General features: G+C 71.7%; 55 protein-coding genes and 2 tRNA genes. 26 read left to right on the top strand and 31 right to left on the bottom strand.

What is annotated here, in order from left to right:
* Positions 1-133: 133 nt before the first annotated feature.
* From GQ466_RS04690 to GQ466_RS04675, 5 genes are all read left to right on the top strand, one after another.
* Entirely contained in the window at positions 134-802 is a 669-nt protein-coding gene (locus GQ466_RS04690) for an AIM24 family protein (protein WP_161101500.1), read from the top strand.
* 423 nt (positions 803-1,225) lie between these two features.
* Positions 1,226-4,939: a multifunctional oxoglutarate decarboxylase/oxoglutarate dehydrogenase thiamine pyrophosphate-binding subunit/dihydrolipoyllysine-residue succinyltransferase subunit gene (locus tag GQ466_RS04685; RefSeq protein ID WP_161101499.1), complete on the top strand. Its 3,714-nt coding sequence runs from the start codon at positions 1,226-1,228 to the stop codon at positions 4,937-4,939.
* Between the two features lie 71 nt (positions 4,940-5,010).
* Positions 5,011-5,187: a DUF6104 family protein gene (locus tag GQ466_RS30605; RefSeq protein ID WP_202419970.1), complete on the top strand. Its 177-nt coding sequence runs from the start codon at positions 5,011-5,013 to the stop codon at positions 5,185-5,187.
* Between the two features lie 95 nt (positions 5,188-5,282).
* Positions 5,283-6,125, top strand: coding sequence for a DUF4097 family beta strand repeat-containing protein (locus GQ466_RS04680; protein WP_161101498.1), 843 nt, complete (start codon positions 5,283-5,285; stop codon positions 6,123-6,125).
* Positions 6,122-6,949 (top strand): PadR family transcriptional regulator, encoded by an 828-nt coding sequence (locus GQ466_RS04675; RefSeq protein ID WP_161101497.1) that lies wholly within the window; start codon positions 6,122-6,124, stop codon positions 6,947-6,949. The genes GQ466_RS04680 and GQ466_RS04675 overlap by 4 nt, the downstream gene beginning before the upstream one ends.
* Here the strand turns inward: GQ466_RS04675 and GQ466_RS04670 are convergent.
* Genes GQ466_RS04670 through GQ466_RS04655 form a run of 4 tightly spaced genes read right to left on the bottom strand, consistent with a single transcriptional unit; the run spans position 6,946 to position 10,633 of the window.
* Positions 6,946-7,914, bottom strand: a complete 969-nt coding sequence (locus GQ466_RS04670; RefSeq protein WP_161101496.1) for a zinc-binding dehydrogenase — start codon at positions 7,912-7,914, stop codon at positions 6,946-6,948. The genes GQ466_RS04675 and GQ466_RS04670 overlap by 4 nt on opposite strands.
* Before the next feature lie 34 nt (positions 7,915-7,948).
* The gene (locus GQ466_RS04665; protein WP_272917923.1) at positions 7,949-8,728 is read right to left on the bottom strand and encodes an amino acid ABC transporter ATP-binding protein; all 780 of its coding nucleotides are present in this window, start codon (positions 8,726-8,728) and stop codon (positions 7,949-7,951) included.
* Positions 8,725-9,657, bottom strand: a complete 933-nt coding sequence (locus tag GQ466_RS04660) for an amino acid ABC transporter permease (protein ID WP_161101495.1) — start codon at positions 9,655-9,657, stop codon at positions 8,725-8,727. The genes GQ466_RS04665 and GQ466_RS04660 overlap by 4 nt, the downstream gene beginning before the upstream one ends.
* A gap of 4 nt (positions 9,658-9,661) precedes the next feature.
* The gene (locus GQ466_RS04655; protein ID WP_161101494.1) at positions 9,662-10,633 is read right to left on the bottom strand and encodes a transporter substrate-binding domain-containing protein; all 972 of its coding nucleotides are present in this window, start codon (positions 10,631-10,633) and stop codon (positions 9,662-9,664) included.
* Between the two features lie 356 nt (positions 10,634-10,989).
* Here GQ466_RS04655 and GQ466_RS04650 point away from each other — a divergent pair, with 356 nt between their 5' ends.
* Positions 10,990-12,180: a malic enzyme-like NAD(P)-binding protein gene (locus GQ466_RS04650; RefSeq protein ID WP_161101493.1), complete on the top strand. Its 1,191-nt coding sequence runs from the start codon at positions 10,990-10,992 to the stop codon at positions 12,178-12,180.
* Positions 12,181-12,221: 41 nt separating this feature from the next.
* Here the strand turns inward: GQ466_RS04650 and GQ466_RS04645 are convergent, their stop codons facing one another.
* Positions 12,222-12,572, bottom strand: coding sequence for a S24 family peptidase (locus GQ466_RS04645; RefSeq protein WP_161101492.1), 351 nt, complete (start codon positions 12,570-12,572; stop codon positions 12,222-12,224).
* 150 nt (positions 12,573-12,722) lie between these two features.
* Between GQ466_RS04645 and sodN the strand changes: the two genes are divergently transcribed.
* From sodN to GQ466_RS04625, 4 genes are all read left to right on the top strand, one after another.
* Positions 12,723-13,124: a superoxide dismutase, Ni gene (gene sodN, locus GQ466_RS04640; protein WP_161101491.1), complete on the top strand. Its 402-nt coding sequence runs from the start codon at positions 12,723-12,725 to the stop codon at positions 13,122-13,124.
* A gap of 102 nt (positions 13,125-13,226) precedes the next feature.
* On the top strand, positions 13,227-13,706 hold the full coding sequence (locus GQ466_RS04635) for a GNAT family N-acetyltransferase (RefSeq protein WP_161101490.1): 480 nt from the start codon (positions 13,227-13,229) through the stop codon (positions 13,704-13,706).
* Between the two features lie 141 nt (positions 13,707-13,847).
* Complete coding sequence (locus GQ466_RS04630) at positions 13,848-14,276, top strand: ATP-binding protein (RefSeq protein WP_378186400.1); 429 nt, start codon at positions 13,848-13,850, stop codon at positions 14,274-14,276.
* Entirely contained in the window at positions 14,273-15,091 is an 819-nt protein-coding gene (locus tag GQ466_RS04625) for an RNA polymerase sigma factor SigF (RefSeq protein ID WP_337193317.1), read from the top strand. The genes GQ466_RS04630 and GQ466_RS04625 overlap by 4 nt, the downstream gene beginning before the upstream one ends.
* A gap of 58 nt (positions 15,092-15,149) precedes the next feature.
* Here the strand turns inward: GQ466_RS04625 and GQ466_RS04620 are convergent, their stop codons facing one another.
* Positions 15,150-15,563: a hypothetical protein gene (locus GQ466_RS04620; RefSeq protein ID WP_161101489.1), complete on the bottom strand. Its 414-nt coding sequence runs from the start codon at positions 15,561-15,563 to the stop codon at positions 15,150-15,152.
* Between the two features lie 120 nt (positions 15,564-15,683).
* On the opposite strand from GQ466_RS04620, the gene GQ466_RS04615 reads away from it, so the two are divergent.
* Both GQ466_RS04615 and GQ466_RS04610 read left to right on the top strand, forming a co-directional pair.
* Positions 15,684-16,625 (top strand): diacylglycerol kinase family protein, encoded by a 942-nt coding sequence (locus tag GQ466_RS04615; protein WP_161101488.1) that lies wholly within the window; start codon positions 15,684-15,686, stop codon positions 16,623-16,625.
* A 293-nt stretch (positions 16,626-16,918) separates the two neighbouring features.
* Entirely contained in the window at positions 16,919-17,179 is a 261-nt protein-coding gene (locus GQ466_RS04610) for a WhiB family transcriptional regulator (RefSeq protein ID WP_103563840.1), read from the top strand.
* A 105-nt stretch (positions 17,180-17,284) separates the two neighbouring features.
* On the opposite strand, the gene GQ466_RS04605 is transcribed toward GQ466_RS04610, so the two are convergent.
* Complete coding sequence (locus tag GQ466_RS04605) at positions 17,285-18,961, bottom strand: histidine kinase N-terminal domain-containing protein (protein ID WP_161101487.1); 1,677 nt, start codon at positions 18,959-18,961, stop codon at positions 17,285-17,287.
* A gap of 25 nt (positions 18,962-18,986) precedes the next feature.
* Between GQ466_RS04605 and GQ466_RS04600 the strand changes: the two genes are divergently transcribed.
* The 3 genes from GQ466_RS04600 (at position 18,987) to GQ466_RS04590 (ending at position 21,778) form a co-directional block, all read left to right on the top strand.
* Entirely contained in the window at positions 18,987-20,159 is a 1,173-nt protein-coding gene (locus tag GQ466_RS04600) for an 8-amino-7-oxononanoate synthase (protein ID WP_161101486.1), read from the top strand.
* Between the two features lie 114 nt (positions 20,160-20,273).
* Positions 20,274-21,005, top strand: a complete 732-nt coding sequence (locus GQ466_RS04595) for a GntR family transcriptional regulator (RefSeq protein WP_161102396.1) — start codon at positions 20,274-20,276, stop codon at positions 21,003-21,005.
* Between the two features lie 125 nt (positions 21,006-21,130).
* Positions 21,131-21,778 (top strand): Uma2 family endonuclease, encoded by a 648-nt coding sequence (locus GQ466_RS04590; RefSeq protein WP_161101485.1) that lies wholly within the window; start codon positions 21,131-21,133, stop codon positions 21,776-21,778.
* Between the two features lie 64 nt (positions 21,779-21,842).
* On the opposite strand, the gene bioB is transcribed toward GQ466_RS04590, so the two are convergent.
* From bioB to GQ466_RS04540, 10 genes are all read right to left on the bottom strand, one after another.
* Positions 21,843-22,838 (bottom strand): biotin synthase BioB, encoded by a 996-nt coding sequence (bioB, locus tag GQ466_RS04585; RefSeq protein ID WP_161101484.1) that lies wholly within the window; start codon positions 22,836-22,838, stop codon positions 21,843-21,845.
* Entirely contained in the window at positions 22,835-23,569 is a 735-nt protein-coding gene (bioD, locus tag GQ466_RS04580) for a dethiobiotin synthase (RefSeq protein WP_337193316.1), read from the bottom strand. The genes bioB and bioD overlap by 4 nt, the downstream gene beginning before the upstream one ends.
* Positions 23,570-23,655: 86 nt before the next feature.
* Complete coding sequence (gene bsaP, locus GQ466_RS04575) at positions 23,656-23,844, bottom strand: biotin synthase auxiliary protein BsaP (RefSeq protein WP_161101483.1); 189 nt, start codon at positions 23,842-23,844, stop codon at positions 23,656-23,658.
* 15 nt (positions 23,845-23,859) lie between these two features.
* Entirely contained in the window at positions 23,860-24,072 is a 213-nt protein-coding gene (locus GQ466_RS04570; protein WP_161101482.1) for a biotin/lipoyl-binding carrier protein, read from the bottom strand.
* Between the two features lie 46 nt (positions 24,073-24,118).
* Positions 24,119-25,456 carry an ATP-binding protein gene (locus GQ466_RS04565; protein ID WP_161101481.1) on the bottom strand — a complete coding sequence of 446 codons (1,338 nt, stop codon included), beginning with the start codon at positions 25,454-25,456 and terminating at the stop codon, positions 24,119-24,121.
* Positions 25,457-25,610: 154 nt separating this feature from the next.
* Positions 25,611-26,918 (bottom strand): HD-GYP domain-containing protein, encoded by a 1,308-nt coding sequence (locus tag GQ466_RS04560; protein ID WP_161101480.1) that lies wholly within the window; start codon positions 26,916-26,918, stop codon positions 25,611-25,613.
* Positions 26,915-28,258: an HD-GYP domain-containing protein gene (locus tag GQ466_RS04555; protein ID WP_202419967.1), complete on the bottom strand. Its 1,344-nt coding sequence runs from the start codon at positions 28,256-28,258 to the stop codon at positions 26,915-26,917. The genes GQ466_RS04560 and GQ466_RS04555 overlap by 4 nt, the downstream gene beginning before the upstream one ends.
* Positions 28,259-28,789: 531 nt before the next feature.
* Positions 28,790-29,716 (bottom strand): NAD-dependent epimerase/dehydratase family protein, encoded by a 927-nt coding sequence (locus tag GQ466_RS04550; protein ID WP_161101479.1) that lies wholly within the window; start codon positions 29,714-29,716, stop codon positions 28,790-28,792.
* A 37-nt stretch (positions 29,717-29,753) separates the two neighbouring features.
* The gene (rsrA, locus tag GQ466_RS04545; RefSeq protein WP_161101478.1) at positions 29,754-30,059 is read right to left on the bottom strand and encodes a mycothiol system anti-sigma-R factor; all 306 of its coding nucleotides are present in this window, start codon (positions 30,057-30,059) and stop codon (positions 29,754-29,756) included.
* 3 nt (positions 30,060-30,062) lie between these two features.
* Positions 30,063-30,668 (bottom strand): sigma-70 family RNA polymerase sigma factor, encoded by a 606-nt coding sequence (locus tag GQ466_RS04540; protein WP_337193393.1) that lies wholly within the window; start codon positions 30,666-30,668, stop codon positions 30,063-30,065.
* A gap of 362 nt (positions 30,669-31,030) precedes the next feature.
* Between GQ466_RS04540 and GQ466_RS04535 the strand changes: the two genes are divergently transcribed.
* The gene (locus tag GQ466_RS04535; protein ID WP_161101477.1) at positions 31,031-31,834 is read left to right on the top strand and encodes a class I SAM-dependent methyltransferase; all 804 of its coding nucleotides are present in this window, start codon (positions 31,031-31,033) and stop codon (positions 31,832-31,834) included.
* A gap of 166 nt (positions 31,835-32,000) precedes the next feature.
* Here the strand turns inward: GQ466_RS04535 and GQ466_RS04530 are convergent, their stop codons facing one another.
* A complete protein-coding gene (locus GQ466_RS04530; protein ID WP_337193314.1) occupies positions 32,001-32,858 on the bottom strand; it encodes an SOS response-associated peptidase in 858 nt (285 codons plus the stop codon).
* Positions 32,859-32,867: 9 nt separating this feature from the next.
* Between GQ466_RS04530 and GQ466_RS04525 the strand changes: the two genes are divergently transcribed.
* From GQ466_RS04525 to lhgO, 5 genes are all read left to right on the top strand, one after another.
* A complete protein-coding gene (locus tag GQ466_RS04525; RefSeq protein ID WP_161101476.1) occupies positions 32,868-33,563 on the top strand; it encodes a DoxX family protein in 696 nt (231 codons plus the stop codon).
* A 76-nt stretch (positions 33,564-33,639) separates the two neighbouring features.
* On the top strand, positions 33,640-34,650 hold the full coding sequence (gene rsgA, locus GQ466_RS04520; RefSeq protein WP_161102391.1) for a ribosome small subunit-dependent GTPase A: 1,011 nt from the start codon (positions 33,640-33,642) through the stop codon (positions 34,648-34,650).
* A 69-nt stretch (positions 34,651-34,719) separates the two neighbouring features.
* Positions 34,720-35,523 carry a histidinol-phosphatase gene (gene hisN / locus GQ466_RS04515; RefSeq protein ID WP_161101475.1) on the top strand — a complete coding sequence of 268 codons (804 nt, stop codon included), beginning with the start codon at positions 34,720-34,722 and terminating at the stop codon, positions 35,521-35,523.
* 107 nt (positions 35,524-35,630) lie between these two features.
* Positions 35,631-35,822: a hypothetical protein gene (locus GQ466_RS04510; RefSeq protein WP_161101474.1), complete on the top strand. Its 192-nt coding sequence runs from the start codon at positions 35,631-35,633 to the stop codon at positions 35,820-35,822.
* A gap of 13 nt (positions 35,823-35,835) precedes the next feature.
* The gene (gene lhgO, locus GQ466_RS04505; protein WP_161101473.1) at positions 35,836-37,014 is read left to right on the top strand and encodes an L-2-hydroxyglutarate oxidase; all 1,179 of its coding nucleotides are present in this window, start codon (positions 35,836-35,838) and stop codon (positions 37,012-37,014) included.
* A gap of 4 nt (positions 37,015-37,018) precedes the next feature.
* On the opposite strand, the gene GQ466_RS04500 is transcribed toward lhgO, so the two are convergent.
* The 3 genes from GQ466_RS04500 to GQ466_RS04490 all read right to left on the bottom strand — a co-directional run bounded on the left by GQ466_RS04500 (position 37,019) and on the right by GQ466_RS04490 (position 40,640).
* Positions 37,019-38,404, bottom strand: coding sequence for a carboxylesterase/lipase family protein (locus GQ466_RS04500; RefSeq protein WP_161101472.1), 1,386 nt, complete (start codon positions 38,402-38,404; stop codon positions 37,019-37,021).
* Between the two features lie 77 nt (positions 38,405-38,481).
* Complete coding sequence (locus tag GQ466_RS04495) at positions 38,482-39,291, bottom strand: SDR family oxidoreductase (protein WP_161101471.1); 810 nt, start codon at positions 39,289-39,291, stop codon at positions 38,482-38,484.
* A complete protein-coding gene (locus tag GQ466_RS04490) occupies positions 39,288-40,640 on the bottom strand; it encodes a cytochrome P450 (protein WP_161101470.1) in 1,353 nt (450 codons plus the stop codon). The genes GQ466_RS04495 and GQ466_RS04490 overlap by 4 nt, the downstream gene beginning before the upstream one ends.
* Positions 40,641-40,816: 176 nt before the next feature.
* On the opposite strand from GQ466_RS04490, the gene GQ466_RS04485 reads away from it, so the two are divergent.
* Entirely contained in the window at positions 40,817-41,497 is a 681-nt protein-coding gene (locus tag GQ466_RS04485) for a L,D-transpeptidase family protein (protein WP_161101469.1), read from the top strand.
* On the opposite strand, the gene GQ466_RS04480 is transcribed toward GQ466_RS04485, so the two are convergent.
* Positions 41,482-44,352, bottom strand: a complete 2,871-nt coding sequence (locus tag GQ466_RS04480; RefSeq protein WP_337193313.1) for an AMP-binding protein — start codon at positions 44,350-44,352, stop codon at positions 41,482-41,484. The two genes, GQ466_RS04485 and GQ466_RS04480, sit on opposite strands and share 16 nt — an antisense overlap.
* Positions 44,353-44,476: 124 nt before the next feature.
* The gene (locus tag GQ466_RS04475) at positions 44,477-46,126 is read right to left on the bottom strand and encodes an AMP-binding protein (protein WP_161101467.1); all 1,650 of its coding nucleotides are present in this window, start codon (positions 46,124-46,126) and stop codon (positions 44,477-44,479) included.
* Between the two features lie 225 nt (positions 46,127-46,351).
* Between GQ466_RS04475 and GQ466_RS04470 the strand changes: the two genes are divergently transcribed.
* Positions 46,352-47,341: an alpha/beta hydrolase gene (locus tag GQ466_RS04470; protein WP_161101466.1), complete on the top strand. Its 990-nt coding sequence runs from the start codon at positions 46,352-46,354 to the stop codon at positions 47,339-47,341.
* Here the strand turns inward: GQ466_RS04470 and GQ466_RS04465 are convergent.
* The 6 genes from GQ466_RS04465 to GQ466_RS04440 form a co-directional block, all read right to left on the bottom strand.
* On the bottom strand, positions 47,338-47,685 hold the full coding sequence (locus GQ466_RS04465; RefSeq protein ID WP_161101465.1) for a DUF3054 family protein: 348 nt from the start codon (positions 47,683-47,685) through the stop codon (positions 47,338-47,340). The two genes, GQ466_RS04470 and GQ466_RS04465, sit on opposite strands and share 4 nt — an antisense overlap.
* Before the next feature lie 29 nt (positions 47,686-47,714).
* The gene (locus GQ466_RS04460; RefSeq protein ID WP_161101464.1) at positions 47,715-48,281 is read right to left on the bottom strand and encodes a septum formation family protein; all 567 of its coding nucleotides are present in this window, start codon (positions 48,279-48,281) and stop codon (positions 47,715-47,717) included.
* A 245-nt stretch (positions 48,282-48,526) separates the two neighbouring features.
* Positions 48,527-48,600: transfer RNA gene (locus tag GQ466_RS04455), tRNA-Met, on the bottom strand.
* A 45-nt stretch (positions 48,601-48,645) separates the two neighbouring features.
* A complete protein-coding gene (locus GQ466_RS32645; protein WP_202419964.1) occupies positions 48,646-49,137 on the bottom strand; it encodes an ion channel in 492 nt (163 codons plus the stop codon).
* A gap of 5 nt (positions 49,138-49,142) precedes the next feature.
* Positions 49,143-50,771, bottom strand: a complete 1,629-nt coding sequence (gene pruA, locus GQ466_RS04445; RefSeq protein WP_161101462.1) for an L-glutamate gamma-semialdehyde dehydrogenase — start codon at positions 50,769-50,771, stop codon at positions 49,143-49,145.
* A 17-nt stretch (positions 50,772-50,788) separates the two neighbouring features.
* The gene (locus GQ466_RS04440) at positions 50,789-51,715 is read right to left on the bottom strand and encodes a proline dehydrogenase family protein (protein WP_161101461.1); all 927 of its coding nucleotides are present in this window, start codon (positions 51,713-51,715) and stop codon (positions 50,789-50,791) included.
* A gap of 121 nt (positions 51,716-51,836) precedes the next feature.
* Here GQ466_RS04440 and GQ466_RS04435 point away from each other — a divergent pair, with 121 nt between their 5' ends.
* The gene (locus GQ466_RS04435) at positions 51,837-52,928 is read left to right on the top strand and encodes a PucR family transcriptional regulator (protein ID WP_161101460.1); all 1,092 of its coding nucleotides are present in this window, start codon (positions 51,837-51,839) and stop codon (positions 52,926-52,928) included.
* Here the strand turns inward: GQ466_RS04435 and GQ466_RS04430 are convergent, their stop codons facing one another.
* Positions 52,929-53,639 carry an NUDIX hydrolase gene (locus GQ466_RS04430; protein ID WP_161101459.1) on the bottom strand — a complete coding sequence of 237 codons (711 nt, stop codon included), beginning with the start codon at positions 53,637-53,639 and terminating at the stop codon, positions 52,929-52,931. It lies immediately after the preceding gene.
* Between the two features lie 84 nt (positions 53,640-53,723).
* Here GQ466_RS04430 and GQ466_RS04425 point away from each other — a divergent pair, with 84 nt between their 5' ends.
* Positions 53,724-55,385 (top strand): hypothetical protein, encoded by a 1,662-nt coding sequence (locus tag GQ466_RS04425; RefSeq protein ID WP_161101458.1) that lies wholly within the window; start codon positions 53,724-53,726, stop codon positions 55,383-55,385.
* A gap of 2 nt (positions 55,386-55,387) precedes the next feature.
* Positions 55,388-56,314 carry a 5'-methylthioadenosine/S-adenosylhomocysteine nucleosidase family protein gene (locus GQ466_RS04420; RefSeq protein ID WP_161101457.1) on the top strand — a complete coding sequence of 309 codons (927 nt, stop codon included), beginning with the start codon at positions 55,388-55,390 and terminating at the stop codon, positions 56,312-56,314.
* A 187-nt stretch (positions 56,315-56,501) separates the two neighbouring features.
* Here the strand turns inward: GQ466_RS04420 and GQ466_RS04415 are convergent.
* A tRNA-Met gene (locus tag GQ466_RS04415) sits at positions 56,502-56,575 on the bottom strand.
* Positions 56,576-56,591 lie beyond the last annotated feature (16 nt).

Here is a 56,591-nt window from a genome sequence, read left to right as displayed (position 1 = left end):
TGCCGGGGTCCACCGCAGGGACGACTCTCGTCGTCTCGGAGGGGGACCCGATCAGCCTTCAGGAGGACGGATCCTGTCACCGGACGTCCCTAGGCTGACCTTCTCCGAGTCCGAAACCCCAGCGAGGAGCGCCATGCGCAGCCCGTTCTTCAACAACATGGACCAAGGGCAGGTCCCCGGTCACTTCGTCCTGCAGAACCCGAAGATGCTCCGCGTCCACCTGAACGGCGACGTGATCGCCCGCCAGGGCGCGATGGTGGCGTTCCAGGGCCAGATGGACTTCGAGTACCAGGGCGCGGGCGGCGTCGGCAAGTTCATCAAGAAGATGATCACGCAGGAGGGCGCGCCGCTGATGCGCGCCACCGGCCAGGGCCTGCTGTTCCTCGCGCACAACGCCGAGGACATCCACCTGTTCTACCTGGAGAACGAGTCCCTGACCGTCAACGGCGCGAACATCCTCGCCTACGACTCGCACCTGGCCACCGACATCAAGCGGGTGCAGGGCGCGGGCATGATGGCGGGCGGCCTGTTCAACACCACGCTGACGGGCTCGGGCTGGGTCGCGCTGCACACGCACGGCACCCCCGTCCTGCTGGACGCGGGCCGCGCCCCCACCTTCGCCGACGCCCAGTCCGCCGTGGCCTGGAGCACGTCCCTCCAGACGGGCGTCAACCGCACGATCAAGGCCGCCGCCCTCATCGGCCGCGGCAGCGGCGAGGCGGTGCAGCTCTCCTTCCAGGGCCAGGGCTTCGTCCTCGTCCAGGCCAGCGAAGGCCCCACCGTCCCCACCCACACCCACTGACCCCACCCCAAGCACCCGGCGCGCGCCCGGCCCGCCCGCACGAGCTGCCCTCGTGCGCGCAGGCCGGGCGCCCGCATGAGCACAGACCCCGCGTGGATCACGCACGTGGACGCGGGCCGCCCGCGGGGACGCAGGGCCGCGCGCGGATGCTGACCGGGTGGGCGGGCGCCGTGTCGGCGCGGTGGGGAGCCGCTAGGCGAGTCGCCGCGCCTCGGGTTTGTGGGGGGCGGCGGGTGTGGGGTGAGTGATCTTGCCGGGCCGGGGGGCGCGGGGTGAGATCGGACGGTGTGGTGTGTATTGCCCGGGAGGGATGGGGATCCACCGCCCACGGGCGATGAGCTGGCAGATGTGCGGCGTCAGTGCGAGTAGCCTTGACGTGTTTCAGAACTCACCTGCGAGCTGCGGAAGAGGGCGATCTCCGCCGTGTCGACAGAGTCGTCGCAATCAAGTGCCGACCCCATGCACCCAGACTTCGGCGCCAACGAGTGGCTGGTCGACGAGCTGTACCACAAGTACCTCGAAGACCCGACCTCCGTTGACGAGGCCTGGTGGAACTTCTTCGCGGACTACCGGCCGGGCTCCCGCCCCGCCGCGACCGCCTCCCCCGAGGCGAGCGTCCCCGCGAACGGTTCCGCCCCGGCGACGGCGGCGGCGCCGCCGACACCCCCGGCCCCCGCGCAGCCGGCCGAGCCCGCCGTCCGGACGGCCGAGCAGCCGGCCGCGAAGGCGCAGGACAAGGCCGTGGCGGCCAAGCCGGCCGCGACGCCGGTCCCGGCGGGCGCCGAGGAGGTGCGGCTGCGCGGCGTCGCGGCGCGCACGGCGGCGAACATGGAGGCGAGCCTCGCGGTCCCGACGGCGACGAGCGTCCGGGCCGTCCCGGCGAAGCTGCTGATCGACAACCGCATCGTCATCAACAACCACCTCAAGCGCGGACGCGGCGGCAAGGTCTCCTTCACGCACCTGATCGGGTACGCGATCGTGCGCGCGCTGGCGGCGATGCCGGAGATGAACGCCGCCTACACCGAGGTGGACGGCAAGCCGGTGCTGGTGCGGCCCGAGCACGTCAACTTCGGCCTCGCGATCGACCTGCAGAAGGCCGACGGCCAGCGGCAGCTGGTCGTGCCGAGCATCAAGGCCGCCGACACCCTCGACTTCCGCCAGTTCTGGGCGGCGTACGAGGAGATCGTCCGCAAGGCGCGCAACAACAAGCTGACCCTGGAGGACTACCAGGGCACGACGATCAGCCTCACGAACCCGGGCACGATCGGCACGGTCCATTCGGTGCCGCGCCTGATGCCGGGCCAGGGGACGATCGTCGGCGTCGGCGCGATGGAGTACCCGGCGGAGTTCGCGGGCGCGTCCGGCGACACGCTGTCCCGGATGGGGATCAGCAAGGTCATGACGCTGACCTCCACCTACGACCACCGGATCATCCAGGGCGCGCAGTCCGGCGACTTCCTGCGCCGCATCAACGAGCTGCTGCTCGGCGCGGACGGCTTCTACGACGAGATCTTCGAGGCCCTGCGCATCCCGTACGAGCCGGTGCGCTGGGTGAAGGACATCTCGGCGTCCCACGAGGACGACGTCGCGAAGGTCGCCCGCGTCCACGAGCTGATCCACGCCTACCGGGTCCGGGGCCACCTCATGGCCGACACCGACCCGCTGGAGTACAAGCAGCGCCGCCACCCGGACCTGGACATCCTGCAGCACGGCCTCACCCTGTGGGACCTGGAGCGCGAGTTCGCGACGGGCGGCTTCGGCGGCGAGCCGACGATGAAGCTGCGCGACATCCTCGGCGTGCTGCGGATGGCGTACTGCCGGACGGTCGGCATCGAGTACATGCACATCCAGGACCCCGAGGAGCGCGCCTGGATCCAGGAGCGCGTGGAGGTCCCGCACGACAAGCCGTCGCGCGAGGAGCAGCTGCACGTCCTGCGGCGGCTGAACAGCGCCGAGGCGTTCGAGACGTTCCTGCAGACGAAGTTCGTCGGCCAGAAGCGGTTCTCGCTGGAGGGCGGCGAGTCGCTGATCCCCCTGCTGGACTCGGTGATCTCGGCGGCGGCGACGTCGAAGCTGGACGAGGTCGTCATCGGCATGGCCCACCGGGGCCGGCTGAACGTGCTCGCGAACATCGTCGGCAAGTCCTACGGGCAGATCTTCGGCGAGTTCGAGGGCAACCTGGACCCGCGCAGCGCGCAGGGCTCGGGCGACGTGAAGTACCACCTCGGCGCGTCCGGCGACTTCACGGCCGCCGACGGGTCCACGATCCACACCGAGCTGGTCGCCAACCCGTCCCACCTGGAGACGGTCGACCCGGTGCTGGAGGGCGTGGTCCGCGCCAAGCAGGACCTGCTGGACGTCGGCGAGGCCGGGTTCACGGTCCTGCCCGTCCTGATCCACGGGGACGCGGCGTTCGCCGGGCAGGGCGTGGTCGCCGAGACGCTGAACCTGTCGCAGCTGCGCGGTTACCGCACGGGCGGCACGGTCCACGTCGTGGTGAACAACCAGGTGGGCTTCACCACGGCGCCGGAGTACTCGCGGTCCAGCGTGTACTCGACGGACGTGGCCCGGATGATCCAGGCGCCGATCTTCCACGTCAACGGGGACGACCCGGAGGCGTGCGCGCGGGTGGCGCGGCTGGCGTTCGAGTACCGGCAGACGTTCAAGAAGGACGTCGTCATCGACATGGTCTGCTACCGGCGGCGCGGGCACAACGAGTCCGACAACCCGTCGTTCACGCAGCCGCTGATGTACGACCTGATCGACGCCAAGCGCTCGGTCCGCAAGCTCTACACCGAGGCCCTGATCGGCCGCGGCGACATCACGGTCGAGGAGGCCGAGGCGGCGCTGCGCGACTACCAGGAGCAGCTGGAGCGGGCGTTCACCGAGACGCGCGAGGCGGTGAAGAAGCCGCTGGAGCCGGGTTCGGTGGTGAAGCCGGACGTCGAGGAGCGCATCCCGATCGACCACGCGTCGGTCCCGACCGCGATCCCGGCCGACGAGGTGAAGCTGCTCATCGACTCGCAGGTCAACCTGCCGGACGGCTTCAGCGTGCACCCGCGCCTGCAGCCGATCCTGCAGCGGCGCGTCCAGTCCGTCGGCGAGGACGCGATCGACTGGGCGACCGGCGAGCTGCTGGCGTTCGGGTCGCTGCTGATCGACGGCCGTCCGGTGCGGCTCGTCGGGCAGGACAGCCGGCGCGGGACGTTCGGGCAGCGGCACGCCGTCCTGGTCGACCGCAGGACGGGCGAGGAGTACACGCCGCTCAAGCAGTTCGGCAAGGGCGTGTCGAAGTTCTACGTCCACGACTCGCTGCTCAGCGAGTACGCGGCGATGGGCTTCGAGTACGGCTACTCGATGACCCGTCCGGACGCGCTCGTGGCGTGGGAGGCGCAGTTCGGCGACTTCGCCAACGGCGCCCAGTCCGTCATCGACGAGTACATCTCGTCGGGCGAGCAGAAGTGGGGCCAGCGGTCCTCGGTCGTGCTGCTGCTGCCGCACGGCTACGAGGGCCAGGGGCCGGACCACTCGTCCGCCCGCATCGAGCGGTACCTGCAGCTCTGCGCGCAGGACAACATGACGGTCGCGTACCCGACGACCCCGGCGAACTACTTCCACCTGCTGCGGTGGCAGACGCTGTCGGGGCGCGAGAAGCCGATGGTGGTGTTCACGCCGAAGTCGCTGCTGCGGCTGAAGGCGGCGACGTCGCCCGTCGCGGAGATCACCGAGGGCCGGTTCCAGCCGGTCATCCCCGAGACGAACCCGGCGGTCGACCCGGCGGGCGTGACGCGGGTGCTGCTGACCACCGGCAAGATCTACTACGACGTGGCGAAGGCGCGGGACGCCAAGGGCCGCACCGACACCGCGATCGTGCGGGTCGAGCGGCTGTACCCGCCGCCGGTGGACGAGATCCGCGCCGAGCTGGCCAAGTACCCGAACCACACCGAGGTCGTGTGGGTGCAGGACGAGCCGGCGAACATGGGCGCGTGGCCGTTCATGGCGCTGAAGCTGCCGCACCAGATCGAGGGCCTGCGGCTGTCGCGGGTGTCGCGGCGGGCGTCGTCGTCGCCGGCGGTGGGGTCGGCGAAGGTGCACCAGGCGGAGCAGGAGGCCCTGCTGGAGCGCCTGTTCGGATAGCGGTGGACGAGCCGGGGGCTCCGGGGCGCGACGGCGCACCGGAGCCCCCGGCCGTTCCGGGAGGGGACGGCATGTACTTCACCGATCGGGGCATCGAGGAGCTGGCGGACCGGCGCGGCGGCGAGGACGTCAGCCTGGCCTGGCTGGCGGAGCGGCTGCGCGAGTTCGTGGACCTGAACCCCGAGTTCGAGACGCCGGTGGAGCGCCTGGCGACATGGCTGGCGCGGCTGGACGACGAGGACGAGTGACCAACGCGATACATCTTGACTTTCCCCAATCGCGACATATCGTGTTGTCGGCGGGGCCGCGACGCGGGCGGCCCGGGACCTGAGAGGCGGCACAGATGACGCGCTGGACGATCGAGGAGCCCGTCGAACTGGACTTCGACGGCGTGGTCACGCTGCGGGCGACCGTCCTGTCCGGCAGCGTCGCGGTGCTCGCGAGCGACGCGCCCGGGCTGAAGCCTTCGGTCGTCGTCCACGAGGTCTCCGGGCCGCCGCTGGTGATCGTCCATGAGGCGGGGCTGCTGACGATCACGCAGGAGAAGCTGGTAGAGAACCTGTTCGGCCTGCTGCGGGCCCCGAAGACGCGCGTCGAGATGACGGTGACGGTCCCCCGCGAGTGCCCGGTCACGCTCAACCTCGTCGCCGCCGACGGCCTGCTCACCGGCCTCGGCGCCCGCGCGTCGATCAAGAGCGCGTCCGGGACGGTCACGCTCGACGGCGTCACCGGGGACGTGGACGCCAACACGGTGTCCGGCGCCGTCGAGGCCACCGACCTGGACGGGACGGTCTCGTTCACGTCCGTCTCCGGCGACCTCGCGCTCGCGGGCGGCACCGTCGCGCGGCTCGGCGCCCGCACGGTCAGCGGGCGCGTCACCGCCGACGTGGGGCTGCTCGCGGCCGGGCGGATCGACGTCCACTCGGTGTCGGGCGACGTGGCGCTGCGGGTGCCGGAGAGCACCGGCGCGTCCGTCGCGCTGAACAGCGCCGCGGGCGTCATCGACACGACCTTCGCCGGGCTGCGGCGGCAGGAGGTCGGCATCATGAAGAACATCGGCGGCACGATCGGCGACGGCGCGGGCAGGGTGTCGGTCACGACCGTCTCCGGCTCGGTGACGCTGCTGGGCCGCGCCACCGGCGACACGTCCGAGATCACCGTCCCCGGATCGGAGAACCCCCGTTGAGTCCCGTCTTCGGCCACGGCCGCCTGCGGCTGTACCTGCTCAAGCTGCTGGAGGAGAGCCCGCGGCACGGCTACGAGGTGATCCGGCTGCTCCAGGACCGGTTCCTCGGCGTCTACTCGCCGTCGCCCGGAACGATCTACCCGCGGCTGGCGCGGCTAGAGGCCGAGGGCCTGGTCACGCACGAGATCGTCAAGGGCAAGAAGGTCTACTCGCTGACCGACGCGGGCCGCGCCGAGCTGGAGCGCCGCATGGACGAGCTGGCCGAGCTGGAGGACGAGATCGCCGCGTCCGCGCAGCAGTTCGCCCGCGAGGTGCAGCAGGACGTGCGGCAGACCGTCCGGTCGCTGCGCGAGGAGCTGACGCAGGCCGCGCGGACGGTGCGCGAGCAGGGCCAGAAGGCGTCCCGCGAGGCGTGGCGCGAGTCGTCGGAGACCGGCCGCGACGCCTGGCGCGAGACGGCCGAGACCACCCGGGACGCGTGGCGCGAGACCGCCGAGACGGCCCGGGACGCCTGGCGCGAGACCGCCGGGTCCACCCGGGGCGAGTGGAAGCGCCAGAAGGAGCACTGGAAGGAGCAGACGCAGGCGTGGAAGGAGGAGTGGCGGCGCAACTGGGAGGACGCCTGGCGCACCGCCACCGGCTCCCGCGAGGACGTCGCCCGCCTCAAGCTGGAGCGCCTGCTGAGCACGTTCGTGACCGAGGTGCGCGCGGAGGCCGCCGGCGCGGGCCTGGCCGAGGGCGGTCTCGACCGTGCCCGCGCCATCCTGGACGAGGCCCGCGAGCGGCTGCTCGCCGAGGCGTTCCGGCGTCCCGAGGACCGCTAGGGCACGAAGACGATCTTGCCGAAGACGTCGCCCTTCGCCATCGCCGCGAACCCGTCGCGCGCCTCGGCGAGGGGCAGGACGCGGTCGATGCGCGGGCGCGTCCCGGTGGCGACGAGGAACTTGGCGAGCCGGTCCAGCTCGTCGCGCGTGCCCATCGTGGAGCCGACGACCTCCAGTTGCAGGAAGAACACCCGGTTCAGCTCGGCCGGGGGCAGCTGCCCGCTCGTCGCGCCGGACACGACGACGCGTCCGCCGGGGCGCAGCGACTTCAGCGAGTGCGACCAGGTGGCCTCGCCGACCGTCTCGATGACGGCGTCCACGCGCTCGGGCAGCCGCGCGCCCGGCTCGACCGCCGCGACGGCGCCCAGTTCGAGCGCCTGCTCGCGCTTGGCGGCGCTGCGGCTCGTCGCGTAGACGCGCAGGCCCGCCGCCGAGCCGAGCGCGATCGCGGCGGTCGCGACGCCGCCGCCCGCGCCCTGCACCAGCACCGACGCGCCCGGCTGCACGCCCGCCTTGGTGAACAGCATCCGGTAGGCGGTCAGCCACGCCGTCGGCAGGCACGCGGCCTCCTCGAACGTCAGCTCCGGCGGCTTGGCGACGAGGTTGCGGCGCGGCACCGCGACCTTCTCGGCGAGCGTGCCGGGGTGGAACTCCGACAGCAGCGTCCGCTTCGGGTCCAGCGTCTCGTCGCCCCCGCCGCGCGCCGCGTCCGCGACGACCGCGTGGACGATGACCTCGTTGCCGTCCTCGTCCACGCCGGCCGCGTCGCAGCCGAGGACCATCGGGAGCTGCTCGGCGCGCAGCCCGACGCCGCGCAGCGACCAGAGGTCGTGGTGGTTGAGCGCGGCGGCGCGGACGGTCACCGTCGTCCAGCCGGCGGGGGCCTCCGGCGCGGGCCGCTCGCCCAGCTCCAGTCCGTTCAGGGGTTCTTCCGCGTCGAACCGCGCGGCCGTGACAGCGAACATGGCGCCCACCCTACGCAGCGGCGCCCTGCCGGAATCACAGCACCCGTGACAGGAAGTCCTGCGTGCGCGGATGCGACGGGTTGGCCAGCACCTCGCGCGGATTCCCCTCCTCCACGACCGCGCCGTCGTCCATGAACACCAGCGAGTCGCCCACCTCGCGGGCGAAGCCCATCTCGTGCGTGACGACGATCATCGTCATGCCGTCCAGGGCGAGCCGCTTCATGACCTCCAGGACGTCCCCGACCAGCTCCGGGTCCAGCGCGGACGTCGGCTCGTCGAACAGCATCAGCGCCGGTTCCATCGCCAGCGCGCGGGCGATCGCGACGCGCTGCTGCTGCCCGCCGGAGAGCTGGGCCGGGTAGCTGCCGGTCTTGTCGCCGAGCCCGACCCGCTCCAGCAGTGCCCGGGCCTGCTCGCGCGCCTCCGCCCGGCCCCGTCCTTTCACCTGGACGGGCGCCTCCATCACGTTCTGCAGCGCCGTCATGTGCGGGAACAGGTTGAACCGCTGGAACACCATGCCGATCTCGCGGCGCTGCCGGGCGACGTCCTTCTCCCGCAGCTCGTAGAGGCGCCCGCCCCTCTCGCGGTAGCCGACGAGCCGCCCGTTGACCCACAGCCGCCCGCCGTCGATCTTCTCCAGGTGGTTGACGCAGCGCAGGAACGTCGACTTGCCGGAGCCGGACGGCCCGATGACGCACATCACCTCGCCCGGCCGCACCGCGAGGTCGACGCCGCGCAGCACCTCCGTCCGGCCGAACCGCTTGTGGACGTTCTCCGCGCGCACCATGAACTCGGGCGTCTCCGCGTCCGTCATCGGGTCCCCTTCCCGGCGGGCCGCGCCGTCCGCAGGTTCGCCCACAGCCGCTCCAGCATCGTCTGCCGCCGCGCCGCGCCGCGTCCGAAGTAGCGCTCCAGGTAGAACTGGCCGACCGTCAGGACGGACGTCATCACCAGATACCAGGCGCTGGCCAGGAGCAGCAGCGGGATCGTCTGGTACGTCCGGCCGTAGATGATCTGCACCGAGTACAGCAGGTCCGCGACGGCGATCACCGACACCAGCGACGACGTCTTGAGCATCGAGATCGTCTCGTTGCCGGTCGGCGGGATGATCACCCGCATGGCCTGCGGCAGGACGATCCGGCGCATCGACTTCGTCCGGCTCATGCCGAGCGCGCACGCCGCCTCGTCCTGGCCCGGGTCCACCGACAGGATGCCCGCCCGGACGATCTCGGCCATGTACGCGGCCTCGTTCAGCCCGAGCCCGAGGCAGCCCGCCACGAACGGCGTGATCACCGAGTTGGCGCTGAAGTCGGCGAACGTCGGGCCGAACGGGATCCCGATCGAGAAGCGCGGGATCAGCGCGCTGATGAAGCCCCACAGCAGGATCTGCACCAGCACCGGCGTGCCGCGGAACGCCCAGATGTAGAGCCAGGACGTCCCGGAGATCAGCGGGTTCGGCGACAGCCGCATCACCGCCAGCAGGACGCCGCCGACGACGCCCATGACCATCGCGATCGCGGTGAGGCCGAGCGTCGTGCCGATGCCCGACAGGACGGCGTCGGCCGTGAAGTACCGGCCCATCACGTCCCAGCCGAAGCGCTCGTTGTGCGCGACGCTGTAGACGGCCCACACCGCGACGTAGAGGATCAGCGCGGCGGCGACCCACCGGCCGTAGTGCCGGACGGGGACGGCCCGGATCTCGGGCCGCCCCTCAGGCTCGGTGTCCTTGACGAGGCTCGTCATCGGATCAGCTCTGCGCCCCGTTGATGCCCGGCGAGCCCAGCGACCCGCTCTCGACGCCCCACTTCTGGAGCAGCTTGGCGTAGGTGCCGTCGGCCTGGAGCGCCTTCAGCGCGCCGAGCAGGGCGTCCTTGGTCGTCCCGAGGCTCTTGCCGACCGCGATGCCGTACGGCGCGGTGTCGTAGGTCGCGCCGGACACCTCGAACTGGCCGTTCGACTGCTTGGCCGCGTAGTCGATCACCGGCGAGTCGGCGAGGACGGCGTCCGCGCGCCCGCTGGACAGCGCCAGGTTCGCCCCGTTCTGGTCGGGATAGGGCAGCGCGACCGGGGCGGGCTTGCCGGCGTCCTTGCACTTCTTGGTGCGCGCGCCGGTGCCCTTGGCCGGGTCGATGACGTCCGACAGCTCGTCCAGCTGGACGGTGCCCTTCTCGACCGCGACCTTCTTCCCGCACAGCGACAGGTCGTCGGGCTTCAGCCCGGACGGGTTGCCCGCCTTCACCATCAGCGCCGACCCGGCCGTGAAGTAGGTGACGAAGTCGACCGTCTTCTCCCGGTCCTTGTTGTCGGTGAACGACGACATGCCGAGCTGGTACGTTCCCGCCTTGATGCCGGGGATGATCGCGTCGAAGCCCGCCTTCTGGAACGCGAACTCGACGCCGAGCTTCTTGCCGAGCGCCTTCCCGAGGTCCAGGTCCAGTCCGATCATGGTCTTGTTGTCGGACGAGTAGAACTCGTTCGGCGCGTACGACGGGTCGGTCGCGACGATGATCTTGCCCGCCGACGCGATCGACGGAGCGAGCTTGGCCTTGAGAGCCGGGTCCGGCTTGATCGCGGCGAAGACGTCGCCGACGTCCTTGCCGGGCGCCGTGGAGCCGCTGTCGGCGCCGTCGTCGCCGCCACAGGCCGACAGCGCGAGGGCGCCCGCCAGGACGAGGGACCCGACCGCAGCGGCGCGGCGGTACAGAGAACCGGTCTTCACAGGCTTCCCTCCAGGGGAGTGCGTCGGATCGAGATCAGCGAGGTCAGAGGGCATTTTTCCACTGCGAAAGTTTCGATCCGGTTAAACGCGGAGACACGATTCGGACACTGGGTGACCAAGGCGGCGACCCGGGCACCCGCCCGGGACGGGCCGCGCGGACGCTGAGCAGCCCGTTTTGGACGGCGTCACGTGACGTCCACCACCCGTCCCGTCCCGGGGCGCCGCGACGCCCATGTGGCACAATCAGGTAACGGGTGACCCCCGTTACGTCGCGAGATGTCCCCGAGTGGTCGGCCACCAGACCATCACCACCGCGGCGGCATCACAGAATTCCCATTTCTCTGACAGGGGTCGCTGTGTCCGCTCAACCTCTCCCCACCGAACCGCACTCATTCGACGACGATCCGGCGTTCCGGCTGCACCGCGGCGGAAAGCTGGAGATGCGCTCCACCATCCCCGTCCGCGACGCCGACGACCTGTCGCTCGCCTACACGCCGGGCGTGGCCCGCGTCTGCACCGCGATCGCCGAGCGTCCCGAGCTGGCCTACGACTACACCTGGACGTCCAAGGTCGTCGCGGTCGTCACCGACGGCACCGCCGTGCTCGGCCTCGGGGACATCGGCCCCGCCGCGTCCATGCCGGTCATGGAGGGCAAGTCGCTGCTGTTCAAGGAGTTCGCCGGCGTCGACTCGGTGCCCATCGCGCTGAGCTGCACCGACACCGACGAGATCGTGGACACCGTCATCCGGATGGCGCCGAGCTTCGGCGGCATCAACCTGGAGGACATCAGCGCCCCCCGCTGCTTCGAGATCGAGGACCGGCTGCGCGCCGCCCTCGACATCCCCGTCTTCCACGACGACCAGCACGGCACCGCGATCGTCGCGCTCGCCGCGCTCAAGAGCGCCGCCCGGCTCGTCGGCCGGCCGCTGTCGGACCTGCGCGCCGTCGTCGCGGGCGCGGGCGCGTCCGGCATCGCCGTCTCCAAGATCCTCATCGAGGCGGGCATCGGCGACATCGCGCTGTCGGACAGCAAGGGCCTGATCTACGAGGGCCGCGACGGCCTCAACCCGATCAAGCAGCAGATCGCCGCGATCACCAACCGGTCGCTGCTCAAGGGCTCCACCGAGGAGGCCCTGCGCGGCGCGGACGTCTTCATCGGCCTGTCGGGCAGCACCGTCCAGGAGGCGTCGATCGCCACGATGAGCGACGACGCCATCGTGTTCGCGCTCTCCAACCCGACCCCCGAGGTCCACCCCGAGGTGGCCCGGCGGCACGCCCGCGTCGTCGCGACCGGCCGCAGCGACTACCCGAACCAGATCAACAACGTGCTGGCGTTCCCGGGGATCTTCCGCGGCGCGCTGGACGTCCGCGCCCACTCGATCACCGAGGGCATGAAGCTGGCCGCCGCGTCGGCGCTGGCCGACATCGTCGGCGAGGACCTCTCGCCCGACTACGTCATCCCGAACCCGTTCGACGAGCGGGTCGCCCCGGCCGTGACCGCCGCCGTCGCGGCGCAGGCCCGCGCCGAGGGCGTCAACCGGATCTGAGGTCTCCGGCGCCCGCGTCCCCGGCTCCCGGGGGCGCGGGCTCAGCCGCGGCGCAGCAGTCCGGCGCGGCGCAGCGGACGGTAGCGGGCCACCGCGCGGCCCAGCACCTGGCCGTCCGGGACGGCCCCGAAGTCCCAGCTGTCGCGGCGGCCGGGCGCGTCCTGGTTGTCGCTCTCCAGCCACCAGCCGTCGCCGTCGCGGAACGTGGCGCGCTTCACGATGACGGTCTCCGGGTCGTCCGGCCGCCGCGCGACCACGAGGTCGCCGGCCGCCACGTCCCCGCCGGACAGGACGACGAGCCGGTCCCCCGGACGCAGCGCGGGCAGCATCGACGGGCCCGTGACCTCGGCGCGGATCAGCGCCCGCCCCTTGATGATCTTTGCCCAGTCCATGGCCGTCCCCCCGCATAAGCGCCGCCACAGCGGTCAGAAAGCGGGCAGGGCTTAGGCCGAAATACCGAGCGCCCTGGGCGATCCCGCCCGGTCTCATCAGAGTAGTGTCGGTGCCCTGAGCATGATCCGTTACAAGGAAGGGAATCACTGGTGTTCGTCAGCCTTCTGCGCCGCAGGACCACGGTCTCCGCGCACTGTGACCTGCCGTGCGGCGTCTACGACCCGGCGCAGGCCCGTATCGAGGCCGAGTCGGTCAAGGCGATCATCGAGAAGTACCACGCGAACGAGGACCCGGCGTTCCGGACCCGCGCGATCGTGATCAAGGAGCAGCGCTCCAACCTCGTCAAGGAGCACCTGTGGGTGCTGTGGACGGACTACTTCAAGCCGCCGCACTTCGAGAAGTACCCGCAGCTGCACACGCTCTTCAACGAGGCGACCAAGCTCGCGGGCGCGGCCGGCACGAAGGGCGGCCTGGACGTCAAGGTCGCCGACGACCTGCTCGCGCGCATCGCCGAGATCGACAAGATTTTCTGGGAGACCAAGCAGGCCTGAGCCTGTGACCTCCCGCACTCCGGAGGCCCGCCCCGTCCGTGGGCGGGCCTCCGTCATTCCCGGTGGTGACGCAGCGTGCCGATTCGCGGATAACCTCGGAGCATGATCCGCGAGGCCACCCCCGACGACGTGCCGCTCGTCCTGCGGCTCGTCCACGAGCTCGCCGCCTACGAGCGCGCGCCGCACGAGGTGCGGGCCACCGAGGACGACCTGCGCGCCCACCTGTTCGGCCCGGACGCGGCGGCGTCCGCGCTGATCGCCGAGCGGGACGGCGAGCCCGTCGGCTTCGCGATCTGGTTCCGGACGTTCTCCACCTGGCTCGGGCGTCCGGGCATCCATCTGGAGGACCTGTTCGTCCGTCCCGAGGCGCGCGGCGGCGGCCACGGCCGGGCGCTGCTGCTGGAGCTGGCGCGGATCGCGGTCGAGCGCGGCTACGGCCGGGTCGAGTGGTCGGTGCTGGACTGGAACGCTCCGGCGATCGGCTTCTACGAGGCCCTCGGCGCCCGCCCGCAGGACGAGTGGACCGTCTACCGGCTGACCGGCGACGCGCTGCGGGCCGCGGCGAGCGGCCAGAGTTCATGATCACCGACGCACCCGGGCGAACCGGACACCGAGGCTCACCGCACGACGGAAGATCACCCGGAACCTCACGCGCGGCGATGCTCGCCGAGGTCGTGATTAGCGGTAGTTTCGGAGACAGCGGACCATCCCACGAGGAGTGACGTGACCGAGGAAACCGCCGCGATGGCGGCCAGTACGGAGGATTCCGTGCGTGACGTCGTGACGGTGAAGCTCCCGGCCGCGGGCGCGTACCTGTCGGTGCTGCGCACGGCGACGGCCGGACTCGCCGCCCGGCTCGACTTCACGCTGGACGAGATCGAGGATCTGCGGATCGCGGTCGACGAGGCATGCGCGATGCTGCTGCCCCAGGCCGTGCCGGGCACCGATCTGACCTGCGAGTTCGAGCTGACCGACGAGGCCATGAGCATCGCCGTGTCGGTGCTCACGGTGGACGGCGCCGTCCCGAGCCGCGACACGTTCGCCTGGACGGTGCTGTCGTCGCTCGCCGGCGAGGTGGACGCGAAGGCCGCCGCGGACGACCGGGTGATCGTCACGTTGCAGAAGCGCCGGTCGGGGGGCCTGGCCCTGTGACGGAGAAGACGACGGTGGCCGGGGACAGCACCGGCAACGAGCGTTCCGACAGCGCGGTCCCCGACCGCGCCCGCGCCCGCGCGCTGTTCGAGCGGCTCGCCGAGCTGCCCGAGGGCGACCCCGAGCGCCAGCGCATCCGCGACCAGCTCGTCGAGCTGCACCTGCCGCTGGTGGAGTACCTGGCGCGCCGGTTCCGCAACCGCGGCGAGTGGCTGGACGACCTGATCCAGGTCGCGACGATCGGGCTGATCAAGTCGATCGACCGGTTCGACCTCGGCCGCGGGGTGGAGTTCTCCACCTACGCGACGCCGACGATCGTCGGGGAGATCAAGCGGCACTTCCGCGACAAGGGCTGGGCGGTGCGCGTGCCGCGCCGTCTCCAGGAGCTGAAGCTGTCGCTGACCAAGGCGATCAGCGATCTCGCGCAGCGGGAGGGCCGCGCGCCGACGGTCAGCGAGCTGGCGGCGCACCTGCAGATGAGCGAGGAGGAGGTGCTGGAGGGCCTGGAGTCCGCCAACGCCTACTCCACGGTCTCGCTGGACGCGCCCGACTCCGGCGACGAGGACGCGCCCGCCGTGGCGGACTCGCTCGGCATGATCGACGAGTCGCTGGAGGGCGTGGAGTACCGGGAGTCGCTGAAGCCGCTGCTGGAGAAGCTTCCGGCGCGGGAGAAGCGGATCCTGCTGCTGCGGTTCTTCGGGAACATGACGCAGTCGCAGATCGCGGCGGAGCTGGGCATCTCGCAGATGCACGTGTCGCGGCTGCTGGCGCGGACGCTGGCGCAGCTCCGCGACGGGCTGACGGCCGACGAGTAGGACCGGACGGGCAGCGCGACGGCGCGGTGCCCGTCCCGTCGTTTCGGGCCGGTCCGGGTCAGGAGTCGGTGCCGGCGGGTTCCCGGTCGTCGTCCACCTCGCGGGACAGCCAGGCGGTGTTGGCCGGGCTGAGCAGCGCGACGAGGGCGGCGAGCGCGACGGCGCCGAGCGGGAGCGCGATCTCTGGCCGTCCGCTCTGCCACAGCGACCACGCGATGGGCAGCGCGAAGAGCTGGGTGAGGACGCCGGGGGCGCGGCTGCGGGCGTCGCCGAGCAGGATCCCGCGCGCGACGGCGAGCATGGCGACGCCGCCGATCAGCGCGAGGACGGTGACGCCGACGGCGCTCGCGGCGTCGACGGGCCGGCCGACGGCGGTCTCGACGCCGACGAACACGCCGATCCCGGTGGCCGTGAGCCCTTCGACGGCTTCGAGCGCGGCGGCGGCGTGGGCGAGAGCGGGTCGCTGGGACACATCCGAAACCCTACTCGTCCGGTCCGGGTGCGGCCGACCGGGGAACGCGACGACGTCTTCGGCACGTTCCAAGCCGGGTTGTCCGTTCGGCGCACGGACCACGGTGGATAACCTGGCGCCGTGCGCGCCATGCTGATCGCCAATCCGAAGGCGACCTCCACCACGCGGCAGGCCCGGGACACTCTCGTCCGGGCGTTCGCCGGCGATCTCGACCTCGTCCTCGCCGAGACCGCGCACCGGGGGCACGCGACGGAGCTGGCGCGGGAGGCGGCGCACGACGGGTTCGACGTCGTCATCGCGCTCGGCGGCGACGGGACCGTCAACGAGACGGTGAACGGCCTGCTCGCCGACGGCCCGGACCCGAAGCTGCCCGCCCTCGCGGTGCTGCCGTCGGGGAGCGCGAACGTCTTCGCGCGGGCGCTCGGGCTGCCGGGCGACCCGGTGGGCGCGACGCGGCACGTCCTCGCGGCGCTGCGCGCGGGACGGCACCGGACGGTCGGGCTCGGCGCGGCCTCCCTGCCGGACGGCACCGAGCGCTATTTCACCTTCTGCGCGGGCGTCGGGCTGGACGCGGAGGTCGTGCGGGAGGTCGAGCGGCGGCGGCTGGCCGGCGCCAGGGCCGACCCGTCACTCTATGTGCGCGCGGCGGTGCGCCAATTCTTCTCCGGAACGGACCGGCGCCGCCCGGCGCTGACGGTCGAGGCCCCGGGCGTCGCGCCGATTTCCGGGGTCTTTCTCGCGTTCGTTTCCAACACGGCGCCGTGGACTTTCCTCGGTCCGCTTCCGCTCAATCCGAGCCCGCGCGCGAACTTCGCCCTCGGCCTGGACGTGTTCGGAACGCGTTCGCTGAGCGCCGGGACGGTGCTCTCGGCGTTCGCGAAGATGCTCGTGGCGCGGTCGCGGCCGATGGGCGGGCGGCAGATCGTGAACGTGCACGACGCCCAGCGGGTCACGCTGCGGGCCGCGCGTCCGGTGGCGTTCGAGCTGGACGGCGACTACCTGGGCGAACACACGACGATCACGTTCCGCGCCGTGCCGAAAGCCGTGCGGATCGTCATATGAGGCTGGTCACAGCGTCCGTTAACAGGAAAGCAACCGCCCGGACCCACTGATGTGACACATCCGACATCCATACCTTGAGAAACATTTCTCAAGGGTCTTGCGTCGTCCTGCGGGGCCCTGCCACGCTCAAAGTGCGTTCTCCGCCGGGGCCGCAACGTCGCCACCCCGAGCACGGCCGGAACGCCGCCGAACAATCCACCTGACCAAACTTTTTGCGTCTCGGGGTGTTCGCGACATGTGAAACCGTTCACAAGTTGAGTGTCTTCCACCACCGCGACGAAGGAGTGGACCGCATGGACTGGCGCCACCGCGCTGCCTGCCGTGACGTGGACCCCGAGCTTTTCTTCCCGATCGGGAACACCGGGCCCGCGCTCCTGCAGATCGAAGAGGCCAAGCAGGTTTGCCGCCGCTGCGACGTGACCGACGCGTGCCTGCGCTGGGCGCTCGAATCCGGCCAGGACGCCGGCGTCTGGGGCGGGATGGGCGAGGACGAGCGCCGCGCCGTCAAGCGCCGCGCCGCCCGTGCCCGCGCCCGCGCGAACGCGGGACTCTGACACCAGCCGCATTTCCCGGCGCGGCCTCCGAACCCTTCGGCCGGAGAGCGCGACGCCGACAGCACCGAAGAACGCCCGTGGACCTTTCCACGGGCGTTCGGCTTTTCAGCGCGGCGGCGGACCCGGACGATGCTGCTGGTCGAGCGGCACGTCGACGACGACTTCCGTCCCGCCTTCTTCCCGGCGGTGGAACTCCAGCCGTCCGCCCAGTTCCCCGACGATGAGCGTGCGGACGATCTGCAGGCCCAGGCTGTTGCTGCTCTCCACGTCGAAGTCCGGCGGGAGCCCCGCGCCGTCGTCCAGGACGACCACCACGAGCCGCCGCCCGTCGGCGTCGGCGGGGACGGCGCGGCTCGGCGGCCCGCCCTCGCTGCCCGGCCACTCCCCCCAGACCCGGACGCTCGGCAGCGCCGCCCCGGCGGGCGACGCGTCCGGCGGCGGGCCCTCGCCGTACCGGACGGCGACGACCTCCAGCGTCCCGAACCGGTTGGCGAGGCCGTGCTCCAGCGCGTTCTGCAGCAGTTCGGTCAGCGCCATGGCCAGCGGCGTCGCGATCTCGGCGGGCAGCACGCCGAAGCTGCCGGTCCGCTTGGGCTCGACGCGGGTCTCGGGCGTCGACACCTCGCCCGCCATCATGATCACGCGGTCGGCGATGTCGTCGAAGTCGATCAGCTCGTCCGGGGTGTGCGACAGCGTCTCGTGGACGATCGCGATGGACCCGACGCGCCGCACGGCCTCGTCCAGCGCCGCCCGTCCCTCGGGGACGCGCAGCCGCCGCGCCTGGAGCCGCAGCAGCGCCGCGACGGTCTGGAGGTTGTTCTTGACGCGGTGGTGGATCTCGCGGATCGTCGCGTCCTTGGTCATCAGCTCGCGGTCGCGCCAGCGCAGCTCGGTGACGTCCCGGCACAGCGCGATCGCCGCGATGCGGTTCCCGCCGACGACCAGCGGGATCGTCCGGATCTGCAGGACCGTCCCGTGCGCCTCCACCTCGACCTCGCGCGGCGCCCGCCCCGACAGGACGACGCTCAGCGCCTCCTCCTGCGGCTCCCCGGTGTCGCACAGCGCGGCGGTGACCTCGCCGAGCGACGCGCCGACCAGGTCCGCCTGGAACCCGAGCCGCCGGTAGGCCGACTGGGCGTTGGGGCTGGCGTAGGCGACGCGGCCCGCGCGGTCCAGGCGGATCAGCCCGTCCCCGACGCGCGGGGACCGGACGAGGTTCGGGTCCTCCCCCGGCACCGGGAACCGCCCGTCGGCGATCATCTGGGCGAGGTCGCTGGCGCTCTGGAGATAGGTCAGCTCCAGCCGCGACGGCGTCCGCGCGGAGCTGAGGTTGGTGCTGCGCTGGATGACGCCGAGCATCTTCGCGCCGCGCCGGACGGGGATCGACTCCTCGCGGACGGGGATGCCGCTCCCCCACTCCGGGTCCCCCTCGCGGACGATCCGGCGCTCGCGCCACGCGACGTCGATGAGCCCGCGCCGTCCGGTCCGCACGACGCGGCCGACGAGGTCCTCGGAGTAGGCGGTCGGGCCGGTCGTCGGCCGCATCTGCGCGATCGCGACCCAGCCGGGGACGGTGTCGACCGTGTCACCGGACGGCGCGGGCGCGCGGCGGCGCGGATCGTCGGGCAGCGCGTCGGCGGACCGCAGCGGCACCCACAGCAGCAGGTCCGCGAAGGACAGGTCGGCGAGGAGCTGCCAGTCCGAGACGAGGGCGTGCAGCCATTCCAGGTCCGCCTCGGTGAGATCGGTATGGTCACGGACCAGATCGCTCAAGGTGGGCACAACCCCATCATGGCAGGATGCGGGCATGACCGACGTCACCGATCCGCTCGCCCGGTTCCGCGCCGCCGCGTCCGTCCGCGCCGAGGCGGGGCTGCGCCGCGCGCTGGCGCCCCGGACGGCCGATCACGACGGGCTCATCGACCTCGCGTCCAACGACTACCTCGGGCTGAACGGCGACCCCCGGCTGGCGGCGGGGGCGATCGCGGCCGTCCGGGAGTGGGGGACGGGCTCGACCGGCTCCCGGCTCGTCACCGGGACGACCGCGCTGCACGCCGAGCTGGACCGGCGCCTCGCCGCGCTGACGGGCTGCGCGGCGGGCCTGGTGTTCTCCTCGGGGTTCCTGGCGAACCTCGGCGCGGTCGCGGGCCTCGGCGGCCCGGGCGTGCTGGTCGTGTCCGACCAGGTCAACCACGCGTCGATCGTGGACGCGTGCCGCTTGTCACGGTCCCGCGTCGTCGTGACGCCGCACCGGGACGCGGCGGCCGTCGCCGAGGTCCTGGCCGCCCGCGAGGAGGAGCACGCGCTCGTCGTCACCGACGCGGTGTTCTCCGTGGACGGCGACCTGGCGCCCCTCGCCGACCTGCACCGCGCGGCCCGCGCGCACGGCGCCCTGCTGGTGGTGGACGAGGCGCACGCGCTCGGCGTCGTCGGCCCCGGCGGGCGGGGCGCCGCGCACGCCGCCGGGATCGCCGGGGAGCCGGACGTCGTCCTGACCCTCACGCTGTCCAAGTCGCTGGCCGCGCAGGGCGGCGCGGTGCTCGGCGCGCCCGAGATCATCGAGCACCTGGTCGACACCGGACGGGCGTTCATCTTCGACACCGGCCTGAACCCGGCCGCCGCCGGGGCCGCGCTCGCCGCGCTGGACGTCCTCGCCGCCGAACCGGACCTGCCCGGCCGGGCGCGGGCCAACGCGCTACGCGTCCGGGACCTCGCGCACGCGGCGGGCCTGGCCACCGCCGACCCGGCCGCCGCGGTCGTCCCGGTGTTCCTCGGCGAGCCGCGCGCCGCGCTGGAGGCGCAGCGGATCTGCCGCGACCACGGCGCGCGGGTCGGCTGCTTCCGTCCGCCGTCGGTCCCCAAGGGGCGCGCGTGCCTGCGCGTCACGGCCCGTGCGACCCTCGGAGAGGCGGATTTCACGACACTCGGGGACGCCCTTCGCACCGTGGCACGTTCCACCGGCCGTAGTCTGCACACGTAACATCGGGAGAACCGGTGATGAACGTGAGGAGAGACCGTGACGGAGGTCAGAGGCGGCGGCCCCCGGCACGGGGACGGCGCGCAACACCCCTACGACCGCGCCGCCCTCGCGGACCTGGGCAAGCACCACACCCCGCCCGCGCCGCGCATCCCCAAGTACTACAAGCTGAAAGAGCTGCTGGTCGAGCTGATCCAGTCGCTCCCGGCGGGCAGCCCGCTGCCGCCTGAACGGACGCTGGCGGAGAAGTACGAGACGTCGCGGACGACCGTCCGGCAGGCGCTCGCCGAACTCGTCGTCGAGGGACGCCTCCAGCGCATCCAGGGCAAGGGCACGTTCGTCGCCAAGCCGAAGGTCGCGCAGGAGCTCCAGCTCGTCTCCTACACCGAGGACATGCGCCACCACGGCCTGCGTCCCGAGACCCGCATCCTGGAGATCGGCTACGTCAGCGCGGACGAGCGGCTGGCCGCCCTGCTGGCGATCCGCCCGGGCGGCCGGGTGCTGCGCATCCACCGGCTCCGGCTCGCCGACGGCGAGGCCATGTCCATCGACACCTCGCACCTGCCGGCCCGCCGCTTCCCGGGCCTGCGCCGCGAACTCCCCCGGCACCGTTCGCTCTACGAGACGCTCGCGACGGCGTACGACGTCCACCTGGCCGAGGCCGAAGAGACGATCGAGACCGTCCTCGCGACCCCGCACGACGCTCAGCTCCTCGCCGTCGACGTCGGCCTGCCCCTGCTTCTTCTCTCCCGCCACGCCGTGGATTCCACCGGCCAGCCCGTCGAATGGGCACAATCGCTTTATCGCGGCGACCGCTACAAGTTCATCACGCGCCTCCGCCGCGACTGACGTCCTTCATCGGACGGCACGTCACAGAGCGCGACGAGATCCCACGTTCTGGGTACGCTCGTCTCAACCCGACCCTACGATGACGGGAGCAGGCCGTAAGGGAAGGGCTACAAAACGTGATTGTCGTGAAAGTTCCGAAACGCCAGGTGGTCCTCCCGGACACACCCATCGCAATGTTCGAGCGCGCCGAGCTGCACGACTTCCTGCGCGTCGCCGGCGACGACAGCCGAGTCGAAATCATCGGAGGAGTCATCGACGTCTCCCCCGCACCGACACGTCAGCATGCCGTCGTCGTCGACGACATCCTCCACGCGTTCACTCACGCGGACGTGCGCGGAGACAGCTCCGGCTGGCACGCCCGGCACGGCACCAACCTGCGGATGGCCGACACAGGCGATGGGCATATCCCCGACCTGATGGTCTTCGATTCCGAGATCGTCGCCGAGCTCGACCGATCCGGCAAGCCCACCGTGTACTCGAACCATGTTGAGGTCGTCGGTGAGGTCACCTCTCCGCGCAATGCCCGGAGAACCCGGAAGGCCGCACCGAAAGCCGGGAAGCCGACCAAGTGGAACACGTACGCCCAGGTCGGCGTCCCGTACTATTTGCTGATCGACCGTGACCCCAAGGTCGCCCGCACTTTTCTGTACTCGCTGCCCGACAGCGGTTCGAGCGCCTATCTCGACGTGCAGGAATGGGAGTTCGGCAAGACCGTCCACCTGCCCGAGCCGTTCGACATCGACATCGACACGAGCAACTGGACGACCTGGTGAACGCGCGCCGCAGGGGACGCGGTCCCCTGCGGCGCGGTCTGCCGTCGGCTGTCCAAGTGCGGGGTCAGAGGGTCTTGGACAGGGCCTTGATGGGCATTTCGAGTTCGGTCAGCAGTTCCAGGTCCTGTTCGGCGGGACGGCCCAGCGTCGTCAGGTAGTTGCCGACGATCACCGCGTTGATGCCGCCGAGCATCCCCTCGCGGGTGCCGAAGTCGCCGAGCGTCAGCTCGCGTCCGCCCGCGTAACGCAGGATCGTCCGGGGCAGCGCGAGGCGGAACGCGCCGATCGTCTTCAGCGCCTCGGCGCCCTCCACCAGCGGACGGTCCGCGAACGGCGTGCCCGGACGCGGCGTGAGGAAGTTCAGCGGCACCTCGTCCGGCTCCAGCTCGGCGAGCTGCCCGGCGAACTCGGCGCGCTGCTCGCGCGTCTCGCCCATGCCGATGATGCCGCCGCAGCACACCTCCATGCCGGCGTCCTTCACCATCCGCAGCGTGTCCCAGCGCTCCTCCCACGAGTGCGTGGTGACGACGTTAGGGAAGTGCGACCGGGCGGTCTCCAGGTTGTGGTTGTAGCGGTGGACGCCCATCGCGGCCAGCTCGTCCACCTGCTCCTGCGTCAGCATCCCGAGCGAGCACGCGATGTTGATGTCCACGGCCGCGTTGATCGCCGCGACGCCCTCGCGGACCTGCTTCATCAGCCGCTCGTCCGGGCCGCGCACCGCCGCGACGATGCAGAACTCGGTCGCGCCGGTCTTCGCGGTCTCCTTCGCCGCCTCCACCAGCTCGGGGATGTTCAGCCACACCGACCGGACGGGCGACTGGAACGTCCCGGACTGGGAGCAGAAGTGGCAGTCCTCCGGGCAGCCGCCGGTCTTCAGCGAGACGATGCCCTCCACCTCGACCTCCGGGCCGCACCAGCGCATCCGGACGTCGTGGGCGAGCGCGAGGAGGTCCTTCAGCCGGTCGTCGGGGAGGTTGAGGCAGTCGAGCACCTGGGACGCGGACAGGCCGCGGCCCTCGTCGAGCACCTGGCGGCGGGCGACGTCGAGGATGTCGGTCACGGGATCTCCTTCTGGGGCAGACCGTGGGCCGCGTGGAACGCCACGGGGTCGAACACTCCGCCGAACGCCGGGGCCAGGCCCCCGCGCGCGGCGAGCAGGAACTCGGCCGGGTCGAGCGCCCCCGCGCCCGCGGGCAGCGCCCCGGCGAGCGGACGGGCGGCGATCGTCTCCAGATCGCGCAGGTTGGCGCGCATGGCGAGGTCCGGGTCGTCCGGCCACGCCCCGACGACGACCCCGGCGAGCTGGACGCCGCGGTGCGCGAGCGCCTCCAGCGTCAGCGCGGTGTGGTTGAGCGTGCCGAGGTCGGGCCGGGCGACGACCAGGACGGCCGCGCCGAGCCAGCGCGCGAGGTCGGCGATGGTGCGGCCCTCGTCGTCGTACCGGACGAGCAGCCCGCCCGCGCCCTCCACCAGGACCAGGGACCGGGACTTGGCGAGCGTCCCGACCTCCCCGGCCACCTCGGGCAGCCGCACCGGCGGGAGACCGGCGTACCGCGCCGCCGCCGCGGGCGACAGCGGGTCGGGGAAGCGCGCGCACTCGTGCAGGTCGGTGACGCCGGCGAGCCGCCGGACGTCGTCGAGATCGCCGGGCGCGCCGGGCTCGACGCCGGTCTGGCCGGGCTTCACCACCGCCACCGAGGCCCCGCGCGCCGCCGCCAGCGCGGCCAGGGCGGCGGTGACGACGGTCTTCCCGACTCCGGTACAAGTACCGGTCACCACGAGCACACTCACGTGCGGCACACTAGCGCGCACCCCTAAACCGCTGTCGCTGCCGGATCCCACAGTGTTGGCGGGCCGGACTTTGTATCAGCCGCGGATCAGCCGCGCGTCTCGCCGTGCTCGGAGCAGCGGGCCGTCCAGCCGAGCGGCGTCACCTGGACGATCATGCGGCGGCGGCACGCCGGGCAGTAGCGCGGCGGTTCCATCGCGCGGGCGGCGCGGCACGCGTCGTGCGGGCCGTCGGCGTCCGGACGGCCGCAGCGGTCGCAGTAGGTCGTCGTCTCCACGGCGGCACTTTACTCTTACTCGATCACCGCGAGCAGGTCGCCCGCCTGGACCTGCGCGCCCGCCGTGACGGCGAGCCGCGTGACCACGCCCGGCTCCTCCGCCTGCACGGGGATCTCCATCTTCATCGACTCCAGCAGGACGAGGGTGTCGCCCTCGTTGACACGCTCGCCCTCGGCGACCGTGACCTCCAGCAGCTTCGCCACCATCTCCGCGCGGACCTCGGTCACGGCGGGCTCCCTTCATCGCAGTAGCGCCCGGGGCGGGGCCGGCCGGTCAGCCGTCCCGCATCCGCCCGACGAGCGCGGTGTCGTGGCCGCCGTCCCGGAACTCGGGACGGTCGAGCAGTTCGAGGTGGAACGGGATGTTCGAGCGCGGCCCCTCGACGCGGAACGCGCCGAGCGCGGCGCGCGCCCGTTCCAGCGCCGCCGGACGGTCGGCGGCGTGGACGCACAGCTTCGCCATGAGCAGGTCGTAGACGGGCGAGACCGTGCCGCCCTCGGCGTATCCGGCGTCGATGCGGATGCCGTCGCCGACCGGCTCCTCCCACACCCGGACGCGGCCGGGGCCGGGCAGGAAGCACTTGGGGTCCTCGGCGTAGATCCGGAACGCCAGCGCGTGGCCGTGCGGCGCGGTGCCGGTGAACGTGACGGGCTCGCCCGCCGCGACCCTGAGCTGCTGCTCGACCAGGTCGATGCCGGTGACCAGCTCGGTGACGGGATGCTCGGCGGACAGGCTCGCGCCGAGTTCGATGAAGTAGAATTCGCCGGCGGCGGGCGCGACGAGGAACTCGACCGTCCCGGCGCCGCGGAAGCCGACGGCCTCGCCCGCGCGGACGGCCGCGTCCGCCATCCGGGTGCGCAGCTCGGCGTCCAGCGCGGGCGAGGGGGACTCGCCGACGAGCTTCTGGTGCCGGCGCTGCACCGAGCAGTCGCGGTCGCCGAGGGCGACGACGGTGCCGTCCGCGAGCCCGAGGATCTGGATCTCGACGTGCCGCGCGCCGGTGACGAAGCGTTCCAGCAGGATGTCGGAGCCGTCGAAGAACCGCTCGGCGCGGCTGCGGGCGGTGCGGTAGGCGGCGCGCAGGGCGTCCTCGGCGTGCGCGGCGCCCATCCCGACGCCCCCGCCGCCCGCCGCGGCCTTCACCATGACGGGGTAGCCGATCCGCTCGGCCTCCTCGACGGCGGTGTCCTCGTCCGGGACGGGCTCCCAGACGCCGGGGCAGACCGGGACGCCCGCCTCCTTCATGAGGTTCCGCGCGTTGATCTTGTCGCGCAGCCGGGCGATGGCGAGCGGCGGCGCGCCGATCCAGCCGAGGCCCCGGTCGGCGACGGCGCGCGCGAACGCGGCGTTCTCGGCGAGGAACCCGTAGCCGGGGTGGATCGCCTGCGCGTTGGTGCGGCGCGCGGCCTCCAGGATCGCGGCGCCGTCGAGGTAGCTGCGCGACGGGTCGGCGGACCCGATGAGGATCGCCTCGTCGGCCTCGGCGACGAACGGCGTCTCCGCGTCGGCCTCGGAGTACACCGCGACGGCCTTCAGGCCCATCGCGCGCACGGTGTGGACGACCCGGCTGGCGATCTCGCCGCGGTTGGCCACGAGGACGGACTCGAACACGGAAACGACTCCCTCTCGTCTTTCGGCACGTCTTCGCGCCGAGATTAGCCCGGTCCGGGCCGTCCGGGCGGCGGCGCGGACGACAAATACCCGCGCGTGGTTTTGTCGGTACCCGCCCTTCACCCGGCACACCCCGGCGCGACGGACATGCCGGTCAGTGGCGGGGGCGGCGGTCCACGACGCGCGACAGCGCCTCCACGACGGCCGGGTCGTACTCGGCCGCCGAGTCCAGCCGGAGCCGTTCCAGGACGGCCGCGCCCCGGTCCCGGTCGCGGGAGTCGCCGACGAGGTCGTCGTAGGCGTTGGCGACCTTGATGATGCGCCCGGCGAGCGGCGGGGACGGCTCGGCGTCGCCCCGGCCCGTCCGGTACGGGTGGGACGAGAGCCGCACGATGTCGGCGACCCGGTCCAGCACGCCGGTCTGCTTGATGACCTCGGCGCCGAGTTCGGCGATGCGGCGTTGCTCGGCGGGCGAGGCGAGGACGGTCGCGCCGCCGGGGATCGGGTCGCCGAGCGCGAGCTGCCCGATGTCGTGCATGAGCGCCGCGTACTCCAGTTCGAGCAGTTCCTCCTCGGACATGCCGAGTTCGCGTCCCATCGCGACCGCGAGCCGCGACACGCGCCGCGAGTGCCCGGTCTCGACGTACCCGCCGACCTCGGTGACCCGCGACAGCGCCCGGACGGTCTGCAGGTACGTCGCGCGGATCCCGGCGTAGCGGCGGAACGCGAACTGCGTGACGAGGATCGGCGCGGTGAAGACCAGCAGCGCGGCCGGGCCCATGACGGTCGTCGCGACGGCGATGAGCATCGCGGTCGCGTTCGTCGCCGCGCACAGGGCGAGCTTGGCGCGGATCTCGTCCCGGACGGCGATCCCGAACCGCACCGACTCGGCGCGCAGCACGGCCGTGACCAGCACCTCCAGGAAGCAGGACAGCACCACCACGACGCCCATGACCGCCAGCAGCACCTGCCAGGCGGGGTGCAGCCCGAGGATCGGACGGAACAGGAACGCCACGATCGCGACCGTCAGCAGCCGCCGCGCCATCGCGTCCGGCCGGGGCGAGCGCCCGACGGCCAGGTGCGGGAGCGTCCCGACGAGCATCCCGGCGGCGGCGACCGCGATCACCTGGAACGGCGAGTGCGTCGCGGGGACGACGTCGAGGAAGCCCGCGCCCTCGCGCCCGTCCGGACTGCCCCCCACCCCGGCGAGCAGCGCGTAGCCGAGCGCGCCCGCGGTGCCGACCGGCGCGACCTCGCGGTTGCCCGGCATCACCATCCGGAACAGCTCGCCGAGCGCGATGAGCACGCCGAAGAACACGGCCATGTCGGGCTGCACGAGCCGGACCGCCGCGACCTCGGTGACCGCCACCAGCACGACCAGCCCGGCCGTCGCCATCAACAGCGCCTGCCCCGGGTCGATCGTCTGCCAGCCGGGCCGCCGGTACCCGGCCTCAGCGCTCATCGGGCGGCCCCGTCGCGGGTGACGCGGATCGGCGCGGTCGGGTCGTCGTGGTCCTGCGCGGTGGTCTGCGCGGCGTCCTCCGGCGGCGCGACGGGGCCCGGCGGGTCCCAGCCCTCGCGCTCCAGCGCCAGCAGGAAGGCGTCCACGATGACGGGGTCGAAGTGGTCGCCGGACGAGCGGCGCAGCTCGGCGACCGCCTCCTCGATGCTGCGCGCGGCGCGGTAGGACCGGTTGGACGTCATGGCGTCGAACGCGTCCGCGACCGAGATGACCCGCGCGAACTCGGGGATCTCGTCCCCGGCCAGGCCCATCGGGTAGCCGCGCCCGTTCATCTTCTCGTGGTGGTGCATGATGCCGGCGAGGGCCTCGTCCAGGAACCCGATCTCTCGGACGATCTCCAGCCCGCGCATCGGGTGGAGCTGGATCGCGGCCAGCTCGTGCTCGGTCATCGGGCCGTCCTTCTGCAGGACGGTCGTCGGGACGCCGAGCTTGCCCACGTCGTGCAGCATCCCCGCGTACCGGATCGCCTCGACGCGCGCGGGCCGCATCCCGATCTGCTGCGCGATCATCACCGAGCCGCGCGACACCCGCTCGGAGTGGCCGCGCGTGTAGTAGTCCTTCGTCTCGACGGCCTGGCAGAGCGCGGCGAGCGTCGCCGCGTGCGCGCGCTGCTGGTCGTGCGCCTGCTCCAGCGCCCACCGCGCGATGAACAGCGGCAGCAGGACGAGCACCGCCGCGAACGCCCGGATCCCCGGCCACAGACCCGCGATGAGCAGGCCGAACATGCTGTAGCCGAGACAGCCGAACACCAGGCGCCCGCTCTCGCGGAGCATCGCGCGCAGCGTGGCCTGCCTGGCGAGGACGAGGATGCCGGTCGTCAGCGCCAGGTTCACCAGCACGAACGTGATCGCCGCCGCGACGAACGGGCCGATCACGTGCTCCACCCACGCCGGCCCGCCCGGCGGGAACCTCGACCCGCCGAGCAGGTCGAACACCACCCCGGCCGCGAACCCGCCGAGCGCGAACTGCGCCGCGTTGAACATCCGCTTGACCGGCGCGAACATGCGCTGACCCGTCACGACGGCGCTCAGCCCGAGCAGCGCCGCGCCCGCCGGGCCGAGCATCACCACGGACGCCAGGCTCGCCGCGAAACCCAGCGACACCCGGGCGCGTTCCACCGTGAGCTGCGCCGGAGCGGAGTCGCAGACGAGGAACAGGACGACGAGGACCGCGAGGGTCGCCCAGTCCAGACCGGTGAACGGCGCGGTGACGACGATGCCCGCCGCCAGCGCGACCACCCCGCACACGAACACCCACGCAGCCGCGGGCAGCTCACGCATCGCCGCTCCACTTATTCAAGTTCCGGCCTGCTCCGCTCGCTGGCGCTCGCTCCGCAACCGGACCTTGGGCGAGTGCTGCATCGCTTCGCGATCTTCCCGCCCGGGGACTCGCCTTCGGCTTCGTCCCCGGGCGCTCAGTTAACGCACTCGCGTGACGGTCGGGGTCGCTGCTCAACGCCCTCAAACCCAGGAAATGCCGCGCTTGGTCGTCTTTGTGCGCTCGGTGGTCTTGGTGATGGTCACGAGTCTCCCCCCACGTGCCCTGGAGCCCTCCGGGACAGGCCCGGGAAGGGCGCGCACCTTACAGGACGCACACCCCAGGATCCCTTAACTGATTCTGGGCCAAGCCTAACGTGGGTGTACTAAGCCACACAGGGATGCTGCGAATCGTGAGCAAAGCGTGAACTAATGACCACGGTGGGTGACGCTGCGGGTTCTTTTGTCGACGCTGCGTACGCGCACAATGCACTTGCACGCCTTGCTTGCACGCGAATCTGCACGTGCCCACCCGCGGAGCGGTGAAGGCGCCTGTCAGGACCGCTGGCGGGTGCGGCCTTTGGCCCATTCGACCGTCTTCTCCAGGCCGTCCTGGAGTGCGGTGGAGGGTTCCCAGCCGAGCGTCGTTCTCGTCTCGGACGGGTCGACGGCCATCGTCGGGAGGTCGCCGAGTCTGGGCGGGGCGAACGCGGGAGCGTCCGGGGCGCCTGCGGCTTTCGCGACGAGCGTGTGCAGGGCTCGGTCGGTGGTTTGGCTGCCCGTGCCGACGTTGAAGCGTCGGCCGCTGCCCGCTTCGCCGATCGCGCGGGCGAACGCGTCCACCACGTCGGCCACGTAGATGTAGTCGCGGGTCTGGGTGCCGTCGCCGTACACGCGGGTCGGGCGGCCCGCGAGCAGCGCGTCGGTGAAGATCGAGACCACGCCCGCCTCGCCCTCGGGCGTCTGGCGCGGGCCGTAGACGTTCGCGAGCGTCAGCGTCGTGAAGTCCAGGCCGTGCAGCGCCCGGTACATGCCCGCGTAGACCTCGCCCGCCACCTTGGACGCCGCGTACGGCGACGCGGGGCGCAGCGGGGCGTCCGCCGGGACGGGCAGAGTGTCGGGGACGCCGTAGACCGCGCAGCTCGACGTCAGCACGACCTTGCGTCCGCCCGCCGCGCGCATCGCCTCCAGCAGGTTCGCGGTGCCGAGCACGTTGACGCGGGCGTCGTGCGCGGGGTCGGCGACGCTCGCGCGGACGCTCACCTGCGCCGCGAGGTGGCACGCCGCCTCGGGACGGAACGCCGCGACCCGTGCCGCGACGGCCGGGTCCGCGACGTCCAGCTCCCACAGCTCCACGTCGTCGCGGACGTTCCCGCCCGAGGACAGGTCGTCCAGACCGGCGACCTCGTGGCCGTCGGCCAGCAGCCGGTCGACGAGATGGGAGCCGATGAACCCGGCGGCGCCGGTGACGAGTACGCGCATTGCAGCACGATACAAGCGCACCGGCGCTCCGACCCGGTCAGCCCGTTCCGGCGGGCCTCCCCGCGGGGGACGCCTCGGCGTCCTTCAGCTCGCCGCAGATCTGCTCGATGCGGCCGAGGATCCGGGAGCGCAGGTCCGACGGGACGGGCTCGCACCCGCACGACTTGTGGACGAGCTTCTTGACCGACTCCTCCAGCCCGTACTCCCGCAGGCACGGCCCGCACTCGTCCAGATGCTGACGGACCTCGCCGCACCCGCCCTGGTCCAGCTCGCCGTCCAGATAGGAGTAGACGCGGGCCAATACCTCGGTGCACGGGGTCTCATGCGCTTCGCCGCAGCTCATGCGTCACTCACCCTTTCCGCTCGCCCCGGAGAGCCCCCGCTCCCGGGCGTAGTCCTCCAGCATCCCCCGCAGCTGACGCCGGCCGCGGTGCAGCCGCGACATCACGGTACCGATGGGAGTGCCCATGATGTCGGCGATCTCCTTGTACGCGAAGCCCTCGACGTCGGCGAGGTACACCGCGATGCGGAACTCCTCGGGCAGATCCTGCAGAGCCCGCTTGACGTCGGAGTCCGGCAGGTGCTCCAGCGCCTCGGCCTCCGCGGACTTCAGCCCGCTGGAGGTGTGGGACTCGGCGCGCGCGAGCTGCCAGTCCTCGATCTCCTCGGCGCCCGACTGCTGCGGCTGGCGCTGCTTCTTGCGGTAGGTGTTGATGAACGTGTTCGTCAGGATGCGGTAGAGCCACGCCTTGAGGTTCGTTCCCTCTTTGAACTGGTGGAACGATCCGAAGGCCTTGGCGAAGGTCTCCTGCACGAGGTCCTCGGCGTCCGCGGGGTTGCGCGTCATCCGCAGCGCGGCCGAGTAAAGCTGATCCAAGTACGGGAGCACATCGCGCTGGAACCGCTCCTGGCGCTGCTCGACGGTCTCAGTGGTCCCCTGTACCTGACCCACCCCCTTGGCTGTGGCGACACCGGTGGCGTCGTCCCCGACCGACGATAGCGGGCCGCGTCGCCGCGGCACTCCGCCGGGGGCGGGCACCAGGCCGGGCGGCGTCGGGACGGACCCGCCCCGGCGTTCGGCAACGACTGTGGTCATCGAAGGGAACCTCCTCGCATCCTGTGAGACGGTGCAACACCGAAGGGCGTGTCCGGATTCCCGACCGGACCGTGGACGCGTCCGGTCCCGCGCGCCGACCCCCGCGCGGGACCGCCCCAGAAACCGGCGCGCGGCGACCCGTTCCGCGGAGGGTGACGCCGGGCGCGACGGGGAAGAAGTTGACGTACACGGCGAGAACAGGAGCGGCCTTGCTACCGGTGCCGGCGCGACCTCCCGAGCCTCCCAGCACGACCGGCCGCCGCGGCCATGACGCGGGAGCACCTGCGGCTGACGACGAGCCGCTCGCGCTTTATTGGGCGTTCTATTGGGCCGTGGCCGAAGCGCAGCTCGCGCGCTGGCTGCCCCGGCGGCCGGGGCGGCTGCTCGACGTCTCCGGCGACGACGGGCGCAGCGCCGCGCAGGCCGCCGGGGCGGGCCACCGCGTGATCGAGGTGGTGGAGCCCGCGCCGGACGCGGCGAAACCCGAGGTCCGGGCGGAGTCGCGGCCGAGCGGCGTCCGGACGCTGATCGCCGACACCGACCGGCTCCAGTACCTGACGGACGGGTCGGTGGACGGCGTCATCGCCGAGAACCGCGCGCTGTCGCGGCATCTGGTGACCGAGGCGGCGGTCGCGGAGATCGCGCGGGTGCTGCGGCCGGGCGGCAAGCTGCTGGTCTCGGTGGACTCGCTGACGCTCGGGATGGCGCTGCTGGCCGAGCAGAACCGGTGGGCGCACCTGTCGGACGTCCCGGCGGCGGAGGTGCTGCTCGTCCCCTGGCCGGACGGGACGATCACCCGCTGCTTCGGCACCGACCAGCTCCGCGAGCTGCTGACCGAGGCGGGCCTGGAGGTCGAGTGGATCCGACCGCGGACGGTGCTGTCGCCGTCCACGGTGGAGCACATGCTGACGCGGTCGCCCGCGACGCTGCCGCGCCTGGTGAACACCGAGCTGTCGGCGCCCGCCGGGGACGACTCGCTGGGCGTGCACCTGCTGGCGTCCGCCCGCCGCCCGGACGCCTGACGGCACGTCCGCCGGACGCCGGACTCTGCCAGGCGACCGGCCGCCGGCACGCGCACGGGCCCCGAACGGCGCGGACCCGAACTGCGCGGACCCGAACGGCGCGGACCCGAACGGCGCGGACCCGAACGGCGCGGACCCGAACGGCGCGGGGGTACGGGGCGGGGGCTCAGAACAGGGCTCCCTCCCCCGGGCCGGCCGGGCCGGTCGTGTCGTCGGCGAGCGGTTCGATGAGCTGCGGCCCGTTGTTGCGGACGTTGCTCACCGCCTGCCCGACCGGGAACGCCTCCATCGCGGTGGCGAGCGAGCCGTCGAGCGCGGGCACGAGCAGGCCCCGGACCTCGTCGGCGTCGGACAGGGCGGGGTCGAGCCAGGCGTCCCAGCGGTCGCGCCGGACGATCATCGGCATCCGGTCGTGGATGCGGCCGAGGGCGTCCGGCGCGTCGGTGGTGATGACCGTGCAGGTCCAGACCCACTCGTCGGCGGGCGACTTCCACAGCTCGTAGAGCCCGGCCATCGCCATGATCGAGCCGTCCTGCGGGCGGATGAAGAACGGCTGCTTGCGCGGCTTGCCCTCGCCCTCGGTCTTGTACCACTCGTAATAGCCGTCGGCGGGCAGCAGGCAGCGGCGGCGGGCGAACGCGCGGCGGTAGGCGGGCTTCTCGTGGACGGTCTCGAACCGCGCGTTGATCATCCGGCTGCCGATCGCGAGGTCCTTGGCCCAGGACGGGACGAGCCCCCACCGCAGCGTCCGCAGCTCGCGGACGGCCTCGGTGGGCTCGTCGCGGGGAGCCCGCGTCAGGACCGCCGGGACCTGCTTGGTGGGCGCGACGTTGTAGTCGGGCTCCAGATCCCCGTCGATGTCATCGAGGCCGACGGCGAACTGGTCCAGCAGCTCCTGCCGGGCCCGCGCCGTGGCGTAGCGACCGCACATGGACGCCATCTTGCCCGCCCCCTCCGACATTCCGCGCCCCGCGCCGTCCAGAGCGGCGGGCGCCGCGTGCTTGATCAGGCATTTGATGGGCATGAGACCGGCATGCGACCCATCAGCACACCGATAACCCTGCTGGCCCGCCCGCTCGTGGCGGCCCCGTACCTCGTCGCCGGGCTGGAGACGCTGCGCAGGCCGCAGCAGCGCGCCGAACAGGCCGGCCCCGCCCTGAAGAACCTCGCCGACCGGTTCGACTGGATGCCCACCAAGGACCCGGTGACGCTCGTCCGCATCGAGGGAGCGGTGAGCCTCGGCACCGGCGCGCTCCTGCTGGCCGGACGGTTCCGCCGTCTGACGAGCCTGGTGCTCGCGGCGCAGCTCGTCCCGGCCCTCGCGACCGAGCACCGCTACTGGACCGAGGACGACCCCGAGCGCCGCGTCAGCGAACGCTCGCACCTGCTGAAGAACGCCGGGCTGTTCGGCGCGCTGCTCATGGTGGCGGCCGCGCCGGGCACGCGCGCGGAGAAGCTGAAGCACCAGGTCAAGCAGGCGAAGACGCAGGCCGTCGCGGAGACGCGGGTGCGGCGCGCGCAGTCGGCGGCGGACCTGCGGCACGCGCAGCGCGAGCTGGCCCGCCAGGTGCGGGACGCGCGGCGCGCGGCCGGGAAGGCGGGCGGACGCAAGGCGGCCAAGGCCGTCAAGGCGGCCCAGAAGGCGAACTGGAAGGCGGCTCGCAAGTCGGGCAAGGCGTCCGGTGCGGTGAAGCCCGTCGGCAAGGTGCTGTCCCTGGCCGGACGGTGAGCCGCGACATGAACCGATAATCTGAGCGCCATGCCCGCTGATCTCGCTGCCTCCCCGTGCGGACGGGGGTAGGACCCTGGCACGGCGAACGAGCGACTACGACGAGGACGACGTCCGGGTCCGGCCCGGACGGCGGGGCTCGCGCCCGCGCACGCGCATCCGGCCGGCCCACGAGGACGCGGTGGCCGCGCTGGTCACGGCCGTGGACCGGGGCCGGTACCGGTGCCTGGTGGACGCCGGGACGGACGACGAGCGTCCGGTCACGGCGATGCGGGCGCGCGAGCTGGGCCGCAAGAGCGTCGTCGTCGGGGACCGGGTGGCGCTCGTCGGGGACCTGAGCGGCGGGCCGGACGCGCTCGCCCGGATCGTCCGGATCGAGCCGCGCACCTCGGCGCTGCGCCGCACGGCCGACGACACCGACCCGTTCGAGCGGGTGATCGTCGCCAACGCCGACCAGCTCGTCGTGGTGGCGGCGCTGGCCGATCCCGAGCCGCGTCCGCGGCTGATCGACCGGACGCTCGTCGCGGCCTACGACGCCGGGATGGACCCGCTGCTCGCGCTGACCAAGGCGGACCTGGCCGGGCCGGACGCGCTGGTGGCCGAGTACGCGCCGCTCGGCGTCCCGTTCGTCGTGACCGAGCGCGGCGGGGACCTGGCGGAGCTGCGCGGCCACCTGTCCGGCCGGGTGAGCGTGCTCGTCGGGCACTCAGGCGTCGGGAAGTCCACGCTGGTCAACGCGCTGGTGCCGGACGCCGAGCGCGCGGTGAGCCACGTCAACGCCGTCACCGGGCGGGGGCGGCACACCTCGTCGTCGGCGCTGGCGCTGGAGCTGCCGGACCGCGCCGGCTGGATCATCGACACGCCGGGGGTGCGCAGCTTCGGCCTCGCGCACGTCACGCCGGAGAACGTGATCGGCGCGTTCGAGGACCTGGCGGAGGGCGCCGCCGAGCGCTGCCCGCCGCAGTGCGACCATCTCCAGGACGACTGCGGTCTGGACGGGTGGGTCGCCGACGGCCACGCCACTCGGGCCCGCCTGGACTCGCTGCGGCGGCTGCTGCGCGCCCGGGAGGGCGGGGACGAGGCGTAGCCGCCCGGACACGGCGGGAGGAATGCGGGCGATGCGCTCCGGCGAGGGCGTCCGGTACCGTGGCTCGCCGTGGCGGGCTATTCCGATGACCTGCGTCTCGCGCACGTACTGGCGGACGGGGCCGATGACATCACGAGCCGGCGCTTCCGCGCCCTCGATCTGGCCATCGACACCAAACCGGACCTGACGCCGGTCAGCGACGCCGACCGCAGCGTCGAGGAGCAGATCCGCGGGACGCTCAGGCGGGCCCGGCCGCGCGACGCGATCCTCGGCGAGGAGTACGGCCGCACCGGCTACGGGCAGCGCTGCTGGATCATCGACCCGATCGACGCGACGAAGAACTTCGTCCGGGGCGTCCCGGTCTGGGCGACGCTGATCGCGCTGATGGACGGCGAGGAGGTCGTCGTCGGCGTCGTCTCGGCGCCCGCGCTGAACAGGCGGTGGTGGGCGGCGCGCGGCGGCGGCGCGTGGACGGGCCGGAGCCTGACCCGCGCGAGCCGTATGCAGGTGTCGTCGGTGTCCGGCCTGAAAGACGCCTCGCTGTCGTTCTCCAGCCTGAGCGGCTGGGAGGAGCGCGACCGTCTCGACAAGTTCCTCGACCTGACCCGCTCGGTGTGGCGGACGCGCGCGTTCGGGGACTTCTGGTCGCACATGATGGTCGCCGAGGGCGCCGTGGACGTCTCCTGCGAGCCCGAGGTGTCCCTGTGGGACCTCGCGGCGCTCCAGGTGATCGTCGAAGAGGCGGGCGGCATGTTCACCGACCTGTCCGGCCGCCCCGGCCCGGACGGCGGCAGCGTCGTCTGCACGAACGGCCTGCTGCACGCGGAGGTCCTGCGCGCGCTCGGCGGCGGCCCCCTCTCCATCGTCCGCTGACGTCGTCCCAGGTGACGGATCCACCGTCGCGACATATCGTGGATCGGAACGACGGCCCGCGCCCGTCCGTTGGGCAGGTGGGCGGTCCCTCGCGAAGGTAGGTGGAGATGTCGACCGGAACCAAGATCGCCATCGGCGGAGTCGTCGTCGGATTCCTGACGCTGTTCGTCTTCCCCTGGTGGCTGAGCACGCTGATCATCCTCGGCGCGATCGGCCTGCCGGTGGCCGGATACCTGCTGCTCGACCCGTCGCAGCGCAAGCGCGTCAACCGCCAGGCCCGCAAACGCATCGGAAGCTGACCCCCGCGCTAGTGTGCCCGGGGTGGAGCGGATCGGGGTCGTCGGGGCGGGGATCGTCGGGCTGGCGGTGGCGCGGCGGCTCGCCGCGACGCGGCCGGGGGCGGTGGTCACGGTTCTCGACAAGGAGGACCGGGTCGGCGCGCACCAGACCGGGCACAACAGCGGTGTCGCGCATGCCGGGTTGTATTACAAGCCCGGGTCGTTGAAGGCGACGTTGTGCCGGCGCGGGATCGGGCTGCTGAAGGAGTACTGCGCGGAGCGCGGGCTGCCGTATCGGGAGGTCGGGAAGCTCGTCGTGGCGCGGAATGCCGCCGAGTTCGCCGCGCTGCTCGACATTGAGGCGCGGGCTGCGGCCAACGGGGTGCCCGGGTTGCGGCGGCTGGACGGCGCCGAGCTGCGCGCGGTCGAGCCGCATGCGGCCGGGATCGCCGCGCTGTACTCGCCTACGACGGCGATCGTCGATTTCGCCGCCGTGGCGCGGGCGTTCGCGGACGACGTGGTCGCGGCGGGCGGCGCGCTGCGGCTGGGGTTCGAGGTGCGGCGGCTGCGTCCGCTCGGGGACCGGGTCGCGGTCGGGTCGCCGCACGACGAGCTGGTCTTCGACCGGCTCGTCGTGTGCGCGGGGCTCTGGTCGGACCGGCTGGCGCGGCTCGCCGGGGACGGCCCGGCGCCCGCGATCGTGCCTTTCCGCGGGGAGTACTACCGGCTGGCCAGGACGGACCTCGTCCGCGGCCTCATCTATCCGGTGCCCGATCCGCGGTATCCGTTCCTCGGAGTCCACTTCACGCGGCGGGTGGACGGCGGCGTGGACGTGGGGCCGAACGCCGTCCTGGCGCTGGCCCGCGAGGGGTACCGGCGGCGCGACGTCCGTCCGGCGGACCTGCTGGAGACGCTGCGCTGGCCGGGGTTCCCACGTCTGGCGCGGCGGCACTGGCGGACGGGCGCCGAGGAGCTGTACGGCTCGTTCTCCAAGCGGGCCTTCGCGGCGCGCGCCCGCGCGTTCGTGCCCGAGGTGACGGCCGCCGACCTGGTTCCGGCGCCGGCGGGCGTCCGCGCGCAGGCCGTCGACCGCGACGGCTCGCTGGTGGACGACTTCCGCATCACCGAGCGGGGCCCGGTCACGCTCGTCCGCAACGCGCCGTCCCCGGCCGCGACGTCGTCGCTGGCCATCGCCGAGCACATCGTCGGGTAGGCGGTCAGGCGAACGTCCGGACGGCGTCGTAGGGCGCCCAGCCCGGGTCGCCATCGGCGGCGAAGGACACCCAGGCGCCGTGCATCGCGTCGGCGAGCGGCTGCGGCGGGTCGTCCCCGGTCAGCGGACGGCCGTGGGGGCTCGCGAGGGTGTCGAACACGAAGCCCAGTTCGAGCGCGTGGCACGCCCCGAGGTCGTGGACGGGCGACGGCCAGGCGAACTCGTACATCCAGGTCCGTCCGGCGTGGCCGCGCGCGAGGCGGTGGGCCGGGCGGCGGAACATGTGGTCGGTGACGACCGCGCACAGCCGTTCGCCCGGCGTCCCCGCGGCGGAGTGCGCGGCGAGGACGTCGGCCGACACCCCGAGCCCGGACGTCACCAGGTCGAACAGGTCGTCGGTGATGTGGTCGATGAGCCCGTTCGGGACGACGTACAGGTTGAACTCGTCCCGGGTGTGCCCGACGAGGACGTCCACGTCGCGCCCCGCCCCGGCTTCGATGGCCTCGTCGGCGCGGCGCGGGAAGACGTCGCCGTCCAGGACGGGCATGAACGCGATCCCGCTCGCCGCCGTCGTCGGCCCCCAGCGGTCCGGGGCGGGCAGCATCGAGATCTCGTTCCCGACCGCGTCCTGCACCGGGAGGATCTTGCCGGGCGGCAGCGCGGCGAACGCCTCGGCGGTGGGCGGGATCCCGAGGCGCGCGGCGATCTCGGCGGTGACGCGCAGCGCGTCCGCGGGCGCCTGCGCGATCTGGGCCGCGCCGCTCTGCGCGACGGCCCGGCGGAACAGCCCGAGGTCCAGGGAGAGCAGCGTCGCCACGCTCATCGCGCCCGCCGACTCGCCCGCCACGGTGACCCGCGCGGGGTCGCCGCCGAACGCCGCGATGTTGTCGCGGACCCACTCCAGCGCGGCGATCTGGTCGCGCAGCCCCCGGTTGTCGGGCACGCCGGGCAGGTGCGCGAAGCCCTCGACGCCGAGCCGGTAGTTGATCGTCACGCAGACGACGCCGTCGCGGGCGAACGCCGACCCGTCGTACACGCCGACCGCGCCGGACCCGTTGCGGAACGCGCCGCCGTGGATCCACACCAGGACGGGCAGCCCGGCCGCGCCCGGGTCGGGCGTCCAGACGTTGAGGTTGAGGCAGTCGTCGCCGGGGATGTCCGGGTCGGGCAGCAGCGTGCGGAAGACGCCCGCGTAGCCGGGCTTGGGCGCCGTCGGGCCGTAGGCGGTGGCGTCGCGGACGCCGTCCCACGGCTCGGGCGGCTGCGGCGGACGGAACCGGTTCGGGCCGAACGGCGGCGCCGCGTACGGAATGCCCAGGTAGGACGAGACACCGTCGCGCAACGTGCCCCGCACCAGGCCGTACGCCGTCCGGACGACCGCTGACTCCATTGCCCGCCTCCCCGCACCTGAACGCCGTTCGGGTGCGAGCCTAGGTCACCGTCCGACCTGCGGGGATGTGACGTATGTCATGCGCCGCCCCGAATGCGCTCGTCGTAGGCGCGGCGGGCCTCGGCGTCGTAGTCGAGGAACAGCGTGTCCAGCCCGTACCGGCGGGCCGCCGCGCGCCGCACCCGGTCCGGCAGCAGCGCGCCGAGCCGCACCCGGGACGCGAGCCGGCGCGGCACGACGACCTGCGGGCGCGGCCGGGCGACCAGGTCCACGACGGCCGCCGCGACCTCCTCGGGCGTGTTGTTCGGCATCCCCTTCGGGCTGCGCGTCCCGGCGATCAACTCGGTCGCGGTGAACGACGGCAGGACGGCGCTGACGTGCAGCCCCCGGTCGAGCACCTCCAGCCGCGCGGCCTCGGTGAACGCGACGACGGCGGCCTTGCTCGCGTTGTAGAGCGCGAGGCCCGGCGTCGGCAGGACGCCCGCGAGCGAGGCGATGTTGACGACGTGCCCCCGGCCGCGCGGCTCCATCCGCGCCACGGCGAGCTTGGTGCCGAGCATGACGCCGTGGACGTTGACGTCCAGGCAGCGCCGGGCGTCCTCGTCGCTCTCCTCGGTCAGCGGCCCGATCGGCATGATGCCCGCGTTGTTGATCAGCACCGACAGGGGCCCGAAGGCGTCCTCCACGGCGTCCAGGAAGGCGGTGAAGGACGCGCGCGCCGTCACGTCCAGCGCGAACGCGGGCGCGCCGAGCCGGTCCCCCGCCGCCCGGACGGCCGCCTCGTCGACGTCGCCGAGCGCGACATGCGCGCCCCGGTCGCTCAGCGCGCGGGCGGTGGCGAACCCGATGCCGCGCGCGGCCCCGGTGATCGCGATGACCTTGCTCATGACGCCTCCAGCGGGTCGAGCCGGACGGGCAGCCCGTCCTTCGGCGACGGCAGGGACGTCGTGTCCAGCGGCCACGTGTACCGTCCCGGCACGCTCCACCGATACCGCAGGAGCCATTGGTGCAGGACGCTCTTGACCTGCATCCCGGCGAAATGAAGCCCGATGCACTTGTGCGCGCCGCCGCCGAACGGCTCCCACGCGTACCGATGGACCTTGTCCTCACAGCGCGCGAACCGTTCGGGGTCGAAGCGCTCGGGGTCGGGCCACCACTCGGGCATGTGGTGGTTGGTGAGCAGCGGAACGACGACGGTCGTCCCGGCCGGGATGTGGTGGCCCAGGATCTCGGTGTCGCGGACGGCACGACGCGGCAACGCAGGCACCGGCGCGACGAGCCGCAGCGCCTCCTTCATCACCAGCTCGATCCCGGTGAGCCGGTCCAGGTCCTCGAAGGCCAGTTCGGGCTTCCCGAGCGCCAGGGACTCGTCCCGCAGCCGCTCCTGCCACTCGGGGTGCTTGGCGAGGTAGTACGCCATCGTGGTCAGCGTGATCGTGGTCGTGTCGTGCGCGGCCATCAGCGCGAAGATCATGTGGTTGACGACGTCGTCGTCGGTGAACCGGTGGCCGTCGTCGGTCTCGGCCTGGCAGAGCGCGGCGAACAGGTCGTCGCCGCCGTCGCGGCGCTTGGCGGGCAGGTGCGCGCGGAAGAAGTCCTCCAGGACGCGGCGCGCCCGCAGCCCCCGCTGCCAGCGCAGGCCCGGCACCGGGAACCGGACGTAGGCGGTCCCGGCCCGGACGGCGTCCACGAACGCCCCGTTGATCCGGTCGGCCTCGGCGCGGTCCAGGTCGACGCCCATGAAGACGTCCACGGCGAGGTCGAGCGTGAGCTGCTTGACGTGGCCGAGGACGGTGAACCGGTCGCCGGGCGTCCAGGCGTCCAGGCCGCGTCCGATGCCGGGCGCCATCGCGGTCATGTAGGCGCGGAGCCGGTCGCGGGTGAACGCCTGCTGCATGATCCGGCGGTGGTGCAGGTGCTCGTCGAAGTCCAGCAGCATGATCCCGCGCCGGAAGAACGGGCCGATGTAGTAGCTCCACGCCGGGCCGCTCGCGAACGCCTTGTCCCGGTTGACGAGGACGATCTCGGCCGCCTCGGGTCCCTGGACGGTGACGGTCCTGCGGCCGAGCAGCCAGGACCAGCTCACCGGCCCGAACTGCTTGTACCGCTTGGTCGCCGTGCCGAACGGGTTCCGCATCACCTGGAGCGTCTGCCCGATGTACGGGAGGCCGGGCGCGCCGGTGACGGGCTTGAGCCCGCTGCCGTCGGGGGGCGTGGCGAGGATGCGGGCGGCCATGGGTCCTCCGGGGGCGACATGAGGAAGTTCGGGGGTTAGATACCGTTCTAGCCCCGTGACGCCAGTAAGTACAGAGTTACCCGAGGTAACGCGGACATCGAGGGACGGCAAAGTCTCCCTATGCGTCCGGGACAACACCCGTGGCGGCGCAGGTCGGCGGGCCTAACGTCGCGGGCATGTTCGCGCGCACGGCCCTGCTGGCCGCCGGTCTCCTCGTCCTCGCGCCCGCTGCGCCCGCGGTCGCCGCCGCGCCGCCGCCCGCCGCGCTCCACCTCGGCAGCGACGGCCCGGACGTCACCCGCCTCCAGCGGCGCCTCAAGGCCCTGCACTACTGGCCCGGCGAGATCAACGGCCGGTTCCGGGCGACGACGCGGGCGGCCGTCTGGGCGTTCCAGCACGTCAACGGGCTGAAGGCCACCGGCGTCGTGGACGCGCGGACGCAGCGCGCGCTCCGCCATCCGCACGGCCCGCACCGGCTCGTCCGGCGCTCCCGGCCGACGCGCGTCGACATCGACCTGCGGCACCGCGTCCTCGTCGTCTACAAGGCGCGGCGCGTCGTGCTGATCTCGCACCTGTCGTCCGGCTCGGGCCGGCACTTCTGCCAGGCCGGACGCTGCGGCGTCGCCCGCACGCCCACCGGCAACTTCCGCGTCGAGCGGCGCATCAACGGCTGGCACAAGTCCTACCTCGGCTGGATGTACCGGCCGCTGTACTTCCACGGCGGGTTCGCGATGCACGGGTCGCTGGACGTGCCCGACCGCGACGTGTCGCACGGCTGCGTCCGGCTCCCGATGGACGTCGGGGACCGGATCTACGGGCTCGTCCGCAACGGCACGGCGGTCTACGTCCGCCGCTGAGCGGTCAGCCGGCGCCGCGCCGTCTCGCTGAGCGGCCGGTACGCGCCGGACTTGTCGCGGAAGTAGGCGCCCGGCCCGGGCGGCGGCACGCCCTCGGCGCGCAGCGCGTCGGTCAGGGGCCGGTGGCCGGGCGTCGTCGGGATCGCGTCCACGACGCGCACCACGGCCGGACGCAGCCTCGGCTCCACCTTGAGCAGGGCCTCCGACACGTCCACCGGCTTCAGCTCGGCGCCCGCGCGCAGCGTCACGGCGGCGGCGGCCAGCTCGCCGTGGCCCGTCCCGATCGCGTAGACGGCGACCTGGTCCACGCCGGGCAGGTCGCCGAGCGCGTCGCGGATCGGTCCCGGCGGGACGATCCCGGTCGCGGCGCGGATCAGCTCGTCCTCGCGGCCGACCGGCCAGAAGTCGCCGTCGGCGTCGCGGCGGAACAGGTCGCCGGTGATCGTCCAGGCGTCCTCGGGCGCGAACACGCCGCGCACCGGCCGCGCGGCCGTGGCCAGCGCCGCCGGGCGGACGCGCGCCAGGAGCATCCCGATCTCGCCGGGTTCGCACTCCTGCGCGAACCCGCGCGGCCCGTACACCAGAGCGCCGCGTTCCAGGTCGTAGCGGACGAGCCGGACGGGCGCGCTGCCCGGCAGCGGACGGCCGAGCGACCCCGGCTTCGTCCCGCCGAGGTTGACGAGGATCGCCTCGCCCGTCGTCGACGCGTAGAACTCCAGCACGTGGGCGGGCGCGAACCGCTCCTCCACGCGCCGCCACAGCCCGCGCGGCATCCCCGACCCGATGAACAGCCGCACCGCGTGGTGCCGCTCCCCCGGCTGCGGCGGCGCGTTGACGAGGTCGCGCAGCAGCGTCCAGGCGTAGGACGCGACGGTCACGCCGTAGCGGCGGGCCTCGTCCCAGAACGTCTCGGGGTCGTAGCCGGACGCCAGGGCGAGCCGCGCGCCGCTGGCGACCGCGCCGCCGAGGCTCATGAGCAGCGCGGACGGGTGCTGGAGCGGCGTGATCGAGTAGACGGTGTCGGCCGGTGACAGGGACGCCGACGACGCCGTCCCGTACGCCGACATGGCCCAGCGCCGGTTGGTGACGCGGCTCGCCCGCAGCGTCTCGCCCGTCCCGGTGAACAGGACGAACGCGGTGTCGCCCGCGCGTCCGGGGTCGGGCCGGTACCAGCCGGGCAGCGTGACCGCGGCGGGATCGATGCGCTCCATGTCGTCCAGCCGGGGGTCGCGGTCGGCGCCGCCGCCGAGCAGGTGCGCGGGGACGCCGAGCGTCGCGGCGAGCGCGGCGTTCTCGGGGTCGGCGATGACGCGGGCGATCCGGGCGAGCGCCGCCTCCCGCTCCGGTTCGCCGTCCGGGCGCAGCAGCACCGCGACCGCGCCGAGCCGGTTCAGCGCGGCGACCAGCGCGAGCGCCGTCGGACGGGTCCGCATCAGCACGCCCACCGGCTCGCCTCGCCGGACGCCGATCGCGATCAGCCCGCGCACGACGGCGTCGATGCGGCTCTTGGCGGCCGTGTTCGTGTACGCGCGGCCCCGGTAGAGGAAGAACACCTCGTCGGGGCGGTGCCGGGCCTGCTCGTCCAGCAGCAGCCCGAGCGACACCCGCGTCGTGGTGTGGATGCGCTCCAGCCGGGCGAGGCGCGGCAGGTTCTGGACGGCCTGGCGCCCGAGCTGCCGGGACCCGCGCACCGCCCGCGCCGCCGTCCCGGCCGCCGCCCGCGCGGCCCCGCCGCCCACGCCGAGCGCGAGCCGCAGCCCGTACCCGGCGGTGCCGCCGGGCGGGGGCGGCGCCGGGTCGCCCGCCGCCGGCCGGACGATCGCGGGCATCCCCCCGGCCGCCCACTCGGCGACGGCGGGCCAGGTCTGCGCCATCGCGAGCGTCCCGACGACGAGCCCGAAGTGCCCGGCCCGCAGCGGCGCCTCGTAGACCGGCGCGCGCGGCGCGGCCCGCCGGATGCCGCGCACCATCGGCGGCGGCGCGATCTCGTCCACCTCGCCGACGAACGTCAGCACCGGGCAGGACAGGTCGGCGAGCGTGACGAGCCGGTCCCCGATCGTGAACCCGCCGGTGAGCATCCGGTTGTGCTGGACGAAGTTGCGGATGAACTCCAGCAGCGCCGGGCCGGGCCACGACACCCAGCCCTCGCGCTCCAGGAACCGGCGCTGCCGCTCGCGCGGGGCCAGCCGTTCGCGGTCGTGCAGGGCGAGGACGAACTCGACGCGGCTGCGCACCGACTTCACCGGGCTGAGGAGCTGGAAGCCCGTCCGGGTGACCCAGCCGGGGACGTCGAAGCCGCGCAGCAGGGCGTCCGGGATGCGCTCGGCGGCCTCCCCGGCGAGCCGCGCCGGGACGCCGAACGGCAGCGAGCCGCTGATGTCGGCCGGGCTGCCGAACGTGATCACCGAGGCGACGCCCGCGCTGCGCCGGTACGCGGCGGCCTGGTAGACGAACATGCCGCCCTGCGAGTACCCGGCGAGGTGGACGTCGCGTCCGGTGGCGGCGCGGACGCGGTCCACGGCGTCGCTCACCGCGAGGACGTGGTCGGAGACCGTCCGCTCCAGCCCGCCGGGCTCGCGCTCGGGCGCCCCGAAGTCCACGACCCACGGGTCGATGCCGCGCCGGTGCAGCTCGGCGACCGCGCTGACGTTGGACGAGATGTCGTACACCTCGGCGGTGATCATCAGCGGCGGGACGAGCAGCACGACCGGCCGTCCGGCGGGCGCCTCGGGGTGGTAGTGCCGCAGCCGGTAGATCCGGCCCTCGGCGGCGATCTCGTGCGGGGTGGCGTCGTCGCCGGTGTCCAGGCCGCCGAACCGTGCGACCTCCAGCGCGTTCTGCGCGGTGGCGGTCACACGGGCACCGATACGACGAAAAACATTCACGACAGGCGGCATCGGGCCAGTCATATCACCTGGACGATCGCCGGGAAAACCCTTGACTTCCCGCTGGTCAGCCTCTTGTCAGGTTCCGGCGGCCTCAGTCGACGACCCGCGCGCCGCCCATCGCGCCCGCCTGGAGGCGCTCCCACATGTAGCGGCGGCGGGGCTTGCCGCTGGACGTCCGCTGGATCAGCCCGGAGCCGACGACGATCGTGACCTCGACGTCCTCGCCGACCCGGCGGCGCAGCATCTCGCGCACGTCGGCGGCCCACGGCGCGTCCGTGGTCTCGGCGAACAGCGCGAGGCCCTTCTTGCCGGCGCCCGGGACGCCGACGACGACGATCCTTCCCTTGCCGAGCCTGGTGACCTCGGCGATCTTCGCCTCCAGGTCCTCGACGTAGACCGAGCGGCCCCGGACCTTGATGGAGTCGCCCATCCGTCCGAGCACGAAGAGTTGGCCCTCGTGGAAGAACCCCGCGTCCCCGGTGAAGACGCGGCCGTCTTCAAAGCGGGTGGACTTGCCCTCGGCGCCCGCGTAGTAGCCCTTGCAGGCGGACGGCCCGCCGACGACGATCTCGCCGAGCCGTCCGGCGGGCAGCTCGCGGCCCGCGTCGTCCACGATGGTGACGGGGACGTCCGGCTCGGGCGTGCCGCACCCGACGACCCAGCCCGCCTTGGCGCCGATCGAGTGCGGTCCCAGCGTGTGCTGGTCGAGGATCTTCACGGGCTCGCCGAACGCCAGCGACTCGCTGTCGGGACGCACCGCGAGCGGGTCGCGCGCCTCCTTGTCCAGCGTGATGAGCAGGGTCGTCTCGGCCATACCGTACGCGGGCCGGAACGCCGTCCGGGAGAAGCCGAACGGCTCCAGCAGCTCGGCGAAGACCTCCAGCGAGTGCGGGTCGATCGGCTCCGCGCCGATCAGCGCCATCTTCCAGCCGGACAGGTCGATTCCTTCGAGCTGCTCGGGCTTCACGCGCCGCGCGACGTAGGCGTACGCGAACGGCGGCGCGGCCGTGTGCCGGGCCTCGGCGAAGCAGCGGATCCAGCGTGCCGGGTCGCGGATGAAGTGGTCGGGCCGCATGAGGCGCAGCGTCCCCTGCCGCGCGATCGGGGTGATGAACGTGCCGATCAGGCCCATGTCGTGGTAAAGCGGCAGCCAGGACGCGACGACGTCGCCGTCCTCGTAGTCGGCGCTGCGGACGATGAGGTCGCTGTTGGCTTCCAGGTTCTCCCAGGTGACCATGACGCCGCGCGGCGCGCCGCTCGACCCGGACGTGAACTGCAGCAGCGCCAGCTCCCCGGGCTCGCGCAGCTCGGCCTCGTCCGCCGCCTGCCGGGGCCGCCACGGCGCGCCGGACAGCCCGGCGCGTTCCATCGCGGCGGCGGCGTCGCCGGCCAGCTCGTCGGACGCGACGACCAGCGCGGGCTGCGCCTGCCGCAGGATCGCCGCGACGTGGTTGACGTAGTCCTCGCCGCTCTGGAACAGCGGCGGCGTGATCAGGCAGACGGTCGCGCCCGCGACCCAGACGGCGAAGTAGGTCTCGATGCAGGTGAAGTCGGTCGGCAGCACCACGCACACGACGTCGCCGGGCCGCACGCCCTCGTCGATGAGCGCGGTGGCCGTGCGCCGGGCCGCCGCGGCGATCACGCCGTAGTCGCGGAACTCCCACCCGTCGCCGTCGGCCGCCAGGTGGACGCCGCGATCGGTGTTCGGCTTGTCCAGCCAGTCCCGCAGCGCAGTTGCCATCGTTTCCCCTTCACAGACGTGACCCGTGGGTAACTTCACCAGCGCCGCGAGGCCCGCGTCAACCGAAACAAGCAGGAAACGGGCGGTAGGCCGCAGATGTATGTGATCTGGCTGACAAACGGCCCCCCAAGATCGTTCACCCGGCGCGATTCTCGCAGGTCGTCCCGGTTGTTACGGTTCGCGCTGCCGGGTGCGTCCCGGCCCTTCGGACCAAGGAGTTCACCCATGCAGAACCGGCGTGCCTTCTGCCGTACCGCAGCCGTTACGGCCGGCGCGGCCCTGGGCGGCGGCCTCCTCGCCGCCCCCGCCCGAGCCGAGGGCGCGCGCGTCGTCGCCGAGAAGCGGCTGGGCAGCCACATCGTGGACCTGACCGTCCACTCGGCCGCGATGAACCGCGACCTGCCGGTGCGGCTGATGCTGCCGCAGGGCTGGTCGAAGACGGCGGACCGGACGTGGCCCGTCGTCTACGCCTTCCACGGCGGCAACGAGAACTACCAGGCGTGGAACACCCACACCGACATCGCGGCGCGCTCGCTGCGCCGCCAGGTGATCGTCGTGCTGCCCGAGGGCGGCTACGCGGGCGGCTACACCGACTGGTGGAACTACGGCTTCGGCGGCAGCTACGCCTGGGAGACCTTCCACCTGAAGGAACTGCGTCCGCTGCTGGAGCAGGAGTACCGCGCGGGCACCAAGCGCGCGGCGTTCGGCCAGTCCACCGGCGGCTACGGCGCGCTGATCTACGCGGCCAGGCACCCGGGAATGTTCAAGTACGCGGCGGCCTACAGCCCGTTCGCGTCCCTGCTGACGGCGGGCGTCTCCACGGTCCTGAACACGGGCCTGGACGGCCTGAAGGGCTGGAACGGCCTCGGCTTCAACGTCGACAAGTACACGATGTGGGGCGACCCGTTCTGGCAGCACGACATCTGGGAGCAGCACGACCCGGTGTCCCAGGCGGCGAACCTGCGCGGGACGAAGCTCTACGTCTCCGTCGCGAAGAACGGCCTCCCGGGCCCCCTGGACCCGCCCACGGCCCAGTTCGCCGACCCGGCCGAGGCGTTCTGCTACTACACGACGAAGCCGTTCCTGGACCGCCTGAAAGAACTGAACATCCCGGTGAAGACCCACCTCTACGAACGGGGCACCCACTCCTGGGTCTACTGGCAGGACGAACTCGACCGCTCGTGGCCCGCGATGATGCGAGCGATAGGCGCCTAACGCCGAACCAGCGCAACGACACCACGCCACCCGAGCAGCGCGAACCCGAGAAAAACGAACGCGACGACGACGAACGCGGCGGCCGTCCCCTGCCCGGAGACGGCCCGCAGCACCATCCCCACAACGACAGTAGAAACCCAGACACAAACACCAACGGGCCAAAGCACGAACGGCCGAACCCAGGCCCGCGAGACAGCCCACCCGACAACAAGCCCGATCAAAAACGGCCAGGCGGTCGACCCGACGTCCAGAACACCGCCGACCCCCTCATGGGTGCTGCGCCCGATGACGACGAAAACGAGCACGCACAGAACATCGGCGACAGCACCAAGAACCCGGATCACGCCCCAACTCTAGGCGCGGCCGGGGACGCTCAACTACGCGTCCCCGCGACCGAGTAGTTGACCGGCAGGTCGTAGTAGGCGACGCACACGACCTGCCGATCCCGGTCCCGGTCCCACGACTCCCGAGAGGGAAACCAGTACCGGTCGTCGAACATCGAACGTGTGAACCGCACACCGACATACGTCTCGAATGCCCGCCGACAACGCCGTTCCGCGTCCCGAACCACCACGGCGTTGCCGGGATAAGCGGCGGAACGCGCCCAGACGTCCCCGGTGAAGAAGACCTCGGCGTCATGCCGCACCGAACAGCTCACGACCCGCCCGGCGGACGCGGAATCACCAGAACGAACCCCCACAATGTTGACACACTCCCCCTTCCGCAAAACCCGCACGCTCGTCGCCCGGTGCGAAGAAGGAGAAGGCGGAAGAGAAGCGGCACGCTGCCCGGCAGGACGATCGGGCACGCCCACCGAGTGCCAGAACGAGAAGAGCAGAGCGCCCAGAACGCTCGCGGCCACGCCGCCGACGACCTGGACGACGAACGGATGCTCGAACGCCCAACCGATACCCCGCCGAGAACCGCGCTCGTCCGCCATCGCCCCAGACCCCGCACCATGTCGACAACTCGCGGCCAAACTACCCGGACGCCCATCGCCAACGAGGCGATTTCCCACGACAAAGCAAGCAGATCACAGCCAAAAAACGGAGAAAAACCCCAAAAGGAGGGGGGAGTGGGGGGCGGAGCCCCCCACATCGGGGGGCACGGGGGGTAGTCCCCCCGATAAACGGCGAAGGGCCCACATGGAAGCGACTTGTCGCGACCATGCGGACCCAGTACCCGTAGCGGGGACAGGATTTGAACCTGCGACCTCTGGGTTATGAGCCCAGCGAGCTACCGAACTGCTCCACCCCGCGGTGATGTCTTAACTCTATGGGGGCGGAGAGGCTTACGCAAACGGATTAGGACGTGGGGGTGTCGTCGCCGGGACGGGCGGAGCTGAGCACGAGCGTGAGGACGGACGCGATGACGATCAGGTCGAAGGCCATCTGGACGGTGACGACGGCGCGGGCGGCCTGCCCGGTGGGGACGATGTCGCCGTAGCCGACGGTGGTCAGGGTGGCGACCGCGAAGTAGAAGGCGTCGAGCCGGGTGCTGATCCCGTGGAACTGCCCGGCGAGCGTGTAGTAGCGGGAGGCGAACAGCACGGCGACGGCGGTGACGACCGTGGCGAGCAGGGCGAGGCGTTCGCCGATGCGCCGGGCGCGCAGGGCACGGCGCCCCTGGACGGCGACGAGGTACGTCAGGAGCCCGAGCCCGACGAGCGTCCCGGCGACCCGCGCGAGCCCGTGGCCGCCGCGCAGCTCGCCGACGTGCAGCGGAACGATCCAGTAGACGCCGACCACGGCCGCACAGCCGGCCAGGGCCCGCGCCCACGCACGGATCTCCGCCACGACGCTCACCCCATGTGCGGATAGCGGTGGTCGGTCGCCGGAACGAACGTCTCCTTGATCGACCGGGGCGACGTCCAGCGCAGGAGGTTCTGCGGCGAACCGGCCTTGTCGTTCGTCCCGGAGGCGCGCCCGCCGCCGAACGGCTGCTGCCCGACGACGGCGCCGGTGGGCTTGTCGTTGACGTAGAAGTTCCCGGCGGCGAACCGCAGGATCTCCTGGGTGCGGGCGATGGCGGCGCGGTCGGTGGCGAGGACGGCCCCGGTGAGCGCGTACCGGGAGACGGATTCGAGCTGGTGAAGTGTCTCCTCGTACCGATCGTCGTCGTACACGTGGACGGCGAGGATCGGCCCGAAGTACTCCTCGGTGAAGATCTCGTGCGAGGGATCGGTGCCGACGAGAACGGTAGGCCGCACGAAGTACCCCACACTGTCGTCGCACACGCCCCCGGCCAGCACGTCCACGGACGGGTCGGCGGCGGCCCGCTCGATCGCGCCCTTGATGCGCGCGTACGCACGGTCGTCGATGACGGCGCCGAGGAAGTTGCGCAGGTCGGTGACGTCGCCCATCGCCAGCGCGTCCACCTCGGCGGCGAGGGCGTCGCGGAGCCCGCCCTCCCAGAGCGACCGCGGAACGTAAGCGCGGGACGCGGCGGAGCACTTCTGCCCCTGGTACTCGAACGCCCCGCGCACGAGCGCCGTCAGAAGCACGGCGGGATCAGCGGACGGATGCGCGACGACGAAGTCCTTGCCACCGGTCTCACCGACCAGACGCGGATACGTCCGGTAGCGCGAGATGTTCTCCCCGACCGTCCGCCAGAGGTGCTGGAAGGTGGCGGTGGACCCGGTGAAGTGGATCCCAGCAAGGTCAGGGTGGGCGAGCAAGACGTCAGAAACAGCGAGCCCATCGCCGGTGACGAGGTTGATGACACCGTCCGGCAGCCCAGCCGCACGCAGGAGCCGCATCGTAAGGACGGCCGCGTACGTCTGCGTGGGCGACGGCTTCCACACAACAACGTTCCCCATCAAAGCGGGCACAGTCGGCAGGTTCGCCGCGATAGCGGTGAAGTTGAACGGCGTAATCGCGTAGACGAACCCCTCCAGCGGCCGATGGTCAGTGCGGTTCCACACGCCGGGACTGCTGAGCGGCTGCGAGGCAAGGATCTGACGCGCGTAGTGGACGTTGAACCGCCAGAAGTCGACCAGCTCACACGGACTGTCGATCTCCGCCTGCTGAACGGTCTTGGACTGCCCCAACATCGTCGCGGCGACGAAAGTCTCCCGCCACGGCCCAGCGAGCAGATCAGCGGCCCGCAGAAAGACAGCGGCACGCTCATCGAACGGCAACGCACGCCAGCCGGGAGCGGCGGCGAGCGCGGCATCGACGGCGTCCCGGGCGTCCGAGCGCGTGGCGGCCCCGAACGTCCCGAGAACAGCGGCATGCCGATGCGGCTGAACCACATCGGTCTTCTCCCCGCCGCCGAGGCGTTCCAGCCCCCCGATCGTCATGGGCAGATCGATCGCCCCGGCGGAGAGATCGGCGAGCGCCGCCATGAGCCGAGCGCGCTCCGGACTACCGGGCGCATAACCGTGGACGGGCTCATTCACGGGCGAAGGAACAAGGGTGACGGCGTCCATAAGGGGGACCGACCTCCTCAGCGGGAGACGAAGGAACGGAGGAAGAAGGCGAGGTTGGCGGGACGCTCGGCCAGTCGGCGCATGAAGTACCCGTACCAGTCGGCGCCGTAAGGGACATAAACGCGCATGGTCGCCCCAGAAGCAGCAAGCCGACGCTGCTCACCGACACGAATCCCATAGAGCATCTGGAACTCGTGATCCCCCGCGGAACGCCCGGCCCGAGCGGCGAGCCCGGTGGCAACGGCGATCATGCGCGGGTCGTGGCTGGCGACCATCGGATACCCGGCCCCGTCCATGAGCAGCCGCAACGCACGCACATAAGCGCGGTCGACCTCACCCTTGGCCTGATAAGCGACGGACGCGGGCTCGGCGTAAGCCCCCTTGACGAGCCGCACCCGCGACCCTTCATGAACGAGATCGCGCAGATCGCCCTCGGTCCGCCGCAGCATCGCCTGAAGAGCGACCCCGGTGGCAGGAAAATCAGCACGAATCTTCCCGAGGATCCCGAGCGTGGAATCGACGGTGGTGTGATCTTCCATGTCGAGCGTGACCGTCATGCCGCACCGATCAGCAGCGGAAGCGACGGCGAGCGCGTTGTCGAGCGCGACGGAAGCACCGTCACCGGGCAGAGCCTGCCCAAGGGCGGAGAGCTTGACCGAAGCCTCGGCACCGTCAGCGAGCCCCTCAGCGGCGAGCCGATCGAACAACAGCAGGTAGGCGTCCCGAACAGCACAGGCCCGAGCAAGGTCCGTGGTGTCCTCACCAAGATGATCGAGCGTCACACGCAGCCCATTGCCGGTGAGCGCACGCACGGCCGCAAGCGCGGCATCGAGATCGTCCCCGGCGACGAACCGGTCCACGACGCTCCGGGTGGGCGGCAGCGCGGTGAGAACGTCACGGAGCCGCGAGCTGCGAGCGGCGGCGAGAAGCAGGGAACTGGCCACGAGTACCTCCCCGGTCCAAGGGTTCTGACCTGACGGTAAGAACCGTCCCGGCACGGGGCATACAGTCAATTGTCACGCGACCGCCCCAGAATCTTGGGACATTTGTCGGAAGGAGGCCACGATGCCCGACGATCTCCAGGAGCTGACCGAGCGGACGGCCGACCTGCTGGGCGCCCCCGCGACCCTGGAGGACCGCGACTTCCACCTGGTCGCCTACGCGGCACACGGCACAACGATCGACCCGGTAAGGATGGAGTCGATCCTGCACCGCCGCTCGACCGAAGCCGTCAGAACAAGGTTCGAGCGCTACGGCATAGCAAGAGCGACAGGCCCGGTACGCATCCCGGCAGACCACACGGCAGGAGTCCTGGGACGCCTATGCCTCCCCGTCCGCTGGAACGGCGTGACATACGGCTACCTATGGCTCCTGGACGACGAAGAACGCATAGACGAACCCCTGGCATCAAGAGCAGCACCGCTCTGCGAACGCGCAGGCCTACAGATGGCACGCCAGGCAAGAGAACGCGGCGACCGAGGCCTGAAGCTAGCCGAACTGCTCTCCACCGACCACGAAGTACGCACGAGAGCAGCAGCCGACGTCAGCATAGAAACCCCGGTAGCGGTAGCGGTCCTGAGAGCCCCAGGAGGAGCAGACGTCCTGAACCAGTGGCAACTCCCAAGGTCAGTGCTGACGACAACATGGGAGAACGACCACGTCCTCCTGGTCCCGCTCCAGAGCAGAGACCCGGCCCAAGTAGTGACAAGAGCAAGGAGCCTGCTGGAAGAACGAGGCAGCGGCCCGGTGACAGCAGGCATCTCAGACCCGTGCACCGCGCTGACGGCGGTGAGAGAGGCATGGCAGAGAGCCCGCACAGCAGCAAGAGCAGCAGACCCGGGCACAACAAGAACCTGGACGTCCCTAGGAGCCCTGAGACTCCTGCGCTGGTCAGACGACACACAAATCAACGAGGCGATCCTCACCAAGGGCATCACCGACCTACTAACCCACCCAACCCTAAAAGAAACAGCAAAAAGATTCCTGGACAACGCAGGAGCAATAAAACCAACGGCAGAACAGCTAAAAATACACCGCCAGACCCTCTACCACCGCCTGGCAAGAATAGAAGAAATAACAACCTTGGACCTGACAAAAGGCCAAGACCGCCTGACCCTGCACCTGGCCCTGACCCTGCTCCCCCACCTGACCACGTGATCAGGCCCCACGCAGCAACGGTGGCGAGAGCAGACGGGCGTCACCGCGCCGATAGAGCGCGGCCGGGCGCCCCGCGTCGAGCATCCGCCGATCACCCGTCGGCACGAGGAACCGCTCCGCCTTGGTGACCTTGCGGCGGAAGTTGCTCGGATCCAGGGGAACATCCCAGACGACCTCATAGACCCGGCGCAGGTCGGCAACGGTGAACGGCTCGGCGCAGAACGCCGCCGCGACGGTCGTGTACTCGAGTTGAGACCGAGCTCGCTCCAACGCGTCCCGCAGGATCATGCCGTGATCGAAGGCGAGTTCGTCGGTGCCGTCCAGGTACGGCCCGACCGGACTCCATAGCGCGGCGCGCGCGTCCGTCCCCGCAGACGGGACCGGGAGCTCCGGCCCGAGAGCGAGATAGGCGACCGTGAAGATCCGTCCGCGCGGATCACGTCCCGGCTCCCCATACGCCCGGAGCTGCTCCAGATGGAGCCGGTGCGCCGCGAGCCCGGTCTCCTCTTCCAGTTCTCGGGCGGCGGCGGCGTCAAGCGTCTCGCCGTCGCGGACATAACCGCCGGGCAGCGCCGGCAGCCCTCGATACGGCTCGTTCCCCCGCTCGACCAGCAAAACGTGCAGCGTCTCCTCACGGACCGTGAGGATCACCAGGTCTACGGTCACGGCGGCGGGCGACACCGGCCCCAGCCGCGTGGACGCACCGAACATCGATCCCCCTATTTAAAGTCAGCTTGACTTTAAGCTAGCGCGCGACTTAAGGTCAGTCCGACCTTAAAGAGCCTTGGGGGTCGCATGGACCATCCACCCGTCTCCCTCACCAAGACCCACGCCTCCCCTTCCCGCGACAGCGCCCACGCCCAACGCCGCCTGCGCGCCGACGCCCGCCGAGATCTCGAGTTCCGCGACACGATCGTCCATGACGTGCTGGTCGACGCCCGGCACCGTGTCGCGCCCTCTTACGGCTTCGATCTTGCGGATCTCGCGGCGCACGCCTGGCACTACTGGTGCTTGGACACGATGCGGGAAGTGCTCACCGTGCTCGTTCTCGTCGGCGGCGTCGCATGGTGCCCGTCCGCGGCGCTCCTCGCGATCGGCGCGCTCGTCCTCATCGGGTGCGGCGCGAAGGCGGCCCGACACGCGCCCATCGTCCTGCGCGACCGGATCGCGACCTGGTGGGCGACCCTGTTCCACCGCCACAAGACCTACGGAGAACTCGAGACCGACAACCGCCTCAAAGAGAGTTCGCAATGGCTCAAGATCAACCTAGCCGGCTGCGGATCGGCGACCGCGCTCGTCGTCGCCGACATACTCACGACGGCCCCCCATGGTGGAAGCGCGATCATCGAGTCAGCGTTCCTGCTATCGGCCTTAACCCTGGTGAGCGCGATCCCCGAGATCGTGGACCACTATCGGCCCGGCCGGTTCGGCTTCGGTGCGCGGCGTCGCCTTCGGGCCATCGAGAAGCAGCAGGAGCACCCCGTCGTCGTGCTGCGCAGGCCGCGTAAGAAGGACGACGAGACGAGGTATATCGAGGAAGACGCCCCCAGTCGGCGCTTCTTTCGCGGCGCGGGTGAGCTGGTCCACCGCTGGCAACCGCCGCTGACCATCCAGCTCTTCCATGTCGACCGACCATCCGGCCTTCCCGAAATGCGTCGGGAGTTCGTGGAGCCGCCGTTCTCCGCGCACCAACTCGTCGAGCACCTGCGGAAGGAGATGAAACTCATCGGACGGTTCGGCGACCCCACCCGGCTGCCGGGCTACTACGTCGCCGACCGGGTCTTCATCGCCGAGGAGGACTTGCGTCCGGGGATCGAGCTTCCCGCGAAGGCGACCGACCTCGACATCATCCACCGGATCATCGACGACCCGCACTCCCCAGCCCAGCACTTCCTCGAAATGCGGACGACGCCGAACGGCGAGGTCGTCACAACGGTGTTCCTTCGTGTCACGCTGAAGGCCCGATCGCTGAGCCTGGAGTTCACGGCGTGCGCACTGACCCGCTTGCGCGGTGAAGAGCGGCCTCGGCTGCCGCCGCTCGTCCACTCGTTCCTCTGCCTGCCCGAAGACCTCCTGCGCTCGTACCGGCTGATCAAAGTACCGGCGACGCTCATCAGGATGGCCCGGGCGTCCCGTGACCGCTCGACGGATCCGGTTTCCGGCACCGAATGCGCGACCCGGACCAGCATCCGGGAGGAACGGGCGGTCGACTGGGAACTCGCCACATTCGACAAACCTAGCATTCTCGGCCATATGAAAATCATCGAACGTCGCCTCCTCACCGCCACCGAAGACTTCTTGCGCAAGCACGACGTCGACACCTCGAGATTCGATGAACGCGCGGAAATGATCGTCAACGCGGCGGTCCTCAACATGGGCCAGATGGAGATCAACGGCTCGGCGGTGGGAAACAACGCAGTGGTCAACTCAAACACCATCGCAGCACAGGGAGCGTGAGCATGAACGAACGAAACCGCATCCACGGAATCGCGAACTACGGCGGCACGACGAAGGTCACCAATTCGGCCGTGGGCGACCGTCCCGTCGTCAACATCGGCCAACGAGCGACCGCACAGGACGACGAGCCAAAGCTGTCGGCGGACGTCGGAGTCATCACTATCCTCAGCGTGGAGACCCAGGCGCTGATGCTCCGCCTAGGCTTGGAAAGGAAACCGATCGGAGGACTGCAGTTCCGCACCGGCGCAGTGCGAACGGACGAGGGACCCGTGAACGTTGCAGCAGTCCAGGCACTGGGCCAAGGCCAGCGCTCCACGATGGCCGCTTACGAGAACCTGCGCCGCCACTTCGACCCGGGAGTGATCGTCCTGGTCGGCATCGGCGGAGGAATCCACCGCGACGTCGAGATCGGCGACGTGGTCGTAGCGACGCGAGTCGTCTATTACGACCTGCGCAAGGAACTCGCCGAAGGCACCCGGCGCAGAGGCGAGGAAAAGGAGGCCCCCGCCGCCACGGTCCACGCCGTGAACGCGTTCTTCACCGATCGAGCGCCGGCAGAGTTCGACACCGAGGACCCGAACGGGACGACCAGAAAAATGCGCATGCTGCACGGCCCCATCGGCTCAGGCGAAGCGGTGGTCGCGGACGAGGACGCGGAGATCATCACCTACCTGGCGGGCTTCAACGACAAGATCCTCGCCGTCGACATGGAAGCGGGCGGCCTGAGCCAGGCATCCCACGAACGAGCGGCGACCGAGGACCGAGCACACGGCTGGGCGGTGATCCGCGGCATCTCGGACACGGCAGACGCCCAGAAAAACGACGAAGCACACCCCGTAGCCTCCTGGCACGCCGCGACCGCCCTCGACCACCTGCTCCCCTACCTCAAAAAGGGTCAGCTTCCGTCCCACCGAGCCGCCGATAGATAGCCGATAACAGCCCCCGCGACAAGTTCACAACAAACAACCAAAAGACACCAAAAAACAGCAACCACAGGGCGGGGGGCGTGGGGGGCGGAGCCCCCCACATCGGGGGGCACGGGGGGTCGTCCCCCCGAAAAACGGCGAAGGGCCCGCAGGGAAGCGACTTGTCGCGACCATGCGGACCCAGTACCCGTAGCGGGGACAGGATTTGAACCTGCGACCTCTGGGTTATGAGCCCAGCGAGCTACCGAACTGCTCCACCCCGCGGTGATGTCTTAACTGT

Origin of the sequence: Actinomadura rayongensis (genome assembly GCF_009831215.1) — a bacterium.
Lineage (GTDB): Bacteria > Actinomycetota > Actinomycetes > Streptosporangiales > Streptosporangiaceae > Spirillospora > Spirillospora rayongensis.
This window is presented reverse-complemented; position numbering and strand designations above follow the sequence as displayed.

What these genes read in the sequence shown, in the direction of transcription:
- GQ466_RS04550 (WP_161101479.1), bottom strand. Translation starts at nt 29,716, where the DNA reads ATGCGCGTACTCGTCACCGGCGCCGCCGGGTTCATCGGCTCCCATCTC.
- GQ466_RS04645 (WP_161101492.1), bottom strand. Translation starts at nt 12,572, where the DNA reads ATGGACTGGGCAAAGATCATCAAGGGGCGGGCGCTGATCCGCGCCGAG.
- pruA (WP_161101462.1), bottom strand. Translation starts at nt 50,771, where the DNA reads ATGGACGCCGTCACCCTTGTTCCTTCGCCCGTGAATGAGCCCGTCCAC.
- GQ466_RS04475 (WP_161101467.1), bottom strand. Translation starts at nt 46,126, where the DNA reads ATGGCAACTGCGCTGCGGGACTGGCTGGACAAGCCGAACACCGATCGC.
- GQ466_RS04485 (WP_161101469.1), top strand. Translation starts at nt 40,817, where the DNA reads ATGTTCGCGCGCACGGCCCTGCTGGCCGCCGGTCTCCTCGTCCTCGCG.
- GQ466_RS04670 (WP_161101496.1), bottom strand. Translation starts at nt 7,914, where the DNA reads ATGTTCGCTGTCACGGCCGCGCGGTTCGACGCGGAAGAACCCCTGAAC.
- GQ466_RS04665 (WP_272917923.1), bottom strand. Translation starts at nt 8,728, where the DNA reads ATGACGGACGCGGAGACGCCCGAGTTCATGGTGCGCGCGGAGAACGTC.
- GQ466_RS04435 (WP_161101460.1), top strand. Translation starts at nt 51,837, where the DNA reads ATGCCCGACGATCTCCAGGAGCTGACCGAGCGGACGGCCGACCTGCTG.
- GQ466_RS04470 (WP_161101466.1), top strand. Translation starts at nt 46,352, where the DNA reads ATGCAGAACCGGCGTGCCTTCTGCCGTACCGCAGCCGTTACGGCCGGC.
- GQ466_RS04500 (WP_161101472.1), bottom strand. Translation starts at nt 38,404, where the DNA reads ATGGAGTCAGCGGTCGTCCGGACGGCGTACGGCCTGGTGCGGGGCACG.
- GQ466_RS04510 (WP_161101474.1), top strand. Translation starts at nt 35,631, where the DNA reads ATGTCGACCGGAACCAAGATCGCCATCGGCGGAGTCGTCGTCGGATTC.
- GQ466_RS04600 (WP_161101486.1), top strand. Translation starts at nt 18,987, where the DNA reads ATGACCGACGTCACCGATCCGCTCGCCCGGTTCCGCGCCGCCGCGTCC.
- GQ466_RS04430 (WP_161101459.1), bottom strand. Translation starts at nt 53,639, where the DNA reads ATGTTCGGTGCGTCCACGCGGCTGGGGCCGGTGTCGCCCGCCGCCGTG.
- GQ466_RS04425 (WP_161101458.1), top strand. Translation starts at nt 53,724, where the DNA reads ATGGACCATCCACCCGTCTCCCTCACCAAGACCCACGCCTCCCCTTCC.
- GQ466_RS04660 (WP_161101495.1), bottom strand. Translation starts at nt 9,657, where the DNA reads ATGACGAGCCTCGTCAAGGACACCGAGCCTGAGGGGCGGCCCGAGATC.
- GQ466_RS04490 (WP_161101470.1), bottom strand. Translation starts at nt 40,640, where the DNA reads ATGGCCGCCCGCATCCTCGCCACGCCCCCCGACGGCAGCGGGCTCAAG.
- GQ466_RS04680 (WP_161101498.1), top strand. Translation starts at nt 5,283, where the DNA reads ATGACGCGCTGGACGATCGAGGAGCCCGTCGAACTGGACTTCGACGGC.
- rsrA (WP_161101478.1), bottom strand. Translation starts at nt 30,059, where the DNA reads ATGAGCTGCGGCGAAGCGCATGAGACCCCGTGCACCGAGGTATTGGCC.
- GQ466_RS04525 (WP_161101476.1), top strand. Translation starts at nt 32,868, where the DNA reads ATGCGACCCATCAGCACACCGATAACCCTGCTGGCCCGCCCGCTCGTG.
- GQ466_RS04530 (WP_337193314.1), bottom strand. Translation starts at nt 32,858, where the DNA reads ATGCCCATCAAATGCCTGATCAAGCACGCGGCGCCCGCCGCTCTGGAC.
- GQ466_RS04610 (WP_103563840.1), top strand. Translation starts at nt 16,919, where the DNA reads ATGGACTGGCGCCACCGCGCTGCCTGCCGTGACGTGGACCCCGAGCTT.
- GQ466_RS04560 (WP_161101480.1), bottom strand. Translation starts at nt 26,918, where the DNA reads ATGAGCGCTGAGGCCGGGTACCGGCGGCCCGGCTGGCAGACGATCGAC.
- GQ466_RS04690 (WP_161101500.1), top strand. Translation starts at nt 134, where the DNA reads ATGCGCAGCCCGTTCTTCAACAACATGGACCAAGGGCAGGTCCCCGGT.
- GQ466_RS04460 (WP_161101464.1), bottom strand. Translation starts at nt 48,281, where the DNA reads ATGGCGGACGAGCGCGGTTCTCGGCGGGGTATCGGTTGGGCGTTCGAG.
- GQ466_RS04635 (WP_161101490.1), top strand. Translation starts at nt 13,227, where the DNA reads ATGATCCGCGAGGCCACCCCCGACGACGTGCCGCTCGTCCTGCGGCTC.
- GQ466_RS04495 (WP_161101471.1), bottom strand. Translation starts at nt 39,291, where the DNA reads ATGAGCAAGGTCATCGCGATCACCGGGGCCGCGCGCGGCATCGGGTTC.
- GQ466_RS30605 (WP_202419970.1), top strand. Translation starts at nt 5,011, where the DNA reads ATGTACTTCACCGATCGGGGCATCGAGGAGCTGGCGGACCGGCGCGGC.
- GQ466_RS04420 (WP_161101457.1), top strand. Translation starts at nt 55,388, where the DNA reads ATGAACGAACGAAACCGCATCCACGGAATCGCGAACTACGGCGGCACG.
- GQ466_RS04555 (WP_202419967.1), bottom strand. Translation starts at nt 28,258, where the DNA reads ATGCGTGAGCTGCCCGCGGCTGCGTGGGTGTTCGTGTGCGGGGTGGTC.